At 72.2% G+C, this 55276-nt stretch carries 57 protein-coding genes (2 of these 57 only partly in view); 18 read left to right on the forward strand and 39 right to left on the reverse strand.

Annotated features, from left to right (window positions below):
- Positions 1-297, forward strand: the final stretch of a protein-coding gene (locus tag ABTW95_RS08715; RefSeq protein ID WP_396452204.1) for an IclR family transcriptional regulator. 462 nt of this gene lie to the left of the window's left edge; the window shows 297 of its 759 coding nt (coding positions 463-759); the start codon falls outside the window, past its left edge; it ends in the stop codon at positions 295-297.
- A 90-nt stretch (positions 298-387) separates the two neighbouring features.
- Here ABTW95_RS08715 and ABTW95_RS08720 read toward each other — a convergent pair whose 3' ends face one another.
- From ABTW95_RS08720 to ABTW95_RS08730, 3 genes are read right to left on the reverse strand one after another with little or no spacing between them, the layout of a single operon-like run.
- Positions 388-1440 carry an ABC transporter permease gene (locus tag ABTW95_RS08720; RefSeq protein ID WP_396452205.1) on the reverse strand — a complete coding sequence of 351 codons (1053 nt, stop codon included), beginning with the start codon at positions 1438-1440 and terminating at the stop codon, positions 388-390.
- Positions 1437-2312 carry an ABC transporter ATP-binding protein gene (locus ABTW95_RS08725; RefSeq protein ID WP_396452206.1) on the reverse strand — a complete coding sequence of 292 codons (876 nt, stop codon included), beginning with the start codon at positions 2310-2312 and terminating at the stop codon, positions 1437-1439. Before ABTW95_RS08725 ends, ABTW95_RS08720 begins: the two co-directional genes overlap by 4 nt.
- Positions 2309-2701, reverse strand: coding sequence for a GntR family transcriptional regulator (locus ABTW95_RS08730; RefSeq protein ID WP_500225753.1), 393 nt, complete (start codon positions 2699-2701; stop codon positions 2309-2311). Before ABTW95_RS08730 ends, ABTW95_RS08725 begins: the two co-directional genes overlap by 4 nt.
- Before the next feature lie 138 nt (positions 2702-2839).
- On the opposite strand from ABTW95_RS08730, the gene ABTW95_RS08735 reads away from it, so the two are divergent.
- Both ABTW95_RS08735 and ABTW95_RS08740 read left to right on the forward strand, forming a co-directional pair.
- Positions 2840-3211, forward strand: a complete 372-nt coding sequence (locus ABTW95_RS08735; RefSeq protein WP_396452210.1) for a DUF2255 family protein — start codon at positions 2840-2842, stop codon at positions 3209-3211.
- Between the two features lie 1110 nt (positions 3212-4321).
- On the forward strand, positions 4322-4843 hold the full coding sequence (locus ABTW95_RS08740) for a tyrosine-type recombinase/integrase (protein WP_500225755.1): 522 nt from the start codon (positions 4322-4324) through the stop codon (positions 4841-4843).
- Between the two features lie 729 nt (positions 4844-5572).
- Here the strand turns inward: ABTW95_RS08740 and ABTW95_RS08745 are convergent.
- Positions 5573-5908, reverse strand: coding sequence for a helix-turn-helix domain-containing protein (locus ABTW95_RS08745; RefSeq protein WP_396455203.1), 336 nt, complete (start codon positions 5906-5908; stop codon positions 5573-5575).
- Positions 5905-6276: a type II toxin-antitoxin system RelE/ParE family toxin gene (locus tag ABTW95_RS08750; protein ID WP_396455201.1), complete on the reverse strand. Its 372-nt coding sequence runs from the start codon at positions 6274-6276 to the stop codon at positions 5905-5907. Before ABTW95_RS08750 ends, ABTW95_RS08745 begins: the two co-directional genes overlap by 4 nt.
- Positions 6277-6365: 89 nt before the next feature.
- Here ABTW95_RS08750 and ABTW95_RS08755 point away from each other — a divergent pair, with 89 nt between their 5' ends.
- Genes ABTW95_RS08755 through ABTW95_RS08765 form a run of 3 tightly spaced genes read left to right on the forward strand, consistent with a single transcriptional unit; the run spans position 6366 to position 7407 of the window.
- Complete coding sequence (locus ABTW95_RS08755; protein ID WP_396455199.1) at positions 6366-6830, forward strand: hypothetical protein; 465 nt, start codon at positions 6366-6368, stop codon at positions 6828-6830.
- Entirely contained in the window at positions 6830-7027 is a 198-nt protein-coding gene (locus tag ABTW95_RS08760; RefSeq protein ID WP_500225926.1) for a BldC family transcriptional regulator, read from the forward strand. The genes ABTW95_RS08755 and ABTW95_RS08760 overlap by 1 nt, the downstream gene beginning before the upstream one ends.
- A complete protein-coding gene (locus ABTW95_RS08765) occupies positions 7024-7407 on the forward strand; it encodes a hypothetical protein (protein ID WP_500225759.1) in 384 nt (127 codons plus the stop codon). Before ABTW95_RS08760 ends, ABTW95_RS08765 begins: the two co-directional genes overlap by 4 nt.
- Positions 7408-7676: 269 nt before the next feature.
- On the opposite strand, the gene ABTW95_RS08770 is transcribed toward ABTW95_RS08765, so the two are convergent.
- Both ABTW95_RS08770 and ABTW95_RS08775 read right to left on the reverse strand, forming a co-directional pair.
- The gene (locus ABTW95_RS08770; protein ID WP_500225762.1) at positions 7677-9761 is read right to left on the reverse strand and encodes a TerD family protein; all 2085 of its coding nucleotides are present in this window, start codon (positions 9759-9761) and stop codon (positions 7677-7679) included.
- A gap of 310 nt (positions 9762-10071) precedes the next feature.
- The gene (locus ABTW95_RS08775; RefSeq protein ID WP_500225765.1) at positions 10072-10431 is read right to left on the reverse strand and encodes a hypothetical protein; all 360 of its coding nucleotides are present in this window, start codon (positions 10429-10431) and stop codon (positions 10072-10074) included.
- Between the two features lie 350 nt (positions 10432-10781).
- Between ABTW95_RS08775 and deoC the strand changes: the two genes are divergently transcribed.
- The 6 genes from deoC to ABTW95_RS08805 all read left to right on the forward strand — a co-directional run bounded on the left by deoC (position 10782) and on the right by ABTW95_RS08805 (position 16124).
- Entirely contained in the window at positions 10782-11696 is a 915-nt protein-coding gene (gene deoC, locus ABTW95_RS08780; protein WP_500225928.1) for a deoxyribose-phosphate aldolase, read from the forward strand.
- Positions 11697-11701: 5 nt separating this feature from the next.
- Positions 11702-13132, forward strand: coding sequence for an aldehyde dehydrogenase family protein (locus ABTW95_RS08785; RefSeq protein ID WP_396447312.1), 1431 nt, complete (start codon positions 11702-11704; stop codon positions 13130-13132).
- Positions 13125-13979: an aldehyde dehydrogenase family protein gene (locus ABTW95_RS08790; RefSeq protein WP_396447311.1), complete on the forward strand. Its 855-nt coding sequence runs from the start codon at positions 13125-13127 to the stop codon at positions 13977-13979. The genes ABTW95_RS08785 and ABTW95_RS08790 overlap by 8 nt, the downstream gene beginning before the upstream one ends.
- Positions 13980-14061: 82 nt before the next feature.
- The gene (locus ABTW95_RS08795) at positions 14062-14970 is read left to right on the forward strand and encodes a hypothetical protein (RefSeq protein ID WP_500225770.1); all 909 of its coding nucleotides are present in this window, start codon (positions 14062-14064) and stop codon (positions 14968-14970) included.
- 6 nt (positions 14971-14976) lie between these two features.
- Positions 14977-15225 (forward strand): DUF2630 family protein, encoded by a 249-nt coding sequence (locus tag ABTW95_RS08800; protein ID WP_396447309.1) that lies wholly within the window; start codon positions 14977-14979, stop codon positions 15223-15225.
- Positions 15222-16124, forward strand: coding sequence for an LLM class flavin-dependent oxidoreductase (locus ABTW95_RS08805; protein WP_500225773.1), 903 nt, complete (start codon positions 15222-15224; stop codon positions 16122-16124). Before ABTW95_RS08800 ends, ABTW95_RS08805 begins: the two co-directional genes overlap by 4 nt.
- A 28-nt stretch (positions 16125-16152) precedes the next feature.
- Here the strand turns inward: ABTW95_RS08805 and argS are convergent, their stop codons facing one another.
- From argS to ABTW95_RS08835, 6 genes are all read right to left on the reverse strand, one after another.
- Positions 16153-17898 (reverse strand): arginine--tRNA ligase, encoded by a 1746-nt coding sequence (argS, locus tag ABTW95_RS08810; RefSeq protein WP_396447307.1) that lies wholly within the window; start codon positions 17896-17898, stop codon positions 16153-16155.
- A 58-nt stretch (positions 17899-17956) separates the two neighbouring features.
- Positions 17957-19150: a phosphate acyltransferase PlsX gene (gene plsX, locus ABTW95_RS08815; protein WP_396447306.1), complete on the reverse strand. Its 1194-nt coding sequence runs from the start codon at positions 19148-19150 to the stop codon at positions 17957-17959.
- 111 nt (positions 19151-19261) lie between these two features.
- On the reverse strand, positions 19262-19672 hold the full coding sequence (locus ABTW95_RS08820) for a hypothetical protein (protein ID WP_396447305.1): 411 nt from the start codon (positions 19670-19672) through the stop codon (positions 19262-19264).
- A 104-nt stretch (positions 19673-19776) separates the two neighbouring features.
- Complete coding sequence (locus ABTW95_RS08825; RefSeq protein WP_500225778.1) at positions 19777-20142, reverse strand: hypothetical protein; 366 nt, start codon at positions 20140-20142, stop codon at positions 19777-19779.
- Complete coding sequence (locus ABTW95_RS08830; RefSeq protein WP_500225781.1) at positions 20139-21047, reverse strand: alpha/beta fold hydrolase; 909 nt, start codon at positions 21045-21047, stop codon at positions 20139-20141. Before ABTW95_RS08830 ends, ABTW95_RS08825 begins: the two co-directional genes overlap by 4 nt.
- The gene (locus ABTW95_RS08835; protein WP_396447302.1) at positions 21044-21769 is read right to left on the reverse strand and encodes a DUF998 domain-containing protein; all 726 of its coding nucleotides are present in this window, start codon (positions 21767-21769) and stop codon (positions 21044-21046) included. Before ABTW95_RS08835 ends, ABTW95_RS08830 begins: the two co-directional genes overlap by 4 nt.
- A gap of 408 nt (positions 21770-22177) precedes the next feature.
- On the opposite strand from ABTW95_RS08835, the gene ABTW95_RS08840 reads away from it, so the two are divergent.
- Positions 22178-23494: a KamA family radical SAM protein gene (locus ABTW95_RS08840; RefSeq protein ID WP_396447301.1), complete on the forward strand. Its 1317-nt coding sequence runs from the start codon at positions 22178-22180 to the stop codon at positions 23492-23494.
- 94 nt (positions 23495-23588) lie between these two features.
- On the opposite strand, the gene ABTW95_RS08845 is transcribed toward ABTW95_RS08840, so the two are convergent.
- Positions 23589-24782: an MFS transporter gene (locus ABTW95_RS08845; RefSeq protein ID WP_500225782.1), complete on the reverse strand. Its 1194-nt coding sequence runs from the start codon at positions 24780-24782 to the stop codon at positions 23589-23591.
- A 58-nt stretch (positions 24783-24840) separates the two neighbouring features.
- Here ABTW95_RS08845 and ABTW95_RS08850 point away from each other — a divergent pair, with 58 nt between their 5' ends.
- On the forward strand, positions 24841-25824 hold the full coding sequence (locus ABTW95_RS08850) for an ArsR/SmtB family transcription factor (RefSeq protein ID WP_500225784.1): 984 nt from the start codon (positions 24841-24843) through the stop codon (positions 25822-25824).
- Between the two features lie 37 nt (positions 25825-25861).
- Here ABTW95_RS08850 and ABTW95_RS08855 read toward each other — a convergent pair whose 3' ends face one another.
- The 7 genes from ABTW95_RS08855 to ABTW95_RS08885 form a co-directional block, all read right to left on the reverse strand.
- Positions 25862-26380 carry a YbhB/YbcL family Raf kinase inhibitor-like protein gene (locus tag ABTW95_RS08855; protein ID WP_396447297.1) on the reverse strand — a complete coding sequence of 173 codons (519 nt, stop codon included), beginning with the start codon at positions 26378-26380 and terminating at the stop codon, positions 25862-25864.
- A gap of 50 nt (positions 26381-26430) precedes the next feature.
- Positions 26431-27306, reverse strand: coding sequence for a carbohydrate ABC transporter permease (locus ABTW95_RS08860; RefSeq protein ID WP_396447296.1), 876 nt, complete (start codon positions 27304-27306; stop codon positions 26431-26433).
- Positions 27303-28241 carry a carbohydrate ABC transporter permease gene (locus ABTW95_RS08865; RefSeq protein WP_396447295.1) on the reverse strand — a complete coding sequence of 313 codons (939 nt, stop codon included), beginning with the start codon at positions 28239-28241 and terminating at the stop codon, positions 27303-27305. Before ABTW95_RS08865 ends, ABTW95_RS08860 begins: the two co-directional genes overlap by 4 nt.
- Positions 28238-29326, reverse strand: a complete 1089-nt coding sequence (locus ABTW95_RS08870) for an ABC transporter ATP-binding protein (protein WP_396447294.1) — start codon at positions 29324-29326, stop codon at positions 28238-28240. Before ABTW95_RS08870 ends, ABTW95_RS08865 begins: the two co-directional genes overlap by 4 nt.
- 164 nt (positions 29327-29490) lie before the next feature.
- On the reverse strand, positions 29491-30891 hold the full coding sequence (locus ABTW95_RS08875) for an ABC transporter substrate-binding protein (protein ID WP_396447293.1): 1401 nt from the start codon (positions 30889-30891) through the stop codon (positions 29491-29493).
- Between the two features lie 188 nt (positions 30892-31079).
- Positions 31080-31865 carry an ABC transporter ATP-binding protein gene (locus ABTW95_RS08880; protein WP_396447317.1) on the reverse strand — a complete coding sequence of 262 codons (786 nt, stop codon included), beginning with the start codon at positions 31863-31865 and terminating at the stop codon, positions 31080-31082.
- A gap of 13 nt (positions 31866-31878) precedes the next feature.
- Positions 31879-32850, reverse strand: a complete 972-nt coding sequence (locus tag ABTW95_RS08885) for an ABC transporter permease (protein WP_396447292.1) — start codon at positions 32848-32850, stop codon at positions 31879-31881.
- A gap of 110 nt (positions 32851-32960) precedes the next feature.
- Between ABTW95_RS08885 and ABTW95_RS08890 the strand changes: the two genes are divergently transcribed.
- From ABTW95_RS08890 to ABTW95_RS08900, 3 genes are all read left to right on the forward strand, one after another.
- Positions 32961-34556 carry a bifunctional phosphatase PAP2/diacylglycerol kinase family protein gene (locus ABTW95_RS08890; RefSeq protein ID WP_500225787.1) on the forward strand — a complete coding sequence of 532 codons (1596 nt, stop codon included), beginning with the start codon at positions 32961-32963 and terminating at the stop codon, positions 34554-34556.
- A 138-nt stretch (positions 34557-34694) separates the two neighbouring features.
- Positions 34695-35561, forward strand: a complete 867-nt coding sequence (locus ABTW95_RS08895) for a VanW family protein (RefSeq protein ID WP_396447290.1) — start codon at positions 34695-34697, stop codon at positions 35559-35561.
- A 51-nt stretch (positions 35562-35612) separates the two neighbouring features.
- Entirely contained in the window at positions 35613-36134 is a 522-nt protein-coding gene (locus ABTW95_RS08900) for a YceI family protein (RefSeq protein WP_396447289.1), read from the forward strand.
- Here ABTW95_RS08900 and ABTW95_RS08905 read toward each other — a convergent pair.
- The 11 genes from ABTW95_RS08905 to ABTW95_RS08955 form a co-directional block, all read right to left on the reverse strand.
- Positions 36118-36885, reverse strand: coding sequence for a hypothetical protein (locus ABTW95_RS08905; protein WP_500225791.1), 768 nt, complete (start codon positions 36883-36885; stop codon positions 36118-36120). The genes ABTW95_RS08900 and ABTW95_RS08905 overlap by 17 nt on opposite strands.
- Positions 36886-36900: 15 nt before the next feature.
- Positions 36901-38016, reverse strand: coding sequence for a glycosyltransferase family 4 protein (locus tag ABTW95_RS08910; protein ID WP_500225793.1), 1116 nt, complete (start codon positions 38014-38016; stop codon positions 36901-36903).
- Complete coding sequence (locus ABTW95_RS08915) at positions 38016-38369, reverse strand: hypothetical protein (RefSeq protein ID WP_396447286.1); 354 nt, start codon at positions 38367-38369, stop codon at positions 38016-38018. The genes ABTW95_RS08910 and ABTW95_RS08915 overlap by 1 nt, the downstream gene beginning before the upstream one ends.
- Positions 38366-39097 carry a hypothetical protein gene (locus ABTW95_RS08920; RefSeq protein ID WP_396447284.1) on the reverse strand — a complete coding sequence of 244 codons (732 nt, stop codon included), beginning with the start codon at positions 39095-39097 and terminating at the stop codon, positions 38366-38368. The genes ABTW95_RS08915 and ABTW95_RS08920 overlap by 4 nt, the downstream gene beginning before the upstream one ends.
- Positions 39098-39107: 10 nt before the next feature.
- Positions 39108-40259, reverse strand: a complete 1152-nt coding sequence (locus ABTW95_RS08925) for a glycosyltransferase family 4 protein (RefSeq protein WP_396447283.1) — start codon at positions 40257-40259, stop codon at positions 39108-39110.
- Positions 40256-41218 carry an NAD-dependent epimerase/dehydratase family protein gene (locus tag ABTW95_RS08930; protein WP_500225796.1) on the reverse strand — a complete coding sequence of 321 codons (963 nt, stop codon included), beginning with the start codon at positions 41216-41218 and terminating at the stop codon, positions 40256-40258. The genes ABTW95_RS08925 and ABTW95_RS08930 overlap by 4 nt, the downstream gene beginning before the upstream one ends.
- Positions 41219-41307: 89 nt before the next feature.
- The gene (locus ABTW95_RS08935; RefSeq protein ID WP_500225798.1) at positions 41308-42273 is read right to left on the reverse strand and encodes a hypothetical protein; all 966 of its coding nucleotides are present in this window, start codon (positions 42271-42273) and stop codon (positions 41308-41310) included.
- A 93-nt stretch (positions 42274-42366) separates the two neighbouring features.
- Entirely contained in the window at positions 42367-42663 is a 297-nt protein-coding gene (locus tag ABTW95_RS08940) for a MoaD/ThiS family protein (RefSeq protein WP_500225799.1), read from the reverse strand.
- Positions 42660-43775 carry a WD40/YVTN/BNR-like repeat-containing protein gene (locus ABTW95_RS08945; RefSeq protein ID WP_500225801.1) on the reverse strand — a complete coding sequence of 372 codons (1116 nt, stop codon included), beginning with the start codon at positions 43773-43775 and terminating at the stop codon, positions 42660-42662. Before ABTW95_RS08945 ends, ABTW95_RS08940 begins: the two co-directional genes overlap by 4 nt.
- 68 nt (positions 43776-43843) lie before the next feature.
- Positions 43844-44272 (reverse strand): ATP-binding cassette domain-containing protein, encoded by a 429-nt coding sequence (locus ABTW95_RS08950; protein ID WP_500225802.1) that lies wholly within the window; start codon positions 44270-44272, stop codon positions 43844-43846.
- A 49-nt stretch (positions 44273-44321) separates the two neighbouring features.
- Positions 44322-46022: a proline--tRNA ligase gene (locus tag ABTW95_RS08955; RefSeq protein ID WP_500225803.1), complete on the reverse strand. Its 1701-nt coding sequence runs from the start codon at positions 46020-46022 to the stop codon at positions 44322-44324.
- A gap of 58 nt (positions 46023-46080) precedes the next feature.
- On the opposite strand from ABTW95_RS08955, the gene proS reads away from it, so the two are divergent.
- A complete protein-coding gene (gene proS, locus ABTW95_RS08960; protein ID WP_500225805.1) occupies positions 46081-47529 on the forward strand; it encodes a proline--tRNA ligase in 1449 nt (482 codons plus the stop codon).
- Between the two features lie 21 nt (positions 47530-47550).
- Here proS and ABTW95_RS08965 read toward each other — a convergent pair whose 3' ends face one another.
- The 7 genes from ABTW95_RS08965 to ABTW95_RS08995 form a co-directional block, all read right to left on the reverse strand.
- Positions 47551-48060, reverse strand: a complete 510-nt coding sequence (locus ABTW95_RS08965) for a DUF6328 family protein (protein WP_396447269.1) — start codon at positions 48058-48060, stop codon at positions 47551-47553.
- A gap of 51 nt (positions 48061-48111) precedes the next feature.
- Complete coding sequence (locus ABTW95_RS08970; RefSeq protein WP_396447268.1) at positions 48112-50079, reverse strand: SpoIIE family protein phosphatase; 1968 nt, start codon at positions 50077-50079, stop codon at positions 48112-48114.
- A gap of 131 nt (positions 50080-50210) precedes the next feature.
- Positions 50211-51032, reverse strand: coding sequence for an ANTAR domain-containing protein (locus tag ABTW95_RS08975; RefSeq protein ID WP_396447267.1), 822 nt, complete (start codon positions 51030-51032; stop codon positions 50211-50213).
- 125 nt (positions 51033-51157) lie between these two features.
- Positions 51158-51556: a CBS domain-containing protein gene (locus tag ABTW95_RS08980; RefSeq protein ID WP_396447316.1), complete on the reverse strand. Its 399-nt coding sequence runs from the start codon at positions 51554-51556 to the stop codon at positions 51158-51160.
- 143 nt (positions 51557-51699) lie between these two features.
- Entirely contained in the window at positions 51700-52074 is a 375-nt protein-coding gene (locus tag ABTW95_RS08985) for an SSI family serine proteinase inhibitor (protein WP_396447266.1), read from the reverse strand.
- A gap of 142 nt (positions 52075-52216) precedes the next feature.
- Positions 52217-52855, reverse strand: coding sequence for a sigma-70 family RNA polymerase sigma factor (locus tag ABTW95_RS08990; protein WP_396447265.1), 639 nt, complete (start codon positions 52853-52855; stop codon positions 52217-52219).
- A gap of 470 nt (positions 52856-53325) precedes the next feature.
- Positions 53326-55276, reverse strand: partial view of a M14 family metallopeptidase gene (locus ABTW95_RS08995; protein ID WP_500225810.1) — the 3' portion only. It continues 1190 nt past the right edge of the window; only the last 1951 of its 3141 coding nucleotides appear in the window; its start codon lies off the right edge, out of view — the gene reads right to left on this strand; its stop codon occupies positions 53326-53328.

Here is a 55276-nt window from a genome sequence, read left to right on the forward strand (position 1 = left end):
CGCCGCCGCGACTACCTGTCCCGGCACCCCCTCGTCGACCTGACCCCGCACACCATCACCGAGCCGGGGCGCCTGCTGCGCTCGCTGGCCTCGCCCACCGCGCTGCAGTTCGACCGCGAGGAGTACGCCCTCGGCACCGGCTGCGCCGCCGTCTCGGTGACGGACGCGACCGGTTCGGTGGTCGGCGCCCTGGCGATCTCGTGCCGTCCGGGCAGGCTGCCGCGGATCGAGCGGTCGGCGCACCGGCTGCGGGCGACCGCCGAGCGCATCCAGCGTGTGCTGTCCCTGCCCGGCTGAGAGATGCGCCGGTGACACTGGATCGCCGCCACCGGCGCGCCCGGGGCGCCGGACGTGTGAACGACGCGCCGGTGGCGATGAGCGCGGCCTCTAGGAGACGCGGCGGCGCGTCCAGTGGAAGCAGAAGCCGGACAGGCCCAGGGTGAGGGCGGCGAACAGCCCGGTCTCGGCCCACTGCAGCGGCCAGAAATGGCCGGCCGGATGGAAGGTGACCCGCTGCTTGTAACCGAGCCGCGCGATCTCGGTGAAGCACGCCTTGGAGGGCCCGCCGTCAGGGTCCGCGTTCGGGTCCTGCGGGCCGGGCGCCATCCGCGGCGGGGCGCACGGCCCCGACATCAGGGAGGCGGGCAGGCCGGCCGGGCGCCCGGACGCGTCGACCGTGTGGTTCGTGATCGTCCACGCCCCCGGTTCCGCGTCCGTCTGCACCGTCATGACCTTGGACCCCTGGTCGAGCGTCATCTGCGACAGGTTCTCCAACGTGATCGGCACGGTGGCCCGCTCGGCCGGGAGGAGGTGGGCGCGGACCCACACCAGCATCGCCACCTGGACGCCGACGAACACCACCAGGGTGATCGCCATGGCGGTGAGGGTGCGGCGGGTGAGGACGCCCATCGTGACGCCGAGCGCGAAGGCGAAGGCCGCGTAGCCGATCGGGACGATGCCGTGCGCGCTGAACGCCACCGGCGCCATCCGCGGGAACCGGTCGGCGACTGCCTCGTCCAGGGGAGCGGCCCACCAGTTGGCCGCGCGGACGGCGAGCCCGGCGGCGACCATGGCCGCCAGGCCGACGACGCCGAGCTTGACGGCCAGCCAGCGGGTCCGCGTGATGCTCTGGTTCCACGCGAGCCGGTGCGTGCCGCTCTCCAGTTCGCGCGCGATGAGCGGCGCGCCCCAGAAGAGGCCGATGACGGCCGGCAGCAGTATCACGAGGCCGAGCAGGGCTCCGTACTGCACCTGGTGGTCGTTGAAGAACATCCTGGAGAAGTTCGAGCAGGCGTCCCGCGAGCCGCACGCCGCGAGCCCGCGGTCGTACCTGCCGGACAGGCCGGGCCCGCTCGCCGCGAGGGCCGCGCCGAGGAGGGCGAGCCCCCCGAACACCATCGCGGCCTGGACGCGGAACTGCCGCAGCGTCAACCAGATCATCGGATCGCCTCCAGCGTGGGGCGGCGCGGGGTCGCGGTCATGTAGGCGAGGACGAGGTCCTCCAGGCCGACCTGCCCGACCGTCCAAGCCGGGTCGAGGATCGGGCCGTCCGACCGGACGATGAACGTGCTCTGCCGGTCGGTGTGGCTCTCGGACACGATGTGCTGGTCCTCCGGCAGCGTGTCCCGGCGGGGCCCGCTGAGCCGGTGGTGGGTCGCGAGCAGTTCGTCGACGTCCCCGGCGACCCGCACGCGCGAATCCACGAGCACGATCAGGTAGTCGCACGTCCGCTCAAGGTCGGACACCAGGTGGGAGGACAGGACGACGCTCAGCGAGTGCTCGGCGACGGCCTCCATGAGCCCCTGCAGGAACTCCCTGCGCGCCAGCGGGTCGAGCGCGGCGACCGGCTCGTCCAGGATCAGCAGTTCGGGCCGCTTGGCGATGCCCAGCGTCAGCGCCAGCTGGGCGCGCTGCCCGCCGGACAGCTTCCCGGCCCTGTGCCCGAGGCCGAGCCCGAGCCGCCCGATCCGCTCGCGCGCGAAGGCGTCGTCCCACCGCGGGTTGAGCCGGGCGCCGAGCTTCAGATGATCGCCGATGCTGAGCGAGGAGTACGTCGGCGTGTCCTGCGCGACGTACCCGACCTTGGCGAGCTGCTCGGGGCCGCTCGCCGGGACCCCGCCCAGCACCCGGATGCTCCCGGCCGTCGGCCGGATCTGCCCCACGGCCAGGTTCAGCAGCGTCGTCTTCCCGGCGCCGTTCGGCCCGACGAGGCCGACGATGCGGCCTTCGGGGATGTCCAGCGTGCAGTCGGCCAGCGCCCAGCGCTTCCCGTACCGCTTGCCCAGGCCCTCGGCCTGCAGGACGGCGCTCATGCTATGTCCGCCTGACTCGCGGACCGAAAGGTCGTCATGAACAACGCCTCGATGCTCTCCTCGTCCAGCCCCGCCATCCGCGCCTTGGCGAGCCAGCGCTCCAGCTCCTTGCGCAGCGGCCCGTGCGCGGCGAGCGACTCGCCGGCCAGCGTCCGCGTCACGAACGTCCCGACCCCCGGGCGCGGCGCGACGAGGCCCTCGTGCTCCAGCTCCCGGTACGCCTTGAGGACGGTGTTCGGGTTGATCGCGAGCTGCGCCACCACGTCCTTGACCGTGGGCAGCTGGTCCCCGACCCGCAGCAGATCGAGCCGCAGCGCGTGCCGCACCTGCCGGACGAGCTGCATGTAGGGCGACACCCCCGACCCGGAGTCCAGATGGAACTCGATCACCGCCACCTCCATTTAACTAGGATGCTAGTACTTTAGATGTGCAGTACACCCCGCTGTCAATGCGATGGGACGCCCCGGACATCACCAAATTCGAGCAAGACGGGACACATCAGGCGGCTGACCGGGCATGACGCCGGCATGTCCACATGGAGCAACGACGACCTGGCCCGCCTCGGCGGCGCCGACGAGATCCAGATCGCACCGGAGAACAGCGACGGCACGCTGCGGAGCCCGACCACGATCTGGATCGTCCGCAGCGGCGAAGACATGTACGTGCGCTCGGTCAACGGCCCCGAAGGCCACTGGTACCGGGCCGCCGAGCACACCCACCGCGGCCAGATCCGAGCCGACGGCACGAGCAAGGACGTCGCCTTCGTCGACGAGCCAGACCCGTCCGTCAACGAGCAGGTCGACGCCGCCTACATGTCCAAGTACGGCAGCATGCCCCAGGTCGAGCCGATGACGCAGCCCGGCCCCCGAGACACGACCCTGAAACTCGTCCCCCGCTGACCGCCCACAAGGTCAACCCCCTCACCGTGCCCGGCCATCTCGGCGGGGGTAGACGACGGTGGGTCGCCGGCGAGACCGCTGAGTCGGTGGCCACGGCCTACCGCACCACGGCCGGAAGCCGCGGGGCACCACCGTCGAATACGAGGTCCGCATGGGGTGACTTCCCCCGCCTGCAAATCACCAACGGGATCCTGGCGGCCAGCCCACGCCGATCCCGTGCTCGCGAACGAGGCCCGTCCGGGTCATCAAGTTCGCCTTACTTGATGAGGGCGGACGCGGGGGGAGTAGGCCTGACCGATCGATTGCAGGTTCGCGGACGGCCCACGCTCGGGGATCAGGCCACATCGACGCCGTGGTCGCGGGCCAGGCCGCCTAGGCCGTCTGCCCAGCCCTGGCCGAGGGCGCGTAGTTTCCAGACGGGCTGGCCGTTGCACGAGCGTCTGACCCGGCGCAAGCTCGACGGGCGCGGCGACCTGCACGTTCGTCCCTTGTGCCATGCCCGGATGCGGTGCGCGTGGGTACGGTGCCGCGGATTGTGCGGGCGGCGTATTGAACGACGGCGCGGGCGCGGCGTGCTGCGGTGGCGGTGTGTGGAAGGAATGTGCCGGTTGCGGGGCGGCGGGGTGTGGGGGTGGCGGCTGCAAAGAGGGGGCCGGGGTGGGCTGTGACCAGGGCGGCGGTGGAGCTTGGAGCGGGGGCGCCGGTGCAGTGGCCTGCTTCCACTCGGCGAACGACTTCAGAGCGTACGGGTCGGACGGTGGTGGGGCGGCGGGTTCCGGTGTCGCTTCCGGGACGTCCTCTATCTGGGCTAGGAGGGCTTCCAGGCCGGGGATCTTTGTGGTGTCGAGGGGCTTGACCGACGTGGAGAGGTTGCCGGATGCGGTCGTGCGCACCGAGCAGTCCACGTCCTCGGCGATGTCCAGGAAGCGGAGTGCGTCTTCCGGACGGCGCCAGGGGACGGATGCGACGGCCTGGCGCGTCCAGCGGCCGTAGGCGACTATGCCCAGGCGCTGAGTGTCGGGCATCCGGGTCAGGACGGCCAGGTCGATCGCGGTGATGCCGGGCGCGGTCGCGAACGCCTCGTTGAGGGTCGCGATGATGTTGGAGCCCATGGACGTGAGCCACCACAGGAGCCGGTCGCGCTTCGTCAGCGTCTTCAGGGTCGGACGGCAAGCTCACCCTGACGCCAGACCAGGGCCTGTTGACTGGAGTGGACACCACATTCCCGGTGTACATCGACCCGGTGTGGGGAGCGCACAAGGCCGGGGCGTGGGGAATGGTGTGCATGGGCTGGTGTTCACCAGGTCTGACGGGGCGCCGATCACTCCGAGCACCGTCAACCGGCACTTCGGCCGGCTGTGCGACACGGCCGGGATCCGCCGCGTCAGGTTTCATGATCTTCGACATTCCTGCGCCACGCTGCTGCTGGAACAAGGCATCGACCTGGCCACGATCAAGGACCTGCTCGGGCACTCCCAGATCCACGTCACCGCTGACGTGTACGCCCATGTCAGGCCCCGCCTGCAACGCGACGCCATCGAAGCCATGGGCCACGCCCTCAACCACGACGACCATACCGGCGACCAGGAAGACGAAGGAGACGACCCGCCGAGCTCAGCGGCCGTCGCCTGAACCCTGAGCGATCAAGCCCCGGCGCAGCTACCCCAGCCGCGCCGGGGCTCACCCTCTCCACCACCAGCATCCGAGTGCACCTCTGCCGCGCCACCGGGGCCGAGCCCGGGCCGGAACGGCAGGCGCCCGGGGACCGGATGGGCCTGGTCGGGAACACCGACGAAAGGAGACGGGCCGCTCAGCCTCCGGCTGAGCGGCCGGTCACTGCCTGCGCGGGCCGGCCTGGAAGGTGCCCGGCTGAGCCGGTCTCGCGGACGAATGGGGGCGGCTGGGGACGTGCGCGGGTGACCGTGACCACTGCCGCCCTGGCGAGCACGTGCCGGACGTGCGTACCTTGACCTGCGGTGGTGGGCCTCCGTCGCTCCGCGGTCGACACGATGGTCACGACCCGCAGTTCGGTAATGGCCGGGAGGTGCGAGAAGAGCCGTAGCCGACCGAGGGCCACCATGTCGGTGCGCGAGTTGCCGGGGCCCGAACCTGACCGCAGACAGCGGTGTGGGAGTCGTCAACCGTGGCAGGGCAACGGCGGACATTGGCGCCATGAAGCGACAGGCACCGGCCACGGCACGTCAACGCGCACACGTCCGGCAGGTGTCCGCCAGACCCCAGGTGGTGATGATCATCCGCGCACGTGGCCAGCCCGCCTGATCACACTGTGAGACCGGCTCAACCGGGCACTTTCCAGGCAAGCCCGCGACCAGCCGTAGTGCCCCTGCTGCGGTTGATCGGTCAGGCGGCGTGGGTGTCGGCGCCGCGCAGGATGTACTGGTCGTCGCCGAATACCGCGGAGATCTGGATCTGGCCGCCGAGGGCCTGGACGTAGCGGGCGATGGCGTCGACGGTGGAGACCTCGCCGCGTTCGATCTGGGAGACGCGGCTCTTGGTCACGCCCATCTTGTCGGCGACGTCGGTCTGAGACAGGCCGACGGCCTTGCGGCGTTCGGCGAGCCGGTGGCCGTCGATGTAGGCCTGGTTGCGCTTGCGGGCCTCGGCAACGGCTTCCTCGCCGCCTGCCGCTGTGACGACGTCAGCGCGGACCTCACTCCACTTGGGGAAACTCGTCATCGCTGCTCCTCCTCGACCTGGCGTTCCTTCAAATACTCCTCGTACAGGTCTTCGGCGCGGGGGATGGCCTGCTTGTACCAGCCCGACCAGTTACCGGACTTATCGCCACCGGTCAGCAGGATGGCCGACCGCCACGGGTCGAACACGAACAAGATCCGAATCTCCGACCGGCCTGCCGAACCGGGGCGCAGCTCCTTGAGGTTGTGCAGCCGGGAGCCCTCGATGCGGTCCACGAGTGGACGGCCCAGTCCTGGACCGGCCTCAGCGAGACGGTCGATGGCATCAACGACCTGAGCCCTCGACCGCTCATCCAGGGTGTCGATCCAGGCGAGCAGCTCGTTGGTGACGCGGATCTCCCTCTCCTCCACACCAGAGAGTGTAGCGAATCCTTTACCACCGTGCCGGGCGCCGGACGCGGTTGCACCTTGCTTCTGGATCGCTTCTGGATCGCGTCGAGGTGAACCCGGGGCTTCCAACCCTCGATCAGGCGGATGAAGCTCAAGATCACACTGACTGGCTGTGCGCCCGTGTTGCCGTCACCGTAGCCGTCACGAACCACAACAGCAGATCACGGCATCCGGAAAACCGCAGGTGGCAGACGCCGTTCACCATCCGTAAATCGCGCTGGCGACCAGAATCGCCGCACACCTACTATGTGCTGGCGAGCGAGACACCGGTACTCGTTCACAACCGCAGCTGCGGCGTCGCCCGTAACGAGAAGGGGCAGTTCACATCTGGGGAGAATGCGGACGCGGCCCGTGGGCGCCAGACACACTTGAACTACAGGAATGCTCTGGGGGCTGGGTACGACTTCGAAGTCACGCTTCCGAGTGGGCTCCGGCCTGATGCGGTCGACTGGAAGAACCGCGTTGTGCGTGAATTGAAGTCGGACGCGAAGAGCAGCCAGGCGACGGCCCGGTGATCGTCGATGGGTGGGACTTCGGTGCCGGGCAGCTCTTGACGCCCGGTGATGTGGCCAGCATGTTCCGCGTCGATCCGAAGACCGTCACTCGATGGGCCGATGACGGCAAGCTGGCGTCCATTCGCACGCTTGGTGGCGTCCGCCGGTTCAGCCGTCAGCAGGTCGAATACCTCATGTACGGGGGCGGTGTGCGGTGACGAACGGGCTGGTGCGGGCGGTCGGCCGATGGCGACTGGTTCTGGAGGCGCGGACCCTGGTCGGCCATGAGGCGGCGGTGCGGCGACTAGAGGTCCTACGGGTCGCGCTGCTGCCGCTGGGGTGGCGGTGCGTCGGGCTGTACGACCGGCGCGAGTTCCGGTTCCCGGTGCCGTTGTTGTGGGTTTACGCCAGCGGGTATGTCCATGACATCGGCGCCGTTGTCACGGTGCGGGCGTTGCCGGGCGAGAGGTGGGGGTACTTCGAGGCCGGCAACGGGCGGGACGGGTTCGTCCGTCCTTGCGGCGATGTCAAGGCGGCGGCCGAAGCTCTCGACCTCATCCTCAAACACCGCTTGTTCCCGTGCCGGGAGTGGGCCTGACCTGGCGACGACGGCTGTGACACGAATCCTGTGGGCGTTCTGATGGGACGGGGACCAGTGGGTGCGACCCTTCATGCAGTGCCGCCAATGTGGACGCCCGCATGCGCGCGTATGTAGGTTCTAGCGGCTCAGGGCGAGGGACCCGCCGAGAGAGGAAGCTCAATGCCATCAGTGGGCCCGGCGCTCGTCCAGATCCTCATCGCCGTCGGAGTGGTCGCGTTGATCTTTTCGGCGGGCACGGTCTTCTTCAGGTTCCCAGCGTGGGTGGATCAGGTGACGTCGACGCCGTGGGCGCGGGCTAGGCCGCCTAGGCCGTCCGTCCAGCCTTGGCCTAGGGCTCGGAGTTTCCAGGCGGGGCGGCCGTTCACGGTGTGGCGGTAGAACTCGGCCATCACCATCGCGGAGATGGATGGGTCTGGCGGTGGGCGGAACGTCCAGGTTGCGCCGGTGATGCAGCGCATGTGCAGCGCCGCGTAGGTGAGGGCGGCGCAGGTCAGGCCGGTGTCGACGTCCATGTTGATGGAGACCGCGACCCGGTGAACGTCCTCCGGCAGTGCGGACAGGTGCAGGCCGGCCTGCTCGGTCATCACTTGGCCCTCGGGCTGCTTCCCGAGGAGCCGTGCTGCTCCTCCGGCTGCCGCTGGCTGGTGGTAGAAGACGAAGTCCTCGTCGCCGCGCACTTTGCCCGACTCGTCGAGCAGGAGGAGCGTCAGGTCGGCGTCCGCCCCCGCGAACGCGAATGCGATCAGGAGCCCTTGCAGCGCTTCGTCGGGGAGGACGAGCGTTTGCCCTGGTGACAGGTCGACAGGAGCGGCGATCTGTGGCCCCGTCCCATGCATCATGGGTGGTTGCGACGCGCTGGGGTGCGGGGGCGCGGATTGTGCGGGCGGTGTGTTGGACGGATGCGCGGGTGCGGCGTACTGCGGTGGTGTGGGGCGGAGTGGCGCGGGTTGTGGGGGCAGCGCATTGAAGGAATGCGCAGGTGTGGCGGGCTGGGGTCGAGGCGGGGGTTGGAAGGAGTTTGCAGGTGCGGTGGGTTGCGGTGTATCCGGGCGGAACTCGGGTTGTTGGGTCGGGAGCTGGGAGAAGTGTTCAGGCGCGGCGGGTTGGGGGCGGAAGTGCGGGACGGGGGCGGTTGTCTGCTTCCACTCGGCGAACGACTTCAGGGCGTACGGGTCGGACGGTGGTGGGGCGGCGGGTTCCGGTGTCGCTTCCGGGACGTCCTCTATCTGGGCTAGGAGGGCTTCCAGGCCGGGGATCTTTGTGGTGTCGAGGGGCTTGACCGACGTGGAGAGGTTGCCGGATGCGGTCGTGCGCACCGAGCAGTCCACGTCCTCGGCGATGTCCAGGAAGCGGAGTGCGTCTTCCGGACGGCGCCAGGGGACGGATGCGACGGCCTGGCGCGTCCAGCGGCCGTAGGCGACTATGCCCAGGCGCTGAGTGTCGGGCATCCGGGTCAGGACGGCCAGGTCGATCGCGGTGATGCCGGGCGCGGTCGCGAACGCCTCGTTGAGGGTCGCGATGATGTTGGAGCCCATGGACGTGAGCCACCACAGGAGCCGGTCGCGCTTCGTCAGCGTCTTCAGGGTCGGACGGCCGGCGGGTGTCAGGCCCGGCGTCTGCGTGGGGAGCGTGTCCAGGTCGGGCTGGCGCATCACGATGGACAGGACCGTCCCGTCCAGCCCCACTGCGCTACCGGCGGCCGGATTGTCGGAGAAGGCCGTGTTGACCGCCTCGCAGACGGTGTCCTCATCGTTTTCGTTGAGCGCGCGCCACCACTGAGCGGCGGCTTCGTGGAGCCGCCTGTGGACGTCAGCCAGGCGTGCCTGCTCGGCGGCCAGGTAGGCGGGAGCGTCTTGTTCGGCGGCCTGGCGGGCGGCAGCTCGGTCGGCGCGGGCGAAGCGGCCGATGCCGGCCAGGTGGAAGGACTGCGCTTCCGCGAGGGCCCAGGGGAGCGCGAGTTGCGGTGGCTGCGGCACGAAGGGTGGTTGCGCCTGCGGGAAGGTTTGCAGGTGGACGCTGGTCGTCTGGCGGCGGAGTTCTTCGAGGTGCGCTATCGCCGCGTCCCGCTGGGCCTCCTGTTCGGCGCGTTCGGCCTGGCGGCGGGCGCGTTCGAGTTGGGCCGGGGTGGGGCCGACGTTGCGGGGACGCGCAGGACGTTTCGCGGTTGACCTGCGGCGGGAGCCGCCGACGGAGGTCGATGCGAAGAACGGGCCCATGCCGCTGGAGACTGCCGTCCTGCGGCCGCCGCCCATGTGGATGCGGGCGGCGCGGGGCCCGACGGACGTCCGCACGCCCCGGCTCGACACGCGCACGCTCACCCCTGGCACGCCCACACGGAAACCGAAACCCACTGCCTCACCTCCGTCGTCCCTGGTGGGACGCCTGACGGCCCGGCCCGGTGTACTCGGCGGCGGACGCGTGCAACCTGTCGGGGCATCCGGCGCATCAGGCGGGCGTCGGCGGCCGACAACGTCGACGGGTACGCGCGGACGGTGCTGGTTAGAGCTCCTGGCCGAGCAGCGGGGCCGCGTCCGGGTCGCGGAGCGGATGCCGGACGCGGCCGTCGAGCCCGCCGACCACGCGGGCGGCGATCGAGTACCCGAACGCCGTCTTCGACGAGGGGTCCGGGCCGGAAGAGCTGGTCCGGCAGTCGGCCGCGCCTCAGGCCGAGGCGAACTCCTGAGCCTTCGCGAACTGGACTTGAACCGGCATCTCGCTCACGGTCGGCCAGTTCGGGGTGGCGCCGCCTGCAGCATGCGCGGCTGTGCGGATGAGGTCCAGGGCCCGTCCCATAGCGGTTGTGGGGTCCGCCGTGTTGAGGATCAGCAGTTCGACCGTGATGGTGCTCGTCTCGGCGTTGGTGCTGACCGCCGAGTCGGTGAAGTCGCTGTTGCAGTCCTCGAGCCTGAGAAGCTCCTCCATCACCCGCTCGCCGTGGGCGTGGACATCTTCCACTCTGGTCCCCGGTGCCAGGAGCAGTTGGAACTCAAGGCAGAGCTGGGAGGCTTCCGTCTCGCTCATGGTCCTTCCTCCTCCTCGATGTCCACTGGTGAGCAGACCCTCTGGCACGAGCTCACAGCCCCGATGTCGCCCCAGCCCATAGCGCCCCCGTGATCAAGCTGTGACGCTCAGCAACGATACGTTGTCGATCCCATCGGCGCCCTCGGCTTCGTCCGATCCGTCAAGATCATCGATCCTTCCCAACGTGCGATACGGCGCTGGCAGCGGGGCCGACAAGGTGAACGCGGTGATTGCCGGACATGCCGCCTCGGTGCCTACCTGGCTCAATCGACGGCGACACCGGTTCGTTAGGTGTCTGTTTTGTGCCTGGGGCGTAGTTCGGCGATGCTGTGGGAGTGTCAACGGAGACTATGCACGGCGCCGCGGAGCTGCGCGCCTTCCTGCACGGCCTGCCGGGCGTCGACCGGGTGGGCGCCGAGGAGCGTGCGGCGCGGCTGGCCACGAGGTCGATCAAGACGACGGCGAAGGCCGAGGCGATCGACCTCGCGATCTCGATGGTGGACCTGACCACGCTTGAGGGCGCGGACACGCCCGGGAAGGTGCGGGCGCTGTGCGCCAAGGCCGCCCAGCCCGATCCGACGGACGCGTCGGTGCCGAAGGTCGCGGCGGTCTGCGTCTACTCGGACATGGTGGACGTCGCCGTCCGGGCCCTGAAGGGGACGGGCATCGGGGTCGCGAGCGTCGCGACGGCGTTCCCGGCCGGGCGGGCGCCGCTGGAGGCCAAGCTCGCCGACACCAAGGCGGCGGTGGCGGCCGGTGCGGCCGAGATCGACATGGTGATCGACCGGGGCGCGTTCCTGGCGGGCGACTACGGCAAGGTGTTCGACGAGATCGTCGCGGTCAAGGACGCCTGCGGGGACGCCCATCTGAAGGTGATCCTGGAGACCGGCGAGCTGGCGACGTACGACAACGTCCGGCGGGCTTCCTGGCTGGCGATGCGGGCCGGGGCCGACTTCATCAAGACGTCCACCGGGAAGGTGTCGCCAGCGGCGACGCTGCCGGTCACGCTGGTGATGCTGGAGGCCGTCCGCGACTACCGGGCGGCGACGGGACGGCAGGTCGGGGTGAAGCCCGCGGGCGGCATCCGGACGGCCAAGGACGCGATCCGGTACCTGGTGCTGGTCAACGAGACCGCCGGCCCGGACTGGCTGACGCCGCGGTGGTTCCGGCTCGGCGCGTCCAGTGTGCTGAACGATCTGCTGATGCAGCGCCGCAAGCTCGCCACCGGCGTCTACTCCGGTCCCGACTACTTCACGCTGGACTGAGGATCATGGTTTTCGAATACGCGCCGGCGCCCGAGTCGCGGGCGGTCGTCGACATCCGCGCCTCCTACGGGCTGTTCGTCAACGGCGAGTTCACCGACGGGCACGGCGAGCCGTTCAAGTCGATCAACCCGGCGGACGAGAGTGTGCTGGCGGACATCGCCTGCGCCGACGAGGGTGATGTCGACCGGGCCGTGAAGGCGGCGCGCGCCGCGTTCGACAAGGTGTGGGGGCCGATGCCCGGCCGCGAGCGCGCCAAGTACCTGTACCGGATCGCCCGGATCATCCAGGAGCGGTCGCGTGAGCTGGCGGTGCTGGAGTCGATCGACAACGGCAAGCCGATCCGCGAGTCGCGGGACGTCGATGTGCCGCTGGTGGCGGCCTGGTTCTTCTACTACGCGGGATGGGCCGACAAGCTGCCCTACGCCGGCTTCGGGCCCGACCCGAAGCCGGTGGGCGTCGCCGGGCAGGTGATCCCGTGGAACTTCCCGCTGCTGATGCTCGCCTGGAAGATCGCCCCGGCGCTGGCCTGCGGCAACACCGTCGTCCTCAAGCCCGCCGAGACGACGCCGCTGACCGCGCTGCTGTTCGCCGACATCTGCCGGCAGGCCGAGCTGCCGCCGGGCGTCGTCAACATCATCACCGGCGCCGGGGAGACGGGCCGCATGCTCGTCGCGCACGAGGGGATCGACAAGGTCGCCTTCACCGGGTCCACCGAGGTCGGGCGGCAGATCGCCCGCACCCTCGCAGGTACGGACAAGAAGCTCACCCTGGAGCTGGGCGGCAAGGCCGCCAACATCGTCTACGAGGACGCGGCGCTCGACCAGGCCGTCGAGGGCGTCGTCAACGGGATCTTCTTCAACCAGGGGCACGTGTGCTGCGCGGGGTCGCGGCTCCTCGTCCAGGAGTCCGTCGCGGACGAGGTGCTGGAGCGGCTGAAGGCGCGGATGGCGACGCTGCGGGTCGGCGACCCGCTCGACAAGAACACCGACGTCGGCGCGATCAACTCCGCCGCGCAGCTCGCCAAGATCAAGGAGCTGTCGGAGGCCGGGGAGCAGGAGGGCGCCGAGCGCTGGTCGCCGCCGTGCGAGCTGCCGTCCCAGGGCTTCTGGTTCGCGCCGACCGTCTTCACCGGGGTGGCGCAGTCGCACCGCATCGCGCGCGAGGAGATCTTCGGGCCCGTCCTGTCGGTGCTGACGTTCCGCACCCCGGACGAGGCCGTCACCAAGGCCAACAACACCCCCTACGGGCTGTCGGCCGGCATCTGGACCGAGAAGGGCTCGCAGATCCTGTGGACGGCGCAGAAGCTGCGCGCCGGGGTCGTGTGGGCCAACACGTTCAACAAGTTCGACCCGGCCTCCCCGTTCGGCGGCTACAAGGAATCGGGGTTCGGCCGCGAGGGCGGACGCCACGGACTGGAGGCCTACCTCAATGCCTGACCGTCTCGCCGTCCGCAAGACCTACAAGCTGTTCATCGGCGGCGCGTTCCCGCGCTCGGAATCCGGCAGGTCGTACGTGGTCACCGACGCCAAGGGCCGCTTCGTCGCCAACGCCTCCCAGGCGTCCCGCAAGGACGCCCGCGACGCGGTCGCCGCCGCGCGCAAGGCGTTCCCCGGCTGGTCGGGGCGCACCGCCTACAACCGCGGGCAGATCCTGTACCGGGTCGCCGAGATGCTGGAGGGGCGCCGCGACCAGTTCGTGGACGAGCTCCGCCGGACGGGCGCGTCGAAGACCGCCGCCGGCGCGGAGGTGGACGCGGCCGTCGACCGCTGGGTCTGGTACGCGGGCTGGGCCGACAAGCTGAGCGCCGTCGCCGGGGCCGCCAACCCGGTGTCCGGGCCGTTCTTCAACTTCTCCACGCCCGAGCCGACCGGTGTCGTCGCGGTCGTCGCGCCCGATTCGCCGCTGCTCGGGCTGGTGTCGGTCGTGGCGCCGGCGATCGTGTCCGGCAACACGGTCGTGGCGGTCGCGTCGGAACCGGCGCCGCTGCCGTCGATCACGCTCGCCGAGGTGCTGGCCACGTCCGACCTGCCGGGCGGGGTCGTCAACGTCCTCACCGGCCGCCGCGCGGAGGTCGCGCCCTGGCTGGCCACGCACATGGACGTCAACGCCATCGACCTCGCCGGCGTCCCGGACGACCAGGTCCAGGACCTGGAGGAGAAGGCCGCCGGGAACCTCAAGCGCGTCCTGCGCCCCCTGGGCGACGACTGGGCGGGCGAGCCCGGAACCGCCCGGATGACCGCTTTCCTGGAGACGAAGACCGTCTGGCATCCCGTGGGGGTCTAAGTCGATTTGACGCACCGTGTGTAGAGGGTCACAAAGTGTGGAATAGATCTCCCCGTAACTGATCATCACTGGGGGGAGATCAGTGCCTACCAAGACGGCATCCCGTACGACGTCGAGCCGAGGGACGGCCGGTCGTACCAGGAGCACATCAGCGACCAAGTCCACCACCAAGAAGCCGGCGGCCAAGCGCACGTCGGCGGCGGCCTCTTCCACGAGGTCCACGACGAGCAGGTCGACCGCCGCCAAGTCGGCGGGGACGAAGAGCACCGCGGCGAAGAGGCCGGCGGCGTCGAGCAGGACGTCGTCGGCGGCCGCGTCCCGCGTGACGAAGGCCGCGAGCCAGGCCAAGACCGCCGCGACGCAGATGAAGTCGGTGGCGACCAAGGCGTCCTCGTCGGCCAAGGCCATGACGGCGATGACCAAGGCGATGACCAGCGCGACCAAGGCCATGTCCGACGCCGCGAAGGCGATGGACGCGGCCGCCAAGGTCATCACCACCACGGCCAAGGCGAGCGCGGCCGGCACGGCCAAGAGGAGCACGTCGTCCAGGGCGAGCACCTCGAAGGCGAGCACGTCGAAGAGCACCGCGAGGAGCGGGTCGAAGGCGAGCACGGCGAAGTCGGGCACGTCGTCGTCCCGCAAGTCGGCTTCGGCGGCGTCGAGCCGGTCGAGGCCGACGGCCACGGCCCGGACGAGCCGGTCGTCGACCGCCTCGAAGGCGAAGCCGAAGACGTCCGCCGCGTCCAGGACGCGGACGGCCGCGAACAGCAAGGCGGCGTCGTCGCGGACGGCCGCGAGCAAGGCGGGAACCGGGGCGTCGGCCCGGCGGGCGCCCGCGCGCCGCGCCGCGGCGGAGGCGGGCGCGGCGGCCGCCGCGGCCAGGCCGGCCGCGTCCACGCTGGTCGAGCCGAAGACGGCGCCGTTCCAGCACTCGACGCGCACCGAGGGAGGGTTCCTCAGCGGGCTCACCAACATCGGCCGCGAGCGCTGAGAGCCGATGGACGAGAAGGACATCCTGGCGCACATCGACGAGTACGTCGGCGAGGAGCAGCGGCTCCGCGAGCGTCTCCGGCGGGGCGAGCTCGGGCGCGAGGAGGAGCACCGGCGGCTGGCGGAGCTGGAGGTGGCCCTCGACCAGTGCTGGGACCTGCTGCGCCGCCGCCGGGCCCGGCGGGACGCCGGCGAGGACCCGGAGCGGGCGGCGGGCGTCCGGCCGCCGGACGAGGTCGAAGGCTACCTGCAGTGACCGCGGCGTCCCGGACGCGCGGGCCGCTCCGGTTCGGCGTCTGCCTCGCCCCGGACTCGTCCGCCCCGCTGATGCGCATCGCGCAGGACGCGGACCGGTTCGGGCTCGACCTCCTTGGCGTCCGCGACCAGCCGTACCGGCGCGGCACCGCCGACGCGCTGACGCTGCTGGCGTCCGTGCTGGCCGGCACGTCCCGGATCCGGGTGCTGCCGGCGGTGGCGTGCCTGCCGCTGCGGCCGCCCGCCGCGCTCGCCAAGGCCATAGCGACCATGGACCGGCTCAGCGGCGGCCGCGTGGAACTCGGCCTCGGCGCGGGCGCCGCCCCGGACGGCATCGAAGCCTACGGCGGCGCGCGGCTCTCCGGGGCGGCGGCGCGGCGCGCCCTGGAGGAGGCCGTGCAGATCATCCGGCTGCACTGGAGCGACCAGACGGGGCTGCGGTTCCAGGGCGAGCACTACCGGTTCGCCGCCGCGCAGGCCGGGCCGCTCCCGGCCGGGCAGATCGGCATCTGGCTCGGCGTCACCGGGCCGCTCGGCCTCGACCTCGCCGGGCGCGTCGCCGACGGCTGGATCGCGCCGTCGTCGCTCGTCCCGCCGAAGCGCCTGGCGGACGGCCGCCGCCGCCTCGACGACGCGGCGGCACGGGCCGGGCGCGACCCGGCGGGCATCCGCCGCGTCTACGTCCTCGAAGGGGCCTTCGACGGGCGCGACTCCCGCGGCTTCCTGCACGGCCCGCCCCGCCAGTGGGTGTACGAGCTGACCGAACTGGCCGTCGGGCACGGCGTCGACACGTTCCTGTTCGCCGGCGACCCCGAGCATCTGCCGACCTTCGCGATGGAGGTGGTCCCCGCCGTCCGCGAGCAGGTCTCCCGCGAACGCGCCGGCGCCCTCCAACCGTGAACACCGCCCACAAGGGGCGCTACGGCGCTCACATGCGTTCGGGGGTGGGGACTCCGAGGAGGTGCAGGCCCGTTTCGAGGGTGCGCAGGGTCGCCGCGCACAGGGCCAGGCGGGACGCCTTCGTCGCCTCGTCCGGCGCCTTCAGCACCGGGCAGTTCTCGTAGAACGAGGTGTAGGCGTCCGCCACCGCGTAGACGTAGGACGCCAGCCGGTGCGGCTCGGCGGTGTCGCCCGCCTGCTTCAGGACGGCGCCGAGGCCGAGCAGCTCAAGGGCCAGCGCCCGCTCCGCCGGGTGGCCCAGCGTGATCGGCCCGGTGGCGTCCTCGACGGAGACGCCGCCCTTGCGGAAGATCGACCGGATCCGGGCCGCCGCGTACTGCAGGTACGGGCCGGTCTTGCCGTTGAACGAGATCATCCGGTCGAAGTCGAAGACGTACTCGCTGTCGCGGGCCACCGACAGGTCGGCGTACTTGACCGCGCCGATGGCCACGTCCTGGACGATCGCCTCCCGGGTCTCGTCGTCGAACGGCTCGTCGTGCTGGATCTCGTCGAAGACCGCCCCGGCCCGCTCGACGGCCTCGTCCAGCAGTTCGGCGAGCTTGACGGTGCCGCCGGCCCGGGTCCGCAGGATCTTGCCGTCGGTGCCGAGGACGTTGCCGATCTGCGCGTGCTCGGCCTTGACCTCGTCGTTCAGCCAGCCCGCCATCCGCGCGACGGCGAACACCATCTGGAAGTGCAGTGACTGCGGCGCGCCCACCACGTAGATCATCCGGTCGACGTGCTCGGTGTCGACCCGGTACCGGATCGTGGCGAGGTCGGTGGTGGAGTAGTTGTAGCCGCCGTCGCTCTTGCGGATGATCACCGGCAGCGGCTCGCCGTCGCGGCCCTTGAAACCGGGCGGGAACGCGCACAGCGCCCCGTCGCTGACCACCGCGATGCCCTTCTCCTCCAGCTCCTGGACGGTCGGGGCCAGCAGGTCGTTGTAGAAGCTCTCGCCCCTGATGTCGTCGTCGGTGAGCGTGACGCCGAGCCGCTCGTAGACGGCGTTGAAGTATTTCTTGGACACGTCCACGAGGACGTTCCACAGCCGCAGCGTCTCGGGGTCCCCCGCCTGCAGCGCGACGACCCGCTTGCGGGACCGGTCGGCGAACTCCTCGTCGCCGTCGAACTTCTCCCGCGCCGCCTGGTAGAACGCGGTCAGGTCGCTGACGGACGAGTCGCCCCGCGCCGCCGCGTCCTCGCCGAGGTCGAGCAGGTGCTCGATCAGCATGCCGAACGGGGTGCCCCAGTCGCCGACGTGGTTGTCGCGGACGACGTCGTGCCCGAGGAACGCCAGGATCCGGGCGATCGCGTCGCCGACGATCGTGGTCCGCAGATGGCCGACGTGCATCTCCTTCGCCACGTTCGGCGAGGAGTACTCGACGACGACCTTCTGCGGCGCGTCGGCCGCGGGCACGGCGAGCCGCTCGTCCTCCAGGGCGCGCTGCGCCTCACCGGCGATCCACGCGTCGCTGAGCGTCAGGTTGATGAACCCCGGCCCGCTGACCTCGACGTTCGCCACGACGTCGCCGGTGTCGAGGTGCTTGACGATCTCGTCGGCCACGTCTCGCGGCTTGCGGCCCAGCTTCTTGGCCAGCGGCAGCGCCACATTGGCCTGAAGGTCGGCGAACTGCGACGGCCGGATGACCGGGTCGGCGTCCGCGTATGACGGTCCGAAGGCGGCGCTCAGCGCGGCCTGGACCCGGGCGGCGAGTACGAGTTGCGGATCGGGCATGCCCCAAGGTTATCGGCGCCCCGCTCTCACCCGGACCCGGTTTTCCCGGCGGGGTGCGTCACGTGGGGTCTTGGCGGTCGGGGACGGTGTCGCCGGCCGGCTGCCTGGGCGGCGGCGGGGCGTCCGCGGGCCGCGCCGTGTTCTCGGACGGCCGGTCGGCGCCGTCGCGCTCGCCGTGCGTCCAGCGGCCGAACCGGGACGTGCGGGTCGCGGCGACCTGCTCGCGGATCCGCTCGACGATCCGCCCCGCCGCCAGCCGGTGCGCCAGCTCGCACGCCGAGGTGATCGCGCGGGCGCGGGACGCGCCGTGCGCGATGACGACCGTCCCGTTCAGGCCGAGCAGGACGCCGCCGCCGTAGCTGTCGGGGTCGAGCCGGTCGCGGAGCTCCTGGAGGCGGCGGCGCTGCAGGAACGCGCCCATCCGCGCCGCCGGGCCGGCGGTCATCGCTTCGCGGATCTCGCTGAACGCGGCGGCGACCGTCCCCTCCATGGTCTTGAGCGCGACGTTGCCGGTGAACCCGTCGGTGACGATGACGTCGACCCGCCCGCTCAGCAGGTCGTGGCCCTCCACGTTGCCGGCGAACTCGATGCCGTGGCTGCCGCCCGCGAGCAGCTCGTGGGCCCGCTTGGCGAGCTTGTCGCCCTTGCCGGGCTCGGCGCCGATGTTCAGCAGCCCCACCGTCGGGCGGTCCGGGCCGAGCAGGATCTGCGCGTACGCGGTGCCGAGCGCCGCGAACTGGACGAGCGTCTCCGCCTTGACGTCGGCGGTGGCGCCCGCGTCCAGCAGGATCGTCGGGCGCGGGCGGGTCGGCAGCGTCACCGCGATCGCCGGCCGCATCACGCCCTGTAGGCCCTTCAGCCGCAGCCGCGACGTCGCCACCACCCCGGCGGTGCTGCCCGCCGACACCAGCGCCGAGGCCCGCCCCTGCTTGATCAGGTGGCAGGCGATCGCGATGGACGAGCGGGGCTTGCGCCAGCTGGCGAGCGCGCCCTCGCCCATGTCGAGCGCCTCGTCCGCGTGCACGATCGGGATCTTCCCGAGGTGGCCGTGCCGCTCCAGCTCCCGGCGGATCCGCGGCGCCCGGCCGACCAGGACGAGCCGGACGCCGTGCTCGCGGACCGCGTCGACCGCCCCGGCGATGATCTCTCCCGGGGCGTGGTCGCCGCCCATCGTGTCGACCGCGACCGGCAGCGGACGCGGGGGCACGCGGCGGTACGCGGCGGCGCGCGTCCGCTCGCCAGTGCCGGTCATGGCCGCTCCAGGAGGATGAAGGTATCGCGATGCGCCGTAAGAACTGCAGCTCATCGCATCGTATGGCGTCCCTTCACCCGCCTTGACCGCGCCCGCCCGGAGTGGCGATCATCACCCCCGGCCGCCGGCCTCCTGGGAGCGGCAGTCGGCGCCCAGGCAGGACGCGTTCGCCACGACCGGCCGCCCGTCCACGAGGATCGTGTAATAGGCCCTGGCCGTCTTCACGTCGCCGCTGCCGAGCACCTCGACCGGCTTCTTCTGCGTGGTCATGCCGGTGCAGGAGACGCGCAGCCGCTCCTTGCTCCAGCCCGGCACGTCCGCGCACTTCAGCGGTGCCGCCAGCGCCACGCCGCGCTGCCGCAGCTCGGCGTCGGCGGTCACCGGCAGCGCCTTGCGGAGCGCGGCCTGGGTCTTGTACTTCAGTTCCTTGCCGCCCGACAGCGCGAGGAACGCGGCGCCACCGGCCGCCATGAGCACGAGCAGGGCGGCGGCCCCCAGGATCAGGGCCTTCTTGCGACTCATCTTCACAACGCCTACGTCACCGACGGTACGGGAACGTATGCACTGGGTGGTGGGTTTTTCCGTCCCGCAGGCGGATTCGTTGCCCTAGCGATCTCCGCAGCGCCCTATGGATTCCCGCAGCCGAGGCCGAGGCAGTCCTTGCGCAGCACCTCGCGCCCGCCGACGGTGATGACGTAGGTCTCCCGCGGGCGGTCGGTGTCGGCGTCGACCGCGATGCCCTCCACGGTGACGGGTTCGCCGGTCCGGGTCCGGGCCGTGCAGTTCACCCGGATCATGGAGCCGGTCTCGGCCTTCGGCGACGTGCAGTTCGGACGTTCCCGCAGCTCGACGCCGCGGGCCTTCAGCTCGTCCACGACCCCGTCGGTGACGGCGTTGCGGTAGGCGCCCTCGGAGATCCGCTGCATCACCTTGCAGCCCGACGCGGACAGGGCCAGCAGGACGGCCAGCGCGGCGACCGGAACCCTTCTCATGCGGCCTCCCCGGCCCGGCCGGCCGCGGCGACCGCGTCGGCCACCGCGTCGGGGCGGTCGAGCGGGACCATGTGCAGCGCGTCGGGCAGCTCGACCCGGACGCCGCGCGGGCTCATCGCGGCGAGGCGCTCGTGGCCCTCGGCCCACTCGCGCTTCCCGGCGGGGTCGTCCACGTCGCCGAGCGCGGTCACCACGACGAGCGGGACGTCCGGGAACCGGCGCCGCTCGCGCAGCGCCGCCAGGTCGGCGGCCATCTCCCGGTAGGCGAGCTCCTCCGCGATCACCGTCCCGATCACCGTGCCGCGCCCGTAGACCGACCGGACGACGTCCGCCGGGACGGCGTCGTCGCGGCGGCTCGTGCGCTTGACGACCAGCCGCCGCCCGAGCGGCCCGGCGACCTTCGCCAGCCGGGTGGCGCCGAGGAGCGCGCCGGTCGCCGTGGCGAGCGGGGTCAGCGCGGCGGCGACCCGCACGCGCACGCGCGGGTCGCGCTCGTAGCTGGGGTCGACGAGCACCACGCCCCGGACGAGGCGGGGACGCAGCCGGGCCAGCGCCTCGGCGTGGAACGCGGCCATCGAGTGCGCGAGGACGGTCACCGGCCGCCGCGCCCGGGCCGCCAGCGCCTCCAGGACCGCGGTGTCGCGGCGCAGCGACGGCGGCGCGACGCCGGCCGGGCTGAGCCCGAGGCCGGGCCGGTCGAACACCGCCACCCGGTGCTCCTTCTCCAGCAGCGCGACCGTCGGCGCCCAGTCGAACCAGGCGCCGCCGAGCCCGGAGCTCAGCAGCAGCGGCGGCCCGTCCGCCGGGCCGGACTCGACCACGTGCACCTGCTCGCGGCCGGCGTTCACCACCGTGCCGCCCACCGCCGCGCCGCCCGCCACCGCGCCGCTCGCCGGCTCGTTCATGGATACGCTCCCTCCTTCGCCGCCGCGGCGGCCCGCGATGCGCGCGCCGCGTCCCGCCGGTCGGCGTACAGCGCCCAGGAGATGACCAGCAGGCCCAGGCACAGGATGCTGATCTGGACGCGCTGGACGACGCCGAGCCACTGCCCCAGGTACATCGCGACGAGCGTGCCCAGCGCGGACACCGACTCGGCGAGCGCCAGCAGCCACCCCCAGCGGGCGAGCGCCGGCCACCACCCGTACCGGCGGGCGGCCAGCGACAGGAGCAGCAGCGCGGCGACACCGCAGACGATCACCGCGCTGCTGGTCACCGAGTGGAACTCGTGGGAGAACGACACGTGCTCGGAGCGCTCCCGCAGCGCGCACCACGTCTCCAGGCTGGGGGCGCAGTCCAGCGGGAAGGACGCGTCCCCGATCGCGCACACGCCGAACAGCCCGAGGAACGTCCATCCGGCCGTGGCGAGGGGCCTGCGGGTGAGCCTGCGGAGCGTCTCGGCCGCCACCAGGATCGACAGCAGCCCGGTGACCAGGTCGCCCGCGCTGTAGACGAGGTGGTAGGGCTGGTCGGACGCCGACAGCTCGCTGACGTAGCCGTTGAAGAAGTCGAGCTTGGGACTGAGGACGTTCTCCAGCACGAATGTCGAGTAGGTGACCGCCGCGACGGCCGCGAGGACGATCACGCGCATGGGGACGGTGCCCGGCCCGTCCCGTACGTCAGAGTCCACCGGCCCCCCTCACGCCGCCTGATCGCGCCGCGCCCGTCGCGCGCCGCGGCCACGCCGCTCGGTCCTGCCCGCCCCGCCCAGTATCGACGAAGATCGGCGGCGGCGGTGCCCGGGGCCGGGATTGGGGTGAATCCGCTGGCAGTGTCCGTGGACGGGCGCCGGTGCTCCGCTGACGGAGAAGTTGACGTCCCGTAGTCGTTGTACAAGAGACGGACCGTCAACGATGATGTCCAGGCGATTTGCCTGAATCGTCCGTTGACCAGCCTTTGCCCACACCGGGTGAGGGGTATCAATTCGGCATGAACCTGTCCCAAAGGGTTGAATGGGGTGTCCCTGGAACATCTGATCACCGTCCGTGACGACGCGCCGGGGTGCGCTTCCCCCGCTGACAGCAAGGAGTACCAACACGTGACACTGGTGAACGACGCGGCTCCCGCGGTGCGATCCACCGGTCGCAAGTTCCGCGCCTTCACGGCGAAGCACCTGGACGAGCTCACCGCTCGCGCAGGGTTGTCCCCGGAGCAGCGGCTCGCGACCCGGGCGGTGGCGACGGTCCTGCCCTTCCGGACGAACGCCTACGTCATCGAGGAGCTCATCGACTGGTCGGCCGCGCCCGACGACCCGATCTACCGGCTCGTCTTCCCGCAGGCGGACATGCTCCCCGCCGAGGACGTCGCCCACCTGTCGGACCTGCTGCGCCGCGACGCGCCCAAGGCCGAGATCGAGGCCGCCGCGCACCACGTGCGGATGAAGCTGAACCCGCACCCCGCCGGCCAGATGGAGCTGAACGTCCCCTCCTTCGGCGACGGCAAGATCCCCGGCATGCAGCACAAGTACGACGAGACGGTGCTGTACTTCCCCAAGCAGGGCCAGACGTGCCATGCGTACTGCACGTACTGCTTCCGCTGGGCCCAGTTCGTCGGCGAGGCCGACCTGAAGATGGCCGGCGACGACGTCACCCAGCTGCGCGACTACCTCGTCTCCCATCCCGAGGTGACCAGCGTCCTGTTCACCGGCGGCGACGCCATGATCATGGGCGAGCCGGTGCTGCGCCGCTACATCGAGCCGCTGCTCGACCTCGAACAGCTCGAATCCATCCGGATCGGGACCAAGTCGCTCGCCTACTGGCCGCAGAAGTTCGTCACCGACCCGGACGCCGACGACATGCTCCGCCTGTTCGAGCAGGTCGTGGAGTCGGGCAAGAACCTCGCGTTCATGGCGCACTTCTCCCACCCGCGCGAGCTCGAACCCCTCATGGTCACCGAGGCGTGCCGCCGCATCCGCGACACCGGCGCGGTCATCCGCACCCAGGCCCCGCTCATCCGCACGATCAACGACGACGCCAAGACGTGGGAGACCATGTGGCGCGCCCAGACGCGGATGGGCCTCGTCCCGTACTACATGTTCGTCGAGCGGGACACCGGGCCGCAGGACTACTTCGCGGTGCCGCTCGCCCGGGCGTACGAGATCTTCCGGGACGCCTACAAGAACGTCTCCGGCCTGGCCCGGACCGTCCGGGGCCCGTCCATGTCGGCGACGCCCGGCAAGGTCTGCGTGGACGGCGTGGTCGACCTGTTCGACCAGAAGGTCTTCGCCCTGCACTTCATCCAGTGCCGCGACGCCGACCTGGTGGGCAAGCCCTTCTACGCCCAGTACGACCCGAACGCGGTCTGGCTGGACGACCTGAAGCCGGCCTTCGCCGACCGCTTCCCCTGGGAGACGTGACCGGCCGCCGGGGCCGGACGCGCACCGAGTGCGCGGCCGGCCCCGGCTGAACACCGCCGGGCGCCCGGACGCCCCCGTGTCCGGGCCGCGCGGCTCACCGCAGGTGGCGGGCGAGGCACAGGCAGGAGGCGAGCGCGGCTCCGCCGCACAGCACCATGACCCGGCCGGGCGGCAGGAGCTCGCCCAGGGCGCCCGCCGCCGCGATGCCGGCCGCCTGCCCGGTCATGAGGCCGCTGCCGTACAGGCCGATCGCCTGCCCCCGGATCTCCTCCGGCACCGCGTCCACGAGGCGGCGCTGGACGGCCAGCTCGTAGCCGAGCCCGAACGTCCCCGCGGCCATCAGCGCGCACGCCGCCGCCGGGCCCGGCCCGAAGGCGAACAGCAGGAGGGGCGCGCCGGTCAGCATGGCCAGCGGCAGGGTGAGCCGCTCCCGCAGGTGCGGGCGGACCAGCCGGCCCGCCGCGAAGTTCCCGGCGAACATCCCGGCCGCGGCGGCGGACAGCATCAATCCAGCCGCGTCCGCGCTCCCGTGCGCCCCGGCGTACGGGACCGCGATCCCCTCCGCCCCGACCGACAGCGAGATCGGCAGCCAGCCCGCCAGGAGCGGCCCGCGCGTGGTGCGGCCGCCGAGGAGGCGCCGGTTGGTCCGCCAGGTGTCGCGCGCCATGCCCGCCGACGGCGCCCGGGACACCGCGGGGACGTCCGGGAGCCGGAAGCGGGCGAGCACCGTGGCGAGCGCCGCGCTCGCCGCCGCGAGCCACAGCGTCCCGGACGGGGTGAGCGCCGACAGCAGCAGACCGCCCGCCGCCTGGCCGGTGATCTGGGCGCCCGCGCTCGTCATCGTGAACAGCGACCGGCCGAGCACGTAGCCGTCCCCGGGGAGCAGCGCGGGCAGCCGGGCCTGGACGGTCGCGCCGCCGACCGGGGCGAACAGCCCGGCCGCGACGAGCAGCGCCATGATCGCCGGCACCGGGAGGCCGCCCACCGCGAGGACGGCCGTGACCGCGAGGCGCAGCAGGTGGTAGCCGGTGAGCAGCCGCCGGGGAGGGACCCGGTCCGCGAGCGACAGCAGCAGCGCGCCGCCCACCGCGTACGGGAGCATGCCGGCGGCGAAGACGAGCGCCGCCGTGACGGGCGAGCCGGTCCGCTCGAACGTCTGGACGGACAGCGCGATCGTCCGGACCGAGTCGCCGGCCACCTGGAGCGTCTGCAGGGAGAACAGCGTCCGGAACTCGGGGACGGCGAACACGTCGCGGTACCGCGCGGGCGCGGCGGAGGGGGCGGTCATGCCGCGACTCTGCGGCGGCCGGCGCCGTCGGCGACAATGTTTCGGGGAGGAGCGAAACGTGTACCGCATCGAGGTCGGCCCCGGGGACCTCGCGGCCAGCCGGTTCGGGATCGCGCCGCTGATCGAGGCGCACAGCGCGCTCGGCCTGGTGGCGGGGCGGATGCCGGTCGGGCCGCTCGGGCCGTGGGTGGAGCGCGCCCGCCCCGCCTACCGGCGGATCGCGGGCGACCCGGCCGTGCGCGCGCTCGCCTTCCTGCGGCGCCCGGCCGGGTACATGGCCGACTTCGTCGTCCCGCCGCCCGCCCGGCCGAACCTCACCGTCGCCGAGCAGCTGGCGACCGTCCGGGCCACGCCGCTCGACCAGGCGCGCCGGGAGATCGCCCGCAACCTGGAGGGGCTGCCGGAACCGGACGCCGCGATCCGGGACGTCCTGGAGGCACCCGACATGGTGGAGCGGCTCGCCGCCGGCCTGGAGACCGTGTGGCGCGCCCTGGTGGAACCGGACTGGGCGGTGCTGCGCTCGATCCTGGAACGCGACATCGTGCACCGCGCGGGGCGGCTCGCCGCCTACGGCTGGGCCGAGGCGCTGGACGGCCTGTCCCGCCAGGTGCGCTGGCGGGACGGCGTCATCGAGGCCGGCATCAGCGGCGACGCCACCTACCGGCTGGGCGGCGCCGGGCTGATGTTCGTGCCCGTGGTCTTCTCCGAGCTAGGCGCCGCGCTCGAACAGGACTGGCCGTACACGCTGATGTACCGGGCCAGGGGAGTAGCGGCCCTCTGGGAGAGCCGCGCGCCGCGCGGCGAGGACGCCCTCGCCCGGCTGGTCGGCCGCACGCGGGCCGAGCTGCTGCGCCTGCTCGCGGAGCCGGCCACCACCACCTGGCTCAGCGCCCGGATGCGCATGAGCGTCGGCGGGATCGGCGACCATCTCGCGGTGCTGCGCGGGTCGGGGCTCGTCACGCGGGAGCGCAGCGGCCGCTCGGTCCTCTACCGCCGGACGGCGGTCGGGGACGTGCTCGCCGGCGGCTCCCCTCCGGCGTAGCCGGCCGGGGAAGCCGCCGCGACGCGGGACGGGCGGGTCAGGTGCCGTAGACGGCGACGATCGTCGCGCGGGCCAGCGTGTGCGCCGTGATGTTGAAGCCGACGACGGCCGGGGACGTGTCGGAGCCGAGCCCGAGCGACTCCACGTCCAGCGCGTGGACGGTGAACACGTAGCGGTGCGGGTCGCCGGGCGGCGGGGCGGCGCCGCCGAACGCCTTCACGCCGTAGTCGTTGCGGGCGTGCACACCGATCTTGGAGTCCTCGGTGCCGGCGCCGGTGGGCAGCTCGGTCACGTCGGCCGGGATGTCGAACAGGCACCAGTGCCAGAAACCGCTGCCGGTCGGCGCGTCCGGGTCATAGCAGGTCACGGCGAAGCTCTTGGTCTCGGCGGGGAACCCCGACCAGCTCAGGTGCGGGGACTTGTTGCCGCCGCTGAACCCCCAGTCGTCGAAGACGTGCTCGTCCGGGAGCCGCTCGCCGTCGGCGATGTCCTCGCTGGTGACCGTGAACGACGGGACTTCGGGCAGGTACTCGCTCGGAAGCGGCGGCTTGGCCATGGCGACCTCCTACATCGTCTTGTGCTGTCCCTCCATCTCTATCAGGGCGATCAGGTCTTGACCGCGCCCATCGTGAACCCGGTGACGAAACGGTCCAGGAACAGGTTGAACAGGAACGCGATCGGCACCGCCGTGATCACCGTGGACGCCTGCAGCGACTGCCAGAAGAACACGTCCCCGCGGACGAGCTGGGTCGGCACACCGGTGCTGACCACCATCTCCGGGCTCGCCGACACGAACGCCAGCGCGTACACGAACTCGCTGGACGTGAGCGTGAAGCTGAACACGACGACCGCGACGATCCCCGGGAAGACCAGCGGCAGGACGGTCCGCACGAACGCGCCGAGGCGGCTGTAGCCGTCCACCATGGCCTGCTCCTCGACGTCCTTCGGCACGGCCTTCAGGAATCCGATCAGCAGCCAGACCGACACCGGAACCGTGATCGTCGGATACACGACGATCATCGACCAGAGCGTGTCCTCCAGGTGCAGCGCCACCACGACGCGGGTCAGCGACAGGAACAGCAGCGACGGCGGCACCAGGTACACCATGAAGATCGCGATGCCCATCGGCGTGCCCCACGGCCGGTCCAGCCGGGCCAGCGAGTACGCGGCGGGCAGCGCGAGCACCAGCGTGATCGCCACCACCGCCGCGCCCACGATCAGCGTGTTGACCACGAACGTCAGGAACGGGGTGTCGGTGAACAGGAACGTGATGTGGTCGGGCGTCGCCGGCTTGTTGAAGAAGAACGGGTTGCTCTCGGGGTCGTAGAGGTCCTGGTTCTGCTTGAACGCGCTGATCACGCTCCACAGGAACGGCAGCGCGCACACCAGCGCGGCCAGGACCGCCGCCGCGTACACCCCGCAGCGCGCCGCCACGTGCCGCCGCGCGTACCTGCGCCGCAGCGCGACGACGTCGGTGCTCATTGGCCCTCCAATCGGCGGACGGCGCGCAGGATCGCGATCGCGCCGGCGAGCAGCAGCGGGAACAGGAACAGCGCGATCGCCGCGCCCTGCCCGACGTCCCCGCCCTCGATGCCGCGGAAGTACGCCCACGACGCGAGGACGTCCGTCGAGTGCGTCGGGCCGCCGCGCGTCAGCACGTACGGGACGGTCATGTCGGTGAACGTCATGATCGCGCCGAACAGCCCGGCGACGGCGATGACCGGGAGCGTCAGCGGGATCGTCACCTCGAACATCCGCCGCCAGAACCCGGCGCCGTCGATCCGCGCCGCCTCGTCGATGTCGCGGGGGATCGCGACCAGCCCGGCCATCACGATCACCGCGGCGAGCGGGGTCAGCCGCCACGTCTGCACGGCGATCACCGACGCCATCGCCGTCCCCGGCTTCCCGAGCCACACCACGTTCCCGTCGATCAGCCCGAGGTGGCGGAGCACCCAGTCGGCCGGCGAGTAGATCGAGTCGAGGAACCACAGCCACGAGATCGTCGACAGCGCCACCGGCGTCGTCCACGGCAGCAGCACCAGGAACCGGACGAACCACTTCCCGCGGAAGTCGGCGACCAGGATGTTGGCGAGGATCTTCCCGAACAGGACGATCAGCACCATGCTCACCAGCGTGAAGATCAGCGTGTTGCGGAGCGCCCGCCAGAACACCCCGTCGCCGAACACCGCGTCGAAGTTCTGGAACCCCACCCAGTCGAAGGACGGGTCGCCGGTCGTCACGTCCGAGAACGCGAACGCGATGGCCAGCAGGAACGGGATCCCGACCAGCGCGATGATGTAGACGACCGACGGGAGCAGCATCGCCCAGGCCAGGAACCCCTCCCGGTCGGCGAGGCCCGCCCGCCCGCGCGGCGCCTCCACCGCGACCGGTTCCGGGCCCGTCCGCGTGCGGGTCATGCCGGCCCGCCGATCGGCACGGGCGCCCGCCGGGCGCCGGTCTCGGCGTCGAAGAACCGGAACCGGCCGGACGGCACCGCGAACTCGTGCGTCTCCCCGGCCTCCAGCGGCGTGCCCACGGTCGCGGGCAGCCGGGCGATGACGCGGGTCTCCGCGCCGATGCCCGTCACCGTCCCGTACACGTGCCGGTCGCCGGACAGGTACTCCATCCGCTCGACCTGCAGCGGCATCGTCACCCGCTCCGCCGCGGCGACGTTCTCGGCGGGCAGCAGGTGCTCGGGGCGGAACCCCACCAGCACGCCGTCCCGCTCGACCAGGTTCATCGGCGGCGACCCGATGAACGTCGCGACGAACGTGTCGGACGGGTCGTCGTACACCTCCTGCGGCGTCCCGACCTGCCGGACGCGGCCGTGCTCCAGCACCGCGATCCGGTCGCCGAGCCCCATCGCCTCCGCCTGGTCGTGCGTGACGTAGATCGTGGTGGTGCCGACCCGCTCCTGGAAGCGCTTCAGCTCGTCCCGCGCCGTCGCCCGCATCTTCGCGTCGAGGTTGGACAGCGGCTCGTCCAGCAGGAAGACCGCCGGATCCCGGACGAGCGCCCGCGCCAGCGCCACCCGCTGCCGCTCACCGCCCGACAGCTGCCGCGGCTTGCGGCGCAGCAGCGGCTCGATCTCCAGCAGCTCCGCCGCCCAGCGCGCCTTCTTCTCCCGCTCGCCGCGCTCCATGCCCTCGGCCCGCAGCGGGAAGATGATGTTGTCCATCACCGTCTTGTGCGGGTACAGCGCGTACGACTGGAACACCATCGCGATCTGCCGGACCCGGGGCGGGAGGCCGTTCACGACGCTCCCGCCGATCAGCACCTCGCCCTCGGTGGGCTGCTCCAGGCCCGCGATCGTGCGCAGCAGCGTGGTCTTCCCGCACCCGGACGGCCCGAGCAGGACCAGGTACTCGCCGGGCTCCGCGGCCAGGTCGACCCCGTCCAGCGCGCGCACCGACGCGCCCCGCGCGTGCCGCGACCCCCTCCGCCGGGCCCGCACGTGCCCGTCGAAGGTCTTCACCAGCCCCTTGACCTCTACGGTGTTCAAAGCCTCGCCTCCGCTCGGCGGCGGGCGGGCGCTTCACGCGGCGCCTTGCCCCGTCGCTCCGGTCGCTCGTTCCTCGATTGCCGCGCTCTCGGTCGTGGCGCTCTCGGTTCAGGCGCCTCAGCCCGGGCGCCGGGCGCCGGGCGCCCGCCCGTGCCCGCGCGGGCTCAACCGCCCACGAGGCCGCGGCCGCGCCAGTTCTTGAAGATCGCCTCGGCGCGGTCGTGGGCGTCGGCGACGGCCTGCTTCGGGGACGCCTGGCCGCGGGCGGCGCGGCCGAACATCGTCGGCAGCACGTTGGTGTTGAAGATCTCGCCGATCGCCGGGTTGGACGGGCCCGGGTAGCCGATGTTCGCGCTCCACGACGTCGCCGTCTTCAGCAGGCTCAGCTTGTTCGCCGGTTTCGCGCCCCACGGGTCGTTGTCGAGCCAGCCGTTGAGCTGCGGGACGAGCGACGGCCACCCCGGCAGGTCGTACAGCTCCGAGTAGTACGACACCGACGGGAAGTTCGCCGTGTAGTGCAGCAGGAACTCCTTCGCCGCGTCCGGGTTCGCCGCGTACTTCGGCACGATCCACTGCTGGATGACGTGCTGCGCCGCCATCGCCGCCTTCGGCCCGCGCAGCGCCGGCACGAAGAAGATGTCGTCGCCGATCGTCCGGTTGGTGCCCATCGCGGTGCGCCACGCCGAGATCGAGTTGAGGATGTAGGACGACTTCCCGGCGATGAGCGCCTGGTTGTTGGACGCCGGCGTCCACGAGAAGACCTCGCTGGTCTCGGCCTCCTTGAACAGCCGCGCCATGTACTCGACGGCCGCGACGGTGGCGTCGGAGTTCAGCACGACCTTCTCGTCCTGGTCCTGGACGGACCCGCCGAACGACCACAGCAGCGCCCGCGCGGCCATGTTGGAGTCGGTCTCCGGCGACAGCCCTATGCCGCACGGCACCCCGGTCTGCTTCTTGATCTCGGCGGCGCCGCGCAGCAGGTCGTCCCAGCTGGTCGGGCCGTTCGGCATGCCGGCCTTCTGCCACATCGACTTGCGGTAGTCGCCGGGGTCGGGCGCCCAGCCGGGGCAGTAGGCGTAGAACTTCTTGGTGTTGGGGTTGTAGCTCGACTTGCGGCACAGCTCCAGCTGCTGCCCCCAGCGCCGGTTGGCCTCCTGCACCACGTCGGTCATGTCGAGGACGGACGGCTCGTACTGCGAGAACGGCGCGATGTGCTGGATGAGGTCGTGGCCGCGCCCGGCCTGGATCTCCGAGGCGGCGCGGCGCGGGACGTCCACCGTGTTGATGTGGTCGACCCGGACCTCGACCCCGACCTTCTCCCCCCAGTCGGAGAGGAACTTGTCGAACCACTTGTCGTGCCGGGGCACGAAGTGGCTCCACATCAGGATGCTGAGCGAGCCGCTCAGCTTCTTCGCGGGGGCGGTGAACACCTCCTTCGGGGCGTTGCCGGTGTTCTTCGCCTGGGGGCCGCTGGACTCGCTGGCGCATGCCGCCAGGAGACCGTAACCACCCGCTGCGAGCGCCGTGGAGGATAGGAAGCCGCGTCTGCTCAGCCGCTCGGCCATGGGGGTCTCCCTCGCCGCTGAAGGTCTCCCCTCGAAGGTAGATCGGCTGGGCGGCCCCATCCAGAGACGATCCGGTAACTCTGCGTCACTCTGGCCCCACCGGCACCACCGGCCCCAGTGGTGCCGCCGCGTTACCGCCCTGTTACCGGTTTCGGGCGTCCCATTTCCGGAGCCCGCCTCCCGGCGGCCTACTTCCCGGTGGCCTCGGTGTAGGCGGCGATGACCTCTTCGGGGTCGCCGTCCATGTGCATCCGGCCCTCGTCGATCCAGATGACGCGGTCGCACATCTCCTTGACCGTGTCGAGCTGGTGGGCGACGAGGAACACCGCGCCGGCCTCCTTGCGCAGCTCGTCGATCCGGGCCTTGCTCTTGCGCCGGAACTTGGCGTCGCCGGTGGCGAGGGCCTCGTCGATCAGCAGCACGTCGTGGGTCTTCGCCGCGGCGATCGCGAACCGGAGCCGCGCCCCCATGCCGGACGAGTACGTCCGCATCGGGTACTGGATGAAGCCCTCCTTGAGCCCGGCGAAGTTCACGATCTCCTGGTACTTGGCCCTGGTCTCCGCCTGGGTCATGCCCATGGCCAGGCAGCCGAGGACGATGTTGCGCTCGCCCGTGAGGTCCTTCATCAGGGCGGCGTTCACACCCAGCAGGGACGGCTGCCCGTCGGTGTAGACGCCGCCGCGGTGCGGGGGCAGCAGCCCGGCGATGGCCTTCAGCAGCGTCGACTTGCCGGAGCCGTTGGTGCCGATGATGCCGATCGCCTCGCCCCGGTAGGCGACGAACGACAGGCCCCTGATCGCGTGGACCTCGGTCATCGTGGGGCGGTGCCGCCGGAGGACGATGCGCGAGAACGCGCTCGCGGCGTTGCCCTTGCCGCCCGCCCCGTACACCCGGTACACGATGTGCAGGTCGTCCACGACGACGATCGGCTCGCGGGACGGGTCGATCTGCACCGGGTTGGTGGCTGGGTCCATGCGCACCTTCGTGTCAGCCACGGCCGTATCGCTCCTCGGCACGGTAGAAGTACATGAATCCGCCGACCAGCATCACCGCCGCCCAGAGTACGGCGTACAGCCAGAGCTGGCCCGTCGCGTGTATGCCCAGCTTGTTCTCGACATGGTCGCGATACTCGCCGAGGAGCATGTGCCGGCTCAACTCGACGTACACGTATGCCGGATTGGCCTTCAGCAGCTCGGCGAGGAACGGGTATTCGGCGAGCTTCGAGCCGGGCTTCATCAGCGTCGGGAGGCTGAAGATGACGCCGGACATGTAGAGCCACGTCCGCATGACGAACGGCAGCAGCTGCGTGATGTCGCGGTTGAAGGCGCCCAGCCGCGCCATCACCATGCTGATGCCCACGTTGAACATGAGCTGCAGCGCCACCACGGGGATGAACAGCACCATGTCGAGGCTCAGCGGCTCACCGAACGCGAAGATGATCGCGAACAGCACGATCAGGGACAGCAGGAGCTGCTGGAACTCGACGATCGCGATCGCCAGCGGCAGCGTGGCGCGCGGGAAGTGCAGGGCCCGGATCAGCGAGAGGTTGTTGCCGACCGACTTCGCCCCCGAGGTGATGGACCGCTGCGTGAAGCCGAAGAGGAAGACTCCGGTCACGAGGAAGGGGATGAAGTCGGGCAGGCCGCGGCTGGTGTCCAGCAGCAGCCCGAAGATCAGGTAGTACACCGCCGCGTTGAGGAGCGGCGTCAACAGCTGCCATACCTGCCCGAGCCGCGAGTCGGTGTACATCGAGATGTTCTTGGCGGATGCGAACGCCCAGATGAAGTTCCGGCGAGCCCACACATCCTGGATGTACTTGCGCAGCGGGGGGCGCGCAGCGCTCTGCCTCAGCCCGTGTCGTGCGGCGTAGTCGGCCAGGGTCTCGTTCACGTGGAAAGGCTCCGCGATCGTGTCGACCGACTCGCCACCCGGGGAACCGAGCCGTTCCGGGTGACTCATGTCGCGAAGCCTATTGCAGTCGATGAGTCGAGAGTGACGTTCGCCCGCATGTGACCCCCGATTTGAGATCTTTACGGAATCATGTCGCCGTCCCTGGGGATACCCCGGACATGCGGGTCAACCACTCACGGAGCAGGATCCTGCCGTCACGGTCCGTCATACGGCGTCGTCACGAGCCGGTCCCCGCGCACCGCTCCGGGCCGCTGCTCAGGAGGCTCGGGCGGGCCGACCGGTGGGCGTTCGACCGGGTGGCGGCCGCGCGGCTGCGCGGCCTCGAGTACGTCCTGCCCCGCCTGTCGCGGATCGCCGACCACGGCGTGCTGTGGTTCACGACCGCGGGAGTGATGGGAATCACGGGCCGGCCCCGGCTGCGGCGCGCGGCGCTGCGCGGCTCGATCGCGGTCGCGGTGGCGAGCCCGGCCGTGAACCTGATCGGCAAGCAGGCGTTCCGCCGCAAGCGCCCCGTCGTGGACCTGGTGCCGCCGATCCGGATCCGCTGGAAGCTGCCGACCTCGCACGCGTTCCCGTCCGGCCACTCGGCGTCCGCCGCGGCGTTCGCGGCGGGCGTCGCGCTGGAGGCGCCGCGCCGGGTCGCGGTCCCGGTCGCGGCGGCGGCCGCGGCGGTGGCGTTCTCCCGCGTCTACACCGGCGCGCACTACCCGGGCGACGTCCTCGCCGGGCTCGGGGTCGGCGCGCTCGCGGCGTTCGGGACGCGCACGCTGTGGCCGGCCCGCCCGCCGGTGGCCGCGGCCGGGAGCGGCGGTGCGCGGGCGGAGGTCGCCGGCGACGGGCGCGGCCTGGTCGTCGTCGGCAACACCGGTGCGGGCGGCGGCGAGGCGGCCGCCGGGATCTCGCTGCCGGGGCGCCCGGAGGTGGCGCTCGCGCTGCTCGAACGGGAGCTGCCGGCCGCGGAGGTCGTCCGCCTGGAGCCGGACGACGACATCGACAAGGCGTTCGACGAGGCGGCCGGGCGGGCCGGGGCGCTGGCGGTCGTCGGCGGCGACGGCACCGTGAACGCGGCCGCGCGGGCGGCGCTGAAGCACGGCGTCCCGCTGCTGGTCGTCCCCGGCGGGACCCTGGACCACTTCGCCCGCGCGCTCGGCATCGAATCGGCGGCGGAGGCGATCACCGCGTACCGGGGCGGCCGGCTCGGCCGGGTGGACGTCGCCTACGTCGCACCGGTGGCCGGCGGCCCGGACCGCGACGAGGAGCACCCGTTCCTCAACACCGCCGGCTTCGGCGCCTACACCGAGCTGGTGGACCGGCGCGAGAGGCTGCGGAAGCGGATCGGCAAGTGGCCGGCGCTCGCGGTGGCCGCCGTCCGGACGCTGCGGCACGCCGAGCCGGTCGAGCTGCTGGTGGACGGCCACCGGATGCGGGTCTGGCTGGCGTTCGTCGGCAACTGCGTGTTCGGCTCGCGGGGCGCCGCCCCGACCTGGCGCGGCCGGCTGGACGACGGGCGGCTCGACGTCCGGATGGTGACCACGGGGCGGCGCGTCCCCCGGGTCCGCGCGGTCGCCGCGGTCCTCGCCGGGCACCTGCACGTCACCCCCGGCTACCGGGAGTGGCGCACGAGCGGACTGGAGGTCGTCGCCCCGGACGGCGAGCTGCGGCTGGCGCGCGACGGCGAGGTCGCGACGCTGCCCGCGGCGGTGCGGTTCGGCAAGCGCCCCGGCGCCCTCGCGGTGTTCCTCCCCGCGGACTAGCGGGCGGACGGCACGTCACGATCGGCGCCCGGGTTGGTCGGGCGCCGGTCTTGTTCCGGTAAAGGGGTGGGAGTCGGCCCCGGAGGGACGGCAGGGTCCGGTGCAGGATCCCGGTGGGGGATCTTCGGGGGGTGAGTCGTGGGACGGACCCGGCCGGGCCGGTGCCGGCGCAGCCGCCAGCGGCAGCTGCGGCGCTGCGTCCGGCAGTGGTGGCCGATCGTGGCGGGGGCGCTCGCGACGACCGGGCTGCTGCTCGGCGCCTACCTGGAGGTCCCGCGCGAGCGGGGGGCGTCGGCGGCGCAGGCCGTCCCCGGCCGTCCCGTGCCCGGCCGGCCGGACGCGGCGCCGCCGCGGCGGCCCATGAGCACCTACACGACGCGGTTCAAGCCGGGGGAGCCGCGCGTCCGCAACATCGAGCTGGCGGCGCGGATCCTGGACGGGCACATCGTGGAGCCGAGGACGACGTTCTCCTTCAACGACGTCGTCGGGCCGCGCGTCAGGAGCCGCGGGTACGTGCCGGCGCCCGCCATCATGGGGGCGCGGCTGGTGAAGGACGTGGGCGGCGGCATCTGCCAGGTGTCCACGACGCTGTTCAACGCCGTGTTCCGGGCCGGGCTCGACATCCGCGAGTCGCGCGCGCACACGATGTGGATGCCGGAGTACCCGGAGGGGCGGGAGGCCGCGGTGTCCTATCCGCAGCTCGATTTCACGTGGAAGAACGACACCGACGCCCCCGTGCGGATCCAGGTGACCTACACGGGGTCGTCGCTGACGGTGAACCTGTGGGGCGAGCGCAAGTACGACGTGCGGTCGCGGACGTCCGAGCGGTACGGGTTCAAGCCGTACCGGACGGGCGTCGGGCGGGGCCGCAAGTGCGTCCCCATGGCCGGCCGGGAGGGCTTCGAGATCGACGTCTGGCGGACGCTGTACTCCGGGGGCCGCAAGGTGCGCCGTGAGAGGTTCCACACCGAGTACCGCCCGCAGCCGAAGGTGACGTGCGTCTGACCCGGCGGCCCGCCACGCGGCGGCCGGGTCGCCGCGTGGCAGTGTGAGGGTATGGAGGGAACAGTCGAACTGGGGCCGGAGGACGGGCGGCTGCTGCTCAGGACGGGCCGCAGCGGGCTCGGCCGGCGGGCGGGGCACGACCTGACGATCGAGGCCACCCGGTGGACGGCGCGGGTCGAGGCCCGCGAGCCGCCGGACGCGTCGTCGGTCGAGGTCGCCGTCGGCGTGGACGGGCTGGAGGTCCGGGAGGGGACGGGCGGCGCGCTGCCGCTCACCGACCAGGACCGCGCGGACATCAGGAGGAACCTGCGCAAGATCCTTGATACCGGGCGGTATCCGGAGGTCGTGTTCGTCTCGACGGCGATCGGCGAGGACTTCGTCGAGGGCGACCTGACGATCATGGGGCGGACGAAGCCGGTGCGGATCCGCGCCTCGCGCGACGGCGACCGCGTGCGGGGCGCCGCCACGGTGACGCAGACCCGCTGGGGCGTCAAGCCGTACTCGGCGTTCTTCGGCGCGCTGCGGCTCGCCGACGACGTCGAGGTCGAGTTCGACCTCAGGCTCCCCGCCTAGCGCGGGCCGCGCGGGCGAACTGGTCGTCCAGGCTGCGCGGGAACGGCAGCATGCGGTGGCGCTCGCGCCAGGGCGCGAACTGGCGGACGGCGTTGAAACCGGCCGCGGTGATGATCCGGTCGACGTTCGGGCCTGGTCTGTGGGCGGGGTAGATGTCGAGATGCGCGATCCCTGCGGGAAGGTCGTGCGGTCTTTGGGGCGACACCAGGGTCATGGGGGGAGCGACCCTCTCGGCGGACGCCATGTCCTGCGCGTAGGCGATGAGTTCCAGGATCTCTGCCTCGGGGCCGCTGTGGACGATGAGCCAGCCGTCCACGTCGATCGGTTCCGATGGGGGATCGGTGAGGGTGAGCGGTGAGACTTCGTCCGATACCTCGCGCAGGTAGGCGTCGTGGGCCGGGGCCAGGGGTTCGAGGACGAAGGTGCGGTCGAAACGCGGAGGGTCGGCGGGGAGGAGCGGCCGGTAGGCGTCCCAGCGCAGCAGCCGGGCCAGATGCGTGACCCTCGTGCCGGGCGGGAAGCGGGTGAGCTCGCCCTTGAGCCCGGCGGGGAACGCGTCCACGACCACCTCGTCCGGTGCGAGGCCCGCGGCGCTCTCCACGACGTGCCAGCCGCCCGCGACACGCGGATCACGCGCGAACGGCGACCCCGTCACCACGGTCACGGGGCCGTCCGGCGACAGCGTGTGCAGGGCGGACCGGAGCCGCGTCAGATGGCCCAGCCCGTCCCCGGCCGCGTAGCAGACGATCATCGGGGCGGCGGCCGGTCACCGGGCCGCGCCGAGGACGGCCAGGTACCCGGCGGTCTCGGCGGCGGGCGTGAAGTCGCGGCGGACCCGCTCCGCGCCCGCCGCGCCCAGCTTCGCCAGCTCCTCGGCGCCCGCCCGCGCGGCCCGGTCGACCGCCGCCCGGCAGGCGTGCGCGTCCCCGGCCGGGAACGTGAACCCGATCTCGTCGTCCACCAGGTCGGCGAGCCCGCCGCCGTCCGACGCGAGCAGCGGCACGCCGAGCGCCGCCGCCTCCAGCGCGACGTTCGGCATCCCGTCGTAGAACGACGGCAGGGCGACCAGGTCGCAGCTCGCGTAGACGGCCGGGAGGTCGTAGCGGTCCATGAACGGCAGGAACGAGTGGGGGACGTCGCGCCCGGCCAGCCATTCCCGCACCGACTCCTCGACCTCGCCGACCAGCAGCAGGTGGAACCGGTCGGCGCGGCCCGACGCGGCGAGCGCGTCGAGGAGGAAGCCGACGCCCTTCTTGACCTTGAGCTGCCCGATGAGGCCGATCGTGCGGCGGCCCGGCGCGACGTTCCCCTCCCGCCACGCCTCGCCCTTGGCCCGCTCGGACGGCAGGATCCGCCACTGCGCGGTGTCGACGCTGTTCGCCACGAACGCGACGGGGACGTCCGGGGCGAGCGCCGCCACCAGCGGCGCGTGCGACCGGGCGACGACGCAGACGCGGGACGAGGCGCGCAGCGCGTCCGCCAGCACCCCGCGCCGCCGCATCGAGAACACGCCGACGTCGATGTCGTTGCCGCGCAGCAGCGTGACCAGCGGCGCGTCCAGCAGCGCCGACAGGACGGGCGCCGCGAGCATCGCGTACACGCCGCCGAACGCGACCACATGGCTGTAGCCCGCCAGGTTCTCGGCGTTGATCGTCGTCCACAGCCGGCGCAGCGCGTGCTCGGAGTCGTCCCCGAGCGGGGCGGTCAGCAGCCGCCCGCCGTGCTCGCGCCGCACGCCCCACGGGCGGGCGCGGCGGGTCAGGTGGGCGACGTCGAGCTCGACGCCCGCGCCGCGCAGCCCCCGCACGATCCGGTCGCACGACTGCGCCATGCCGCCGCGGCTCGGCGGGTAGTGCTCGGTGAGCCACAGGACGCGCGGCATCAGCTGTCCACGAACCCGGTGTCGTCGTCCGGCCCCCAGTCGCCCCCGTACGAGAAGTCGTCACCCGGGTTGAACGCCCCGCGGTCGTACTCGTCGAACGCCGAGTACCAGTACACGTCGTTGTAGGCCTCGGAGCTGCTCCGGTAGTAGCGGCGCCGGTACCCGCCCGCCCACGCCGGGTGGTGCGGGTCCTGCGTCCCGTACCCCTGCGCGGCCGCGCACTCTGGGCACAGCCCGCCCTGCGCGGCGTGCGCGGCGCAGACGGCGCGGCGGCACTGCGGGCAGGACGCCACCGCGGCCTGGCCGCAGCGTCCCAGCACGAAGAATCCGGTCGTCACACCGCAGCGGGTCACTTGGTCCTCCTCGCGGCCGCCGCGCCGGGCGGCGTCCATCGGAACGGCTCCGTCGACACCTGCAGGATCAGGTCGACCAGCCCCTGGTCCTCCCGCGGGCCGGGGAACTTCCCGCTCGCCCGGATCACCGTCCGCCTGCCCTGCTTGACCTGGACCCGGACCCAGCCGGGCGGCGGCGACGGGGGCCGCTGGACGACCGCGTCCTTCGGCAGCCGCCGGGTGACCCGCACCAGCTGCACCGTCTTCGACTTGCTCTTGAGCTTGATCTTCCCGCGCGGGTTCCGCTTGCGGTAGGTGCGCCTGCGCACCCGGTCGGTCACCACGACGTCCAGGACGCTGCCGTCGCGCAGCTGCGCCCGCATCCGCAGCCACGGATCGAACGCGTACCACTGCTTCAGCCCGGAGATCGGCGGGCGGGAGGGCAGCGACTGCTTCGGGCCGTTCTTCTCCGGGACCTGCGCGCCGCGCATGTCCGCCGCCACGGCCAGCACCCCGTCCGGCGCCATGTCGGCGGCGAGCACCCGCAGCATCGGCACGAGCACCCCCGGGACGCGCTGGTGCAGCCGCCACTTCTTCCGCCTCACCACCGCGCCGTGGCCCGCGATGCTCGCGATCACCGGCTCCCACTCGTCCCGCGGCAGCGAGACGGAGAAGCCCTTCTCCAGCGTCAGCGACCTGTGCAGCGGATGGAACCGCGCGATGGCGGCCTTCTGCTTACGCCAGAACATGACATCCCACCTATCGGTCCAGCGTGCGGTAGACCTCGGCCAGCCGGGCGCGCGACCGCGCCCAGGTCAGGCTCTCCTCGATGTGCTCGCGGCCCCTCCGCCCCATCGCGGCGGCCTCGTCCGGGTACTCCAGCAGGATGCGCACGGCCCGGGCCAGCTCGGCGGGGCGGTCGGCCGGGACCAGCCGCCCGTGCTCGCCGTCCGCCATCAGCTCGCGCACCGCCGGCAGGTCCGAGGCGACGACCGGGACGCCCGCGGCCATCGACTCGATCACCTTCAGCGGCGCGCAGCCCTGGTCCAGGTTGCGGGCGCAGCCGGTCAGCGGCGCCACCGACGCCTCGGCGTGCGCCAGCCACGCGGCGACCTCGTGGTGCGGCAGCGTGAACCGCCAGTCGACCCGCTCGGCGACCCCGAGCCGCTCGGCCAGCCGCCGCGCCGGTTTCGCCCGCCGCTCCGGGACGGACGCGCAGACCACCAGCCGCAGCCCGGGCAGGTCGGCGAGCCGGGCGAACGCCCGCATCAGCACGTCCAGCCCCTGCCACGGTTGCAGGGCGCCGACATAGATGACATACCGTTCAGGCGCGTCGGCCGGGCGTTCGGTTTCACGGGGAACGTCGGCGCCGTTCGGGACCAGGTGGATCCGGTCGCCGGGCACGCCCCGCTCCCGGACGGCCTCGCCGATCACCCGCGACGGCACCACGACCGCGTCGCTGCGCTCCAGGCAGAACCGCTCCAGCTCGCGGATCTTGCCGAGCGTGCTCGGCGCCGCCCACGGCCACGTGTGGCTCATCTCGATGGACGGCAGGCCGTTGACCTCGTACACGACCTTGTGGCGGCGCCCGTCCGCGACCGCCGGGAGCGCGCTCCACGGATCCCGGACGTGGCAGACCTCCAGGGTCTCCCAGTGCGGCGCCAGATGGTGCGCGACCCACTCGGAGAACGCCTCGGCCCGGTCGATCAGGTTGGGGATCCGCGCGTCGAACCGCGCGATCTCCCGCGTCCCCTCGCGCTGGTAGCGGGGCAGGCCGCCACCGCCGATCACGCCGAGGAGCCCGCCGCCGTACCGCGCGAACAGCTCGTCGGCCATCTGCGCGATGTGCACCGCCGAACCCTTGCTGGACGGGAACCGGTCGAACGCGACATAGGCCGCCCTATGCCTCACCCGACCCGCACCTCCTCCACCGTCCGCAGCGCCCGGTGCCAGGCGATCTGATCGTCGAGGCCCTCCGCCAGGCCGATCGCGGGCGTCCAGCCCAGGAGCCGCCGGGCGCGCCCGATGTCGGCCCACGTCCGGGACGCGTCCCCGGCCACCGGCGTCTCCCGCCGGATCTCCGCCCGGACGCCGAGGGCGCCGGTCAGCATGGCGACCGCGTCCCGCACGGCCACATGCTCCTGATGACCGACGTTGATGGCGATACCGGGCGGCAGCTCCTCGGCCGCCGCCGCGAGCGTCGCGATGACGACGTCCCTGACATGGGTGAAGCTGCGCGACCTGAGCCCGTCCCCGAACACGGGCAGCGGACGCCCGTCCAGTGCCGCCTCCACGAACCGGTGGAACGCCATGTCGGGCCGCTGCCGGGGCCCGTAGACGGAGAAGTACCTGAGCAGCACGGTGCGCAGCCCGGCCTCCGCCGCCAGCCGGGCGAGCCGCTCCACCTCGGCCTTGCTGACCGCGTAGGGGCTCTCGGGCCGCAGCGGGTCGTCCTCCCGGTTCGGCCTGCGCCCCGCCGACCCGTACACCGACGAACTCGACGCGACCACGACCTTCGGCCTGCGCCGCGCCTCCATGCACGCCGCGAGAAGGCGCCGCGTAGCGGTCACATTGTCCCGCTCGGCTACGGCCCGTCCGGGCCCCCACGAGTCCCGCACGCCCGGCCGCCCCGCCAGATGGACGACGACGTCCGCCGCGGCGACGGCGTCCAACTCGTCCACGGCAAGGTCAATATCAGCCGCGACGACCCCGGGCCGCACCTGGAGTTCCGCCCACGTCCGCCGCGCCACCTGGGGAGTGAGCGACCGCGAGGGCGCGTCAACGGCGAGAACCTCGTGCCCCGCGCCCGAAAGCGCGTCGACCACATGGCTCCCGATGAACCCCGCCGCACCAGTCACAACCACCCGCACGCGGGCACTTTATCCGCCCATGCCCGAACGCGGACAGGGCTCCCGTCCCTGCTCACCCGGGACACGACCGACCCGTCCGGCGGAGCCGTTCACGGACGCCGATGGACGGTGAGGGTGATCCGCCGGTGGACGCGGGTCTGGAACCGGGGCAGGGGGACGAAAGCCGCCCACGGCATCTCCGAGCAGTAGGGACCCATGGCCCGGAACTGGCGCGCGGCGACGGCTCGGGAACCGATCCGGGTGGCGCAGAAGGCCAGGTGCATGCGGTCGAACACCGCCCTGGCGTGCGGCGGGGTCCCGCGCTCGGCGGCGGGCTTCTCCCAGAGTTCCACGGCGCGCTCCACCGCCTGCGCGGCCCGTGCGCCCTTCCAGAAGCGGACCTCGGTCTCGCCCTGCACGCGGCCGTCCGCCAGGGCCATCGCGTACTCGATCACCGCGAACACCGGCAGGACGTGCAGCGGCGAGCCGGGCGGCGCACCGTCCGAGGCCCCGTCGGCGAAGGCGAACATCTCGTCGTGGGAGCCGGACCACTTGGCGCACAGGTACTGCAACGCGTGGTAGTGCCCGGCCACGTGCCCCGGATCGCGCTGGACGAGCCCGTCCCAGCGGGACCGGAAGTCCTGGCGGGAGACCTGCAGCCCGCGGGCCAGCAGGACCGCGACCGCCCACGGCGTGGGGTCCTCCGGCGCCTGCGCGATGGCGTCCGGCAGGGCGGCGTCGGCGGCCCGGAGCCCCTCGAAGAAGTCGGACCAGGCGCTGCTGCGGACGTACCTGGCGTAGGAGGTGCCGCGGACGGCCCAGGCCCGGACCACCAGCGCCCTCGCGTGGACCATCTGGGCGTCGGCGCTGCCCGGCTCTGCCGCCGCCCATTCCGCGATCGCCCGGTGGCAGTCCGCGTCTTGGGCGAGCCGGTCGACCCGGTGCGCCTTGCGGTCCCAGTCGCCGCCGGTCTCCCGCAGCAGCGCGGCGGCGGGCCGCCGGTCCCCGGTCCGCAGCGCCGCCACCGCGTCCAGTACCGCGCGGTCGCCGTACGCCGCGTCGAAACTCACCCTCATCGCCGTCTCCCTGCCTCGCTCCGGCCGATCACCGTAGGACATCGAGGAGACGGCACGCCACGAAAATGTCGAGCTTCGCCGCGGATCGACGGGTCAGCCGCCGGCCATGGCGCCTACGACCATGAACGGCTCGGCGCCGGTGGCGACCCGCTCGGACAGGACGGTCTCCGGCGGGTCGTGGGAGAGGTCCTCCTCGCAGGCGTAGAAGCGGACGAACGCGCGGCGGCGGCCGGTGGCGCGGTCGCGGATCGTGCCGCGCAGCACCGGGTACCGCCCCTCCAGCGCGTCCAGGACGGAGCACAGCGTCACCGGCCCGGGGACGTCGAGTTCCACCTCGCCCCGCACACCGGCGAGCACCCTCAGGTGCGCGGGCAGCACGACGCGGATCATGGCAGCGTCTGGACTTCCACCGACAGCACGGCCGGCAGGTCGCGCACGATGGGCGCCCAGGTGTCGCCGGCGTCGGCGGACGCGTACACCTGCCCGCCCGTCGTGCCGAAGTAGACGCCGCACGAGTCGAGCGAGTCGACGGCCATCGCGTCCCGCAGGACGTTCACGTAGCAGTGCTCCTGCGGCAGACCGGCGGTCAGCGGCTCCCACTCGTTCCCGCCGACGCGGCTGCGGTAGACGCGCAGCCGCCCCTCCGGCGGGTAGTGCTCGGAGTCGCTCTTGATCGGGACGACGTACACCGTGTCGGGCTCGTGCGCGTGCACGGCGATCGGGAACCCGAAGTCGCTCGGCAGGTCGCCGCTGATCTCGTGCCACGTCTCGCCCGCGTCGTCGCTGCGCATGACGTTCCAGTGCTTCTGCATGTACAGCACCTCGGGGCGTGCCGGATGCATCGCGATGCGGTGCACGCAGTGCCCGACCTCGGCGTCCTGGTCGGGGATGCCCTCCGAGCGCAGCCCGCGGTTGGCCGGCCGCCACGTCTTGCCGGCGTCGTCCGTCCGGAACACGCCCGCCGCCGAGATCGCCACGTACATGCGGGCCGCGTCGACCGGGTCCCGGACGATCGTGTGCAGGCACAGCCCGCCCGCCCCCGGTTGCCACGCCGGCCCCGAGCCGTGCTCGCGCAGCCCGGGAAGCTCCTGCCAGGTCGCGCCGCCGTCGGCCGACCGGAAGAGCGCGGCGTCCTCGATGCCCGCGTGGACGATGTCCGGGTCCGTCGGCGACGCCTCCAGATGCCAGACGCGCTTGAACTCCCACGGCTTCGGCGTGCCGTCGTACCACTGGTGCGTCCCGGGGACGCCCGCGTAGGCGAACTCGTTGCCCACCGGCCGCCACGTGGCGCCGCCGTCGTCGGACCGCTGGATCAGCTGCCCGAACCACCCCGTGGACTGCGACGCGTACAGCCGCGCCGGATCGGCGGGCGACCCGGCGACGTGGTAGATCTCCCACCCCCCGAAGTGCGGCCCGCTGACCTCCCAGTCCTTTCGTGTCCCGTCCGCGGTGAGGATGAACGCGCCCTTGCGCGTCCCGACCAGAACCCGCACTCCGCTCATGGCTGCTCCCTCCGAGCGCCGTCAGGCATGCTTCGACCGGAGATACCGACTCCCGCCACCGCCGAAACTCATCGTCCCGCGCCGCTGATCCGCGCCCGGCGCGGATCAGCGCCCCAGCCCGCCAGGGCCGTGGCGTAGCGGAGCTGGGTCGGCTCGTCGTCGCGTTCCATCATCGCCAGCTCGGCCGCCTCGACGGCCGCGGCCGCTTCGCGGACGCGCGGCGGCGCCAGGGACAGCAGCAGGTCGTGGACGGACGAGTCGTCGCGCATGCTGCCGATGAACTGGCGCATCACGCCGATGCCGCCGCTGTGCCCGACGGTTCCGGACTGGGGCGTGAGGTCCCCGGCGATCAGCCGCAGGAGGGTCGTCTTGCCCGCGCCGTTCGGACCCACGAGCGCGGCCGTGACGCCGTCGCCGACGCGGAAGGAGACGTCGTCCAGCAGCCTCCTGCCGTCCGGCAGTACATGGCTGATGTGTCCGACTTCGACGTGCCCCACGGCTCCCCCTCGGTGACCACCCGAGTCTCCGGAGGGGATGACGAGAGCGTCAAACGGTTTTCGCCAGCAGCGACTCGATGTGGGCGGCGACCTCGTCCAAGGCGATCTTGGACGTTTCGCCGGTGGCGCGGGTGTTGATCTCGGCCGCGCCTTCGGCCAGGCTGCGCCGGCCGATCGTGACGCGGAACGGGATGCCGGTCAGCTCCACGTCGCGGAACTTCACGCCCGCGCGCTCGCGGCGGTCGTCGATCACCGTCTCGACGCCCGCCGAGCGCAGCGCGGCGTAGACGCCCTCGGCCGCCTTCGCCACGTCCTCGTCGTCCGACTGGGCCGGGACGACCGCCGCCTGGAACGGGGCGACGGAGACGGGCCAGACGATGCCGCGCTCGTCGTGGTGGGTCTCGACGATCGCGGCCATCGCGCGCTCCACGCCGATCCCGTAGCTGCCCATGATCACCGGGACGAGCTTGCCGTCCGGATCCAGGACCTCGACACCGAGGGCGCGGGCGTAGCGGTCGCCGAGCTTGAAGATGTGGCCCACCTCGATGGCCCGCACGATCTCCAGCGGAGACCCGCAGCGGACGCAGGGCTCGCCGGCGGCGACCTCGCGCAGGTCGGCCCAGGTGCCCACATTGATGTCGCGTTCGACCGACACACCGCGCAGGTGGACGTCGTCGGTGTTCGCGCCGGTGAACATGTCGCGGCGGCCGCGCAGCGCCTCGTCCGCGATCACCGGGAGGGCCGCGCCCACGGCGCCGAGGCTGCCCGGGAGGGCCCCGAGCGCGTCCCGGATCTCGTCCGGCTCGGCGGCGCGGATGTCGGCCGCGCCCGTCGCGTCCACCAGCTTCTGCTCGTTGAGCGGGTGGTCGCCGCGCAGCAGCACAAGCGTGAGCGCGCCGTTCAGGAGGTAGACGAGCGTCTTGATCTGCCGGTCGGCGGGCGCGTCGTACGCCTCGAGGTCTTCGATGGTCCGGACGCCGGGCGTGTCGAAGCGCTCCGGCGCGTCCGGGCCGGGGCCGTCGGACGCGGGCGGCAGCGCCGAGGTCGCGCGCTCGATGTTCGCCGCGTAGCCGCAGGCCGGGCAGTGGGCGACGAGGTCTTCGCCGACGTCGGCGGGGCACATGAACTCCGTCGAGCCGGAGCCGCCCATGGTGCCGCTGGACGCCTCGCACGGCAGCGCCGGGATGCCCAGCCGGGCGAAGATCCGCGTGTAGGCGCCGTGGTAGGCGTCGAACGACGCGTCCAGGCCGGCGCGGTCGATGTCGAAGCTGTAGGCGTCCTTCATGGTGAACTCGCGGGTCCGCATGAGGCCGCCCTTGGGGCGCGGCTCGTCCCGGAACTTCGTCTGGAACTGGTACCACTGCTGCGGAAGCTGCTTGTAGGAGCTCAGCTCGCGGGCGACGGTCGCGAAGATCTCCTCGTGCGTCATGCCGAGGGCGTGGTCGGCGCCGCGCCGGTCGCGGAGGCGGAACATCTCCTGGCCCATGAGGTCCCAGCGACCCGACCGCTGCCACGGCTCCGCCGGGTGCAGCGCCGGGAGCAGCATCTCCTGCGCGCCGATCGCGTCCATCTCCTCGCGCACGATCTGGATGATCTTCGACCGGACGCGCACGGCCAGCGGCAGCAGCGAGTAGTGCCCGGCGGTGAGCTGCCGGACGAACCCGGCGCGCAGCAGCAGCCGGTGGCTCGGCGCGTCCGCCTCGGCGGGGTCCTCGCGGAGCGTGGGCACGAACATCTGGGACCAGCGCATCTGGCGAGCCTAGCCAATCGTTCCTGCCCGCCGCCGCCGGTCAGTACCCTTGTTTGCCGTGAGTCGAGAAGGTGTGACGCCGCAGAGCGAGGATTTCTCCGCCTGGTACAACGAGGTGGTCGTGCAGGCCCAGCTCGTCGACCGTGGCCCGGTTCGCGGCACGATGGTCATCCGACCGTACGGTTACCGGATGTGGGAGCTGCTCCAGGCCGACCTGGACCGGCGAATCAAGGACGCGGGGCACGACAACGCCTGCTTCCCGATGTTCATCCCGGAGTCCTACCTCAAGCGCGAGGCCGAGCACGTCGAGGGCTTCTCCCCGGAGCTGGCGGTCGTCACCCACGCGGGCGGCAAGGACCTGGAGGAGCCGCTCGTCGTGCGGCCGACGTCCGAGACCGTCATCGGCGAGTACATGGCCAAGTGGATCGACTCGCACCGCGACCTGCCGCTGCTGCTGAACCAGTGGGCGAACGTCGTCCGGTGGGAGATGCGGCCCCGGATGTTCCTGCGCACCACCGAGTTCCTCTGGCAGGAGGGCCACACCGCGCACATCGACGAGGACGACGCGATGCGCGAGACGATGTGGGCGCTGGACGCTTACGCCGCCGTCGCCCGCGACCTCGCCGCGATGCCCGCCGTCGCGGGAGAGAAGACGCCCGGGGAGCGGTTCGCCGGCGCCGTCCGCACGTACACGATCGAGGTCATGATGCGGGACGGCCGGGCGCTGCAGTCCGGCACGTCGCACTACCTCGGCACGAACTTCGCCAAGGCGTTCGACATCCAGTACCAGGACGTGTCGGGCAAGCTCACGCACGCCCACACCACGTCCTGGGGGATGAGCACCCGCATGCTCGGCGGCGTGATCATGACGCACGGGGACGACAAGGGCCTCGTCCTGCCTCCGCGCATCGCCCCCTACCAGGTCGTCATCGTGCCGATCGGGCGCAAGGAGCAGGGCGAGCAGGCCGCCGCCGAGGCCCGCAGGCTGGGCGCGGCGATCAAGGCGGCGGGCATCCGCGTGCACGTGGACGACAACCGCCCGCAGTTGTCGCCCGGCTTCAAGTTCAACGAGTGGGAGATGCGCGGCGTCCCGGTCCGCATCGAACTCGGCAAGCGCGACATCGAGGCCGGCGTCGCGACGGTCGTCCGGCGGCTGCCGACCGTCGAGGGGCAGGGCAAGGAGCAGATCCCGCTCGACAAGGTGCCCGGGACGCTGCCCGGGCTGCTCGCCGACTTCCAGGCGTTCCTGCTGGCCAGGGCGGAGAAGTTTCGCGACGACCACACCGCCGTGGTGGACGGCTGGGACGCGTTCGCCGCGCAGGTCGCGACCGGATGGGCCCGCGCGTTCCACTGCGGCGAGACCGGCTGCGAGGACGCGATCAAGGCCGACACCGCCGCGACCCCGCGCGTCATCCCGGCCGACGCGCCGGAGGAGAGCGGCGTCTGCGTGAAGTGCGGCCGCCCGTCCGCCTACGGCAAGCGCGTGATCTTCGGCCGCGCCTACTGAGCCGGCGGGGCGCCCGCGCGGTCAGCCGTCCTCGGTGTCGGCCGCGCGGGCGTTCGCCGTCATCCGGGTCAGGTACGGCTGCACGAACCACACCCAGCCGGAGAAGCCCAGGACCGCCACGGCCGTGAGGACCACCGCGACCGTCTCCTCCTCCAGCGACTCGACGATCAGCATCGTCGCCGAGGTGATGGAGATCGCCAGCGCGGCGGCGCCCACGATCCCGTACCGGTTGGCGCGCCGGATCAGCAGCGGCTTCTGCCCGAGCCGGAACAGGATCCGGTGGTGGAACGCCGGTGAGATGAAGCAGATGGACGCCACCGCCGCGCCGAACAGCGCCAGGTAGAACAGCACGGTCCCGGTGCCGTCGACCTTGTCGAACCCGGCGGAGAACGGGACCGTCAGCAGGAACGCGAACAGCACCTGCACGCCGGTCGTCGCGACCCGGAAGCCCTGCAGGAGCTCCATCAGCTGCCGGTCGAGCCGCTCGTGCTCGGTCTCGTTGCGCGGCTTGTCGGCGGGATCGACGGTCATGTACCCGATCTACCCCTCGCGGACGACCGTCATCCCGGCATTCGCCGCGTCCTACACCAGGGTGGGCGGTTCCACGCGCAGCGCGAGCATCGACACGTCGTCGCGCAGGTCGCCGTCGCAGAACTCCAGCAGCGCCTGCTCCACCCCGGCGAGCATCTGCTCCGGGGTGCCGCCGGCGTGCGCGGCGAGCGCCTCCAGCAGCCGCTCCTGCCCGAACTCCTGCCGCGTCATGTCGCACGCCTCCAGGACGCCGTCGGAGTGCAGGATCAGCGTGTCGCCGACGGTCAGGTCGATCACGTCGAGGCCCGCCTCGAAGTCCTCGAACAGGCCGAGCGGGACGCCGCCCCGGGACGCCGACCTGATCACTCCGTCGGCCCGCACCACGATCGCGGGCGGGTGGCCGGCGGTGCCCAGCGAGACGATGACCTTCTCGGTCTCCAGCGTCAGGCCCGCCATGACCGCCGTGACGAACCGGTCCTCGTCCATCAGCGCCTCGTTGACGATGCCGAGGACGTCGCCGGGGGACGCCTTCCACCGCGACGCCAGCCGGACGCAGTGCCGCGCCGTCGCCGTCACCGCCGCCGCGTCCTCGCCCTTGCCGCACACGTCGCCGAGGACGAGGCCCCAGCCGCTCTCCGTGCGGAACACGTCGTAGAAGTCGCCGCCCACGTCCGAGCCGTGCGTGGACGTCAGGTACTTCGCGGCCACGCTCACGCCCGGGATCGCCGGCAGCGACTTCGGCAGCAGCCCCGCCTGCAGCGTGTCGGCGACCTCCGCGCGCCGCCGGTACAGCCGGGCCGCCCGGATCACCAGCGCCAGGTACCGGCCGAGCCGCTGCACCACGCCGAGGTCCATCAGGTCGAACGGGCCGTACTCGCCGCTCGCCGCCAGCGTGATCGTTCCAATGGCGCGGTCGCCGTCCTCGATCGGCACGCTCAGCACCGAGGTCGCGCCGATCTTGCCGCAGACGGGGTTGCCGTCCGGGCAGACGCCGAGCACGTCGAGGTTCTCCACGTGCGGCCGCAGCGCGCTCTGCCGGGTGACGAACACAGTGTGCGGGAGCGTGCCCTGCGCCGGCTCGACCTCCTCCAGCATCCGCGCCGCCTCGACGGAGTGCTCGTCCTCCGGCCCCATCACCACCTGGCGCCGCAGCTCGGGCGCCGCCCCCGCCGCGTGGATGCCGCCCTGGAGGCCGCCGCCGGGGCCGCCGTTCGGGCCGGTCAGGTCGATGAACGCCCAGTCGGCCAGCTCGGCGGCGAGCAGCCGGGCGCAGCGCCGCACCGCCACCGTCTCGTTGAAGACCGGCTCGTCCAGCAGCAGCTCGCTCGCGGTGGCGAGGACGTCCATCCGGTGCACGATCGTGGCCACGGCCTCGTCGTCGACCGACGCGTTCTGCGCCGTGCGCGCCCGGTCCCGCGCGCCGCCCGTGCGGGCCTTGTCGTCGGCGGGCGTGCTCGTCGGGCCGGCCGCCACCACGACCATCGGGTCGGGCTCGCCGCGGATCCACACCCGGGCCAGCGTCACCACCGCGTCGACCGGGCGGTCCCGGCCGAGGAAGCGGACGTTCACGCGGCGGCGGCGCCCCGTGCGGACCACGGCGGCCAGCTGCGACCGCACCGCGGCGCGGGTCGCCATGTCGCAGAACGCCGTGAACTGCTTGCCCGACACGTACCCGGAGGACGTGCCGAGCAGCGTGGCGGCCTGCCGGTTGACGCGGCGGACGCTCGTCGTCCGGTCCAGCAGGAACAGCGGGACCGGCGCGTCCTGGAAGACGGTGCGCAGCACCCGGCGCTCGTTCTCCGCGGCGGCCGACCCGCCCTGCTCGCCGGTCTGCTCGCCGCCCATCGTGCGCAGCACGGTCAGTGCCAGCTCGAGCTCGACCAGCGCCGCCTCCAGGGTGGCGCGCAGGTCCGGCTCCGGGACGCCCGCGGCCTGGCGCAGTTCGCCGATGCGTCCTTCGAGGTCCGAGATCTCCCGCATCAGGGACTCGGGTTCGAGCTGGTCTGGCCGATCGTGCATCTGGTCTCCCTCTCGTCCGCGTCACACGGTGGAACCAGCTCGGCTCCCGCCCGCACCGGGCCGGGCCACGATCCCGCGGGGCCGCTGCGAGCAGCCTATTCGCATCACGTGCATGGGTCTGTAAGCGCGGCCTAAGGAAGGCCCTGCCGCCCGACGATACGCTGTGCGAGGGCGGTCAGCTTCACATGGCGCGTCTGCGAGATGCGGCGCATCTCGGCGAACGCCTCGTCGGCGCCGCAGCCCAGCGCGTGCATGAGAATGCCCTTCGCCTGGTCGACGACCGCGCGCGCCTCGACGGCCTCCTGCAGCTGGACGGCGGTGCGGTGCACGACGTCGTACTGCTGGCTGTTGGAGACGGCGGCGGTTCCCTGCGCGATCAGCAGCGACGCCAGCCCGTGGTGGCCGTGGCCGAGCGACTTCGGGGTCACCCCGTACAGGGTCAGCGTGACCAGGACGGGCGGGTTCAGGTGCGGGGTGATGATGAAGCAGCGCACCCCGCGGCGCAGCATGTCCGACATCGACTCGGGCCAGCGGGTCTCGGCGAGGATGTCGTCGGAGGTCAGGGCGCGGCGCCCCCGCACCACGTCGAAGACGGGCCCGTGCCCGCGGGACAGCTGCCGGTCGGTGACCTCGGCGAGGTCGGGATGGCTCGCCGCGGCCGCCAGCGGCTCGGGGCGGGTCTCCTCGACGGTGCCGACGTCCATGGCGGTCTCGGCGCCGGTGTCCGGGACGGGGACGGTGTCGGCCGGCGGCCACGCGGAGCCCGCGTCGGCCGCGGCCGCGCGGGGCAGCGCCCACCGCACGCTCGCGGCGCCGGCGCAGCCGGGGACGGCGCGCGCGGCGAGCTCGGTCACCCGGTGCAGCGTGCCCACGTCGGAGGACTCCCCGACCATCCCCAGGCGGGCGATCTCCAGGGCGAGCTGGTCGGTCAGAACCGTTTCGGCGGGCGTCACCCCTCCGAGATTATCCTGGCCGGGCGGGTGCGGCGTGCCGGGCGCTCCGCGTCCCTGGTGCTTCATGAGCGGTGCCTCATCGGGGAGTCCTCGCCGCGGGGCGGCCCTCGGCGGGCCGGGCGGCCCTAGTTGTTGGGCGGGGCCTTGCTGATCTCGCCGAGCGGCCCGCCGCCGCCGTCGGCCACCGCGAGGTCGCCGATGGACACGATGCCCACCGGGCGCTGGTCGGCGTCCACGACGGGCAGCCGGCGGACCGCCTGCTCGCACATCAGCCGGGCCACGGTGCCGGTGTCGTCGTCGGGGCGGACGGTGGTCAGCTCGGCGGTGCACACGTCCCCGAGCGACGTCAGCGACGTGTCGCGGCTCTCCGCGACGGCGCGGACGACGATGTCGCGGTCGGTCACCACCCCGCACAGCCGTCCGGCGTAGGTGACCAGCACGTCCCCGATCCCCTCGTCCCGCATCAAACGGGCCGCCTCGTACAGCGTCGCGTCCAGCGGCAATGACAGCGGGGCCTCCGTCATCACGTCGCGGACCCTAGGTGGCATCGCGCGCACATCCTCCCGAATCGCCGGCGGCTCGCGTAGCCCGTGTGCGCGCCCTACCCGCAGTCGGCGCGGCTATGCGGACAGTTCGGGTTCGGCCACCGTTTCCGTGTTTATCGTGATCAGAACGCGAAAACGGTGCCCGTCCGCGACCTCATCGCGCAGTCGTTGTCGTACTCGGCGCGGAATCGTACCGGCTCTCCCCGCCACCGGCCCTCCGCGCGCGCGACGACCGGCGCGCGGACGGCGGTGCACATCCGGCCGTCCGGGGGATGCGCGAACTCGCCGCCGGACCCGTTCAGCTCCGCGCACGCCCGCGCCGCCTCGGGATGCCCGCCGCCCGGCGGGTCGCAGCGCAGCGTCACCGTCCGGCCGGCGGGCGGCTGCCGGCCGGGGTGGGCGAGGGTGAGGCGCAGGGACGTCCCCGAACCCTGGGGGACGGCGGGCAGGAGGGCGATCACCGCGCCCGCGATGACGCCCGTGGCGAGATTCGGCACCGGGACTCCCGACGGCTGGAGGGTCGTCGCTCATCGTATCGGCGCGGGCACTCACCGTGCAGGAATACGAGCGTTCCCGCAACCACGGGGCAGTTGCGGGAACGCGGTGCGGCGCCGGGGACGGGTCCGGCTCGATCTGTGCTTACGCGGCGAGCGTGTGGGCGGCGCGGCGGTGGCCGGCGAGCGACTCGCGGAGCTGCTTGCGGCCGCGGTGCAGGCGGGACATCACCGTGCCGATGGGGGTGCCCATCATCTCGGCGATCTCCTTGTAGGCGTAGCCCTCGACGTCGGCGAGGTAGACGGCGTCCCGGAAGTCCTTCGGGAGGGCGCGCAGCGCGGCGATCACCTCGGAGTCGGGGATGCGGTCCAGCGCCTCGGACTCGGCGGACCGGAAGCCGGACGAGGACGCCTCGGTCTGCGCGAGCTGCCACTCCTCCAGCTCCTCCGAGCCGGCGCGCTGGGGTTCGCGCTGCTTCTTGCGGTAGGTGTTGATGAAGTTGTTGGTGAGGATCCGGTGCAGCCAGGCCTTGAGGTTCGTGCCCTCCTGGAACTGGTGGAAGTTCACGTAGGCCTTGGCGAGGGTCTCCTGGACGAGGTCCTCGGCGTCCGCGGTGTTGCGGGTCATCCGGACGGCGCTCAGGTAGAGGGGGTCGGCGAGGGGCAGGACGTCTCGCTCGTAGCGCTGGGTGCTCTCGATGGTCGTGGTGCTCCTGGAATCGCGGGTGTTCTTGCGGCTGGCGTCGCGGCCGTTGTCGCGGACAGGCGTGGTGACAGCGGTCATCGTCGCTCCCCGGTGGTAGTGGCGCCCCCGTGGACGGGGACCGGTTGCATGGCGCGTGGTCGGGGGCACGCGCGGACCGGGCGGACGAGCCGCCCCCCGTTGAGTGGTACGTGCCACCGTTCCCGGCGGGTTCGGATATGGGACCCGGCCTCGCATGGGCAGTGGGCCGAGGATCCTGCGCGGGGCCGGCTAGGCCAGAGCGACCCCGTTCTCCGGGACGTCGCGGGCTGCGCTGGTCGGGCGCTCGACCACCCGCCGGTGGTCTTCCTTTCTGTAAGACGCCTGGAAGGGTCCAAAAGGTTGCCTTGACCCGCGTGTTGCTCATCACACGCCTGTGCGGCGCCGCCGTTTCTGCGTGCGCGGCCCCCTCGCAGGCCCCCCTGCAGGCCCCCTTGCAGGCCCCTTGCAGGCCCCTTGCAGGCCCCCCGCCGGCGCCGCGGAGGCGCCGGCGAGGAGGCCGCGCTCAGGGGTCAGCCGAGCAGGTGGTTCAGCGCCTTTCTCATCAGGGTCCGGGCGTCGGGGGACTGCTCCAGGCCGAAGCCGAGGAGGACGGTGTCCCTGGTCGCCACCGAGGAAACGGAGTCGATCAGGGCTTCGGAGCGGACGAACTCGGCGCCGTTGCCGGGGCTGCCGGCGGGGGCGCCCTGGATCGTCCACGGGCCGAGGCCCGTCTCGAAGCCTTCGGCGTCGACCTGGCCGCCGGACGTGGTGAGCTTCGTGTCGTCGATGAACAGGCCGGTCCCGCCGCTGGCGGGGTCGCTCACGTAGGAGATGGACACCTCGATCGTCTTGCCCGCGTAGGCGGACAGGTCGAACGCGGCGGGGACCCAGCCGTTGGAGTTGCCGGTGAAGGCGTTCCAGCTACCGGACGTGCCGGTGTTGCCGCAGGGGTTGCCTCCCGTGAGGTAGTGGGTGAGGAAGGGGTGCATGTCGAGGTAGTAGCCCTGCTCGCACTGCTCCGGGACGGCGGTGCTCGTCCGGCCGTTCCGGTCGGGCAGCGTGGTCCAGTCCTCGGCGCCGGCGGTGTGCGCCTCGACGATGATGTTGTCGAAGCCCGTCTCGGTGCTGTAGGAGAGCTGGGCCTGCAGGGTCGGGGCCTGCGCCGCGGTGACCGCCGACAGGTCGATCGTCCGGGTCAGCCGGCGGTAGACGCCGTCCTGGTGCGGGCCTGCGACGTACCACTGGCCCTCGACGGGTTCGGTGGGCGCGGCGGCCCCGGTGTAGTCGCCGGCCTTCCAGCTGGTGAACTGCGGGAAGTCGGCCTTGGGCAGGACGGTCGAGGTGACCTGGAACCCGCCCGCCTCGTTGACCGGGTTGGTCGCGGTTCCGGTCAGGTCCGCCGTCACCCCGCCGAAGGGCGCCTTCGCTCCGGTGAACCCCGTGGGCGCTCCCACGCGCTGCCTGTCGTAGGCGCCCAGGTAGTACTGGAAGAAGTCGTCCGACAGCAGTTCGCAGTCGTCCCGGAAGTTGCCGCTTACCACGCACGGCTTCTCGGGGTGGCCCTTGAGGCCGTAGTAGATGCCGCCGCCGTTCAGCCGGCTGATCGGGCCGTAGTAGCCGGTCGTCTCGCCGGTGTGGAGCAGCTTGCCGCCCTCGTTGAGGTAGGAGCGGACGGAGAGGACGAGGTCCTTCTCGCGGTCGGCCACCTGCGAGTCGGGGGCGTCGCCGATGTAGGTCTGCACCGGGTCGTCGGCCGGGTCCTGCGTCAGCCGGTTGTCGCCGAGGTACCAGACGACGGCCTTGAAGTGCTTCAGGACGCCGAGGTCGTGCGGGGCGCCGTCCTTGTCGATGTCCCAGACGAGCGGCCGGTGGCCCGCCGCCTTGACGAGGTCCGCGTACCGACTCGTGTAGCGCGGCGCCTTGGTGGGATAGGTGGGGTTGATCCCGGTGTAGTCCTCGTCCGCGACGACCAGGACGTCCGCCCTGTGCTGGTCGCGGACCTTGTAGGTGAAGTGCTTGCTCTCCACCTGCTTGTGGCCCTTCCGGCCGGCGAACCAGACCTCGACCCTGTCGCCCGGACGCTGCCGGACCGTGCCCCGGTACTCGGCGTAGTAGGTCTTGTTCTCGTCGCCGAACCGCTCGCCGCCCCGCCATTCGCGGACGTGCGCGCGGTGCGTCCGGCCGCCGTTGATGCGGTAGCGCAGCTCCTTGGCCCGCAGCGACCGGCGGATCACGCCCGCCACCTCCTGCGAGGAGCCGTAGGACGTGCTGAAGGCGTCGGTCTCGAAGTCGGCCGCGGTGCGCCCGACCGAGGAGACGGGCTCGTCCGGGGTCCGCGCGGACTTGCCGACCGACAGCGCGAACGGCAGGTTCTTCTCGAACTCGCGCTGGATGAGCGCCTCGTCGTCCGGGAACTCGAAGTCGCTGCCGCAGTCGCCGGGCTCCCAGGCGTCGTCGGGGTCCTCGTTGGCGGCCGTGGTG

The organism is Spirillospora sp. NPDC127506 (assembly GCF_040302145.1).
GTDB lineage: Bacteria > Actinomycetota > Actinomycetes > Streptosporangiales > Streptosporangiaceae > Spirillospora.

What these genes read in the sequence shown, in the direction of transcription:
- ABTW95_RS08720 (WP_396452205.1), bottom strand. Translation starts at nt 1,440, where the DNA reads ATGATCTGGTTGACGCTGCGGCAGTTCCGCGTCCAGGCCGCGATGGTG.
- ABTW95_RS08725 (WP_396452206.1), bottom strand. Translation starts at nt 2,312, where the DNA reads ATGAGCGCCGTCCTGCAGGCCGAGGGCCTGGGCAAGCGGTACGGGAAG.
- ABTW95_RS08735 (WP_396452210.1), top strand. Translation starts at nt 2,840, where the DNA reads ATGTCCACATGGAGCAACGACGACCTGGCCCGCCTCGGCGGCGCCGAC.
- ABTW95_RS08740 (WP_500225755.1), top strand. Translation starts at nt 4,322, where the DNA reads ATGGACGTGAGCCACCACAGGAGCCGGTCGCGCTTCGTCAGCGTCTTC.
- ABTW95_RS08745 (WP_396455203.1), bottom strand. Translation starts at nt 5,908, where the DNA reads ATGACGAGTTTCCCCAAGTGGAGTGAGGTCCGCGCTGACGTCGTCACA.
- ABTW95_RS08775 (WP_500225765.1), bottom strand. Translation starts at nt 10,431, where the DNA reads ATGAGCGAGACGGAAGCCTCCCAGCTCTGCCTTGAGTTCCAACTGCTC.
- deoC (WP_500225928.1), top strand. Translation starts at nt 10,782, where the DNA reads ATGCACGGCGCCGCGGAGCTGCGCGCCTTCCTGCACGGCCTGCCGGGC.
- ABTW95_RS08785 (WP_396447312.1), top strand. Translation starts at nt 11,702, where the DNA reads ATGGTTTTCGAATACGCGCCGGCGCCCGAGTCGCGGGCGGTCGTCGAC.
- ABTW95_RS08790 (WP_396447311.1), top strand. Translation starts at nt 13,125, where the DNA reads ATGCCTGACCGTCTCGCCGTCCGCAAGACCTACAAGCTGTTCATCGGC.
- ABTW95_RS08800 (WP_396447309.1), top strand. Translation starts at nt 14,977, where the DNA reads ATGGACGAGAAGGACATCCTGGCGCACATCGACGAGTACGTCGGCGAG.
- argS (WP_396447307.1), bottom strand. Translation starts at nt 17,898, where the DNA reads ATGCCCGATCCGCAACTCGTACTCGCCGCCCGGGTCCAGGCCGCGCTG.
- plsX (WP_396447306.1), bottom strand. Translation starts at nt 19,150, where the DNA reads ATGACCGGCACTGGCGAGCGGACGCGCGCCGCCGCGTACCGCCGCGTG.
- ABTW95_RS08820 (WP_396447305.1), bottom strand. Translation starts at nt 19,672, where the DNA reads ATGAGTCGCAAGAAGGCCCTGATCCTGGGGGCCGCCGCCCTGCTCGTG.
- ABTW95_RS08825 (WP_500225778.1), bottom strand. Translation starts at nt 20,142, where the DNA reads ATGAGAAGGGTTCCGGTCGCCGCGCTGGCCGTCCTGCTGGCCCTGTCC.
- ABTW95_RS08830 (WP_500225781.1), bottom strand. Translation starts at nt 21,047, where the DNA reads ATGAACGAGCCGGCGAGCGGCGCGGTGGCGGGCGGCGCGGCGGTGGGC.
- ABTW95_RS08845 (WP_500225782.1), bottom strand. Translation starts at nt 24,782, where the DNA reads ATGACCGCCCCCTCCGCCGCGCCCGCGCGGTACCGCGACGTGTTCGCC.
- ABTW95_RS08855 (WP_396447297.1), bottom strand. Translation starts at nt 26,380, where the DNA reads ATGGCCAAGCCGCCGCTTCCGAGCGAGTACCTGCCCGAAGTCCCGTCG.
- ABTW95_RS08860 (WP_396447296.1), bottom strand. Translation starts at nt 27,306, where the DNA reads ATGAGCACCGACGTCGTCGCGCTGCGGCGCAGGTACGCGCGGCGGCAC.
- ABTW95_RS08865 (WP_396447295.1), bottom strand. Translation starts at nt 28,241, where the DNA reads ATGACCCGCACGCGGACGGGCCCGGAACCGGTCGCGGTGGAGGCGCCG.
- ABTW95_RS08875 (WP_396447293.1), bottom strand. Translation starts at nt 30,891, where the DNA reads ATGGCCGAGCGGCTGAGCAGACGCGGCTTCCTATCCTCCACGGCGCTC.
- ABTW95_RS08880 (WP_396447317.1), bottom strand. Translation starts at nt 31,865, where the DNA reads ATGGACCCAGCCACCAACCCGGTGCAGATCGACCCGTCCCGCGAGCCG.
- ABTW95_RS08885 (WP_396447292.1), bottom strand. Translation starts at nt 32,850, where the DNA reads ATGAGTCACCCGGAACGGCTCGGTTCCCCGGGTGGCGAGTCGGTCGAC.
- ABTW95_RS08890 (WP_500225787.1), top strand. Translation starts at nt 32,961, where the DNA reads ATGCGGGTCAACCACTCACGGAGCAGGATCCTGCCGTCACGGTCCGTC.
- ABTW95_RS08900 (WP_396447289.1), top strand. Translation starts at nt 35,613, where the DNA reads ATGGAGGGAACAGTCGAACTGGGGCCGGAGGACGGGCGGCTGCTGCTC.
- ABTW95_RS08905 (WP_500225791.1), bottom strand. Translation starts at nt 36,885, where the DNA reads ATGATCGTCTGCTACGCGGCCGGGGACGGGCTGGGCCATCTGACGCGG.
- ABTW95_RS08910 (WP_500225793.1), bottom strand. Translation starts at nt 38,016, where the DNA reads ATGCCGCGCGTCCTGTGGCTCACCGAGCACTACCCGCCGAGCCGCGGC.
- ABTW95_RS08920 (WP_396447284.1), bottom strand. Translation starts at nt 39,097, where the DNA reads ATGTTCTGGCGTAAGCAGAAGGCCGCCATCGCGCGGTTCCATCCGCTG.
- ABTW95_RS08935 (WP_500225798.1), bottom strand. Translation starts at nt 42,273, where the DNA reads ATGAGGGTGAGTTTCGACGCGGCGTACGGCGACCGCGCGGTACTGGAC.
- ABTW95_RS08940 (WP_500225799.1), bottom strand. Translation starts at nt 42,663, where the DNA reads ATGATCCGCGTCGTGCTGCCCGCGCACCTGAGGGTGCTCGCCGGTGTG.
- ABTW95_RS08945 (WP_500225801.1), bottom strand. Translation starts at nt 43,775, where the DNA reads ATGAGCGGAGTGCGGGTTCTGGTCGGGACGCGCAAGGGCGCGTTCATC.
- ABTW95_RS08955 (WP_500225803.1), bottom strand. Translation starts at nt 46,022, where the DNA reads ATGCGCTGGTCCCAGATGTTCGTGCCCACGCTCCGCGAGGACCCCGCC.
- ABTW95_RS08965 (WP_396447269.1), bottom strand. Translation starts at nt 48,060, where the DNA reads ATGACCGTCGATCCCGCCGACAAGCCGCGCAACGAGACCGAGCACGAG.
- ABTW95_RS08970 (WP_396447268.1), bottom strand. Translation starts at nt 50,079, where the DNA reads ATGCACGATCGGCCAGACCAGCTCGAACCCGAGTCCCTGATGCGGGAG.
- ABTW95_RS08980 (WP_396447316.1), bottom strand. Translation starts at nt 51,556, where the DNA reads ATGACGGAGGCCCCGCTGTCATTGCCGCTGGACGCGACGCTGTACGAG.
- ABTW95_RS08990 (WP_396447265.1), bottom strand. Translation starts at nt 52,855, where the DNA reads ATGACCGCTGTCACCACGCCTGTCCGCGACAACGGCCGCGACGCCAGC.